Consider the following 57,671-nt stretch of genomic DNA (forward strand, 5'->3'; position numbering starts at 1 on the left):
ACGGTCGTCACCCCGTCGGTCGTCTTCCTGCGCGAGGACGGAAACCTCGTCACGGGTGACGCGGCGAACCGGCGGGCGGTGAGCAACCCGGACCGGGTCGCGCGGGAGTTCAAGCGCCGCCTCGGGGACCCGACACCGGTGGTGCTGGGCGGCTCGCCCTACGCGGTGACGACGCTGCTCGGCACCCTGCTCGGCGACGTGCTCGGCCGGGTCACCGAGACCGAGGGCGGCAAGCCCGACAGCGTCGTGCTCACCCACCCCGCCAACTGGGGCCCGTTCCGCCGGGAGCTGTTCGAGGAGGTCCCGCAGTTCGCGGGGCTGACCGGGCCCGAGACCGTCACCGAGCCGGAGGCCGCCGCCGCGCACTACGCCGCATCGCGCCACCTGGCCGACGGCGAGGTCATCGCCGTCTACGACCTCGGTGGCGGCACGTTCGACGCGACGGTGCTGCGCAAGCACCCGGGCGGCATCGAGATCCTCGGCTCGCCCGAGGGCATCGAGCGCCTCGGCGGCGTCGACTTCGACGAGGCGATCCTGTCGCACGTCAACTACTCCTCCGGCGGCGCGCTCGCCGAGCTCGACATGGGCGACCCGCAGACGGCGATCGCGCTGGCCCGGTTGCGCCAGGACTGCGTGCTGGCCAAGGAGGCGCTGTCGATCGACTCCGAGACGACGATCCCGGTCTTCCTGCCCGGCCGCCACTTCGACATCCGGCTGACCCGGGCCGAGTTCGAGGACATGATCCGCGCGCCGATCGAGTCGACGATCGGGACGCTGTCGCGGACCCTGCGCTCGGCGCAGGTGGAGCCGACGAACCTGTCGGCCGTCCTGCTCGTCGGCGGGTCGTCGCGGATCCCGCTGGTGTCGCGGATGATCTCCGAGGAGCTCGGCCGGCCCACGGTCGTCGACGCCCACCCCAAGTACGCGGTCGCGCTCGGCGCGGCCACGCTCGCCGCCGCCAGCGCGTCGGGCGCCGGCCGCGGTTCCGGCGGTGCGGTCGCGTGGCCGGGTGTCGTCGTCTCGGCCGCGCCCGAGCAGGGCGGCATGCTGCCCGGTGGCGGCGCGGCCGCCGCCGCGGCCGCCGGTGCCGGGTTCGGCGCCTACGCCGCGAGCGGTGGTCCCCAGGCCGGGGCGGCGACGTTGCCGCCGCGCGCCCCCGGCGCCCCGCAGCAGGGCGGGCCCGCCCCGCAGGGCAACGGTGGTTGGGGAACCCCGCCCCCGCAGGGCGGCCAGGGTCAGGCCCCCGCGGCCGGCCCGCCGCCACAACACCAACAGCCGCAACACCAACAGCAGCAGGGCCGGCAGCAGCAGTTCCAGCCCGGCACCCCGCCCGGACCTCCCCCGGCACCGGGGGCGCCCGGCGCGCGGGGCGGCGGCTCCGGTGGCGGCAACAAGAAGGTGCTCGCGATCGTCGCCGCCGTCGTCGTGCTCCTCGCCCTGGTGGGTGGCGGGACGTGGTGGGCGCTGAGCCGTACCGGCAGCAGCGCCGCGACCGGCGGTGACACCTCGTCGACGGCGACGGCGGCCACCGACACGACCGCCGCCGGCGGCGGCGGGACCACCCCGGTCACGGTCGCCTCGAGCGTGCCGATCCCGTCGCTGGGCCAGACCATCCCGGGCGGCAAGCCCGCCGGGTTCGCGGTGGTCTCCCCGTCGGGCCGCCAGGTCTACGTCGCCAACCGCGCGACCAAGACCGTCACGGTCATCGACACGTCGGTCAACAAGATCACCGCGACCATCCCCGTCGACGCCGGGCCGCCGCAGTACCTGGCGTTCGCGCCCGACGGCAGGAAGATCTACGTCAGCATCTGGGATGACGCGCGGACCATCGCCGACGTCGCCGTGATCGACACGACGACCAACTCGATCGTCGCGAACATCAAGGTCGACACCCGCCCGTTCCTCGCGGCGGTCACCCCGGACGGCTCCAAGCTGTGGGTGCCCAACCACGACTCCGGGTCGATCTCGATCATCGACACGTCGACCAACACGGTGGTCAACACCCTCAAGGTGGCGCCCAACCCGCACTGGATCGAGTTCAGCACCGACGGCACCAAGGCCTACACGGCCAACCACGAGTCGAACGTCATCTCCGTGATCGACGTCGCGAACGAGTCCGAGATCGCCCAGATCCCGGTCGACAAGAGCCCGCACAGCCTCGCGGTGAACCACCAGCGGCCGCTCGTCGCGAACGTCAACTACGACTCGAACACCGTCACGATGATCAACACCGACAACGACCAGGTCGTCGCGCGGATCCCGGTGGGCAAGAACCCGCAGGAGATCAGCTGGGCGCCCGACGGCCGCTTCGCCTACGTCGTCAACGTCGCCGACAACACCGTGTCGGTGATCAGCGCCGACTCGAACTCGGTGACCGCGACCCTGCCCGTCGGCCTCTCGCCGACGTCGGTCGCGATCACCCCCGACGGCAAGACCGGGTACGTCACCAACCTCACCGACGGCACGCTGACGATGCTCAACCTCGCCGGCTGAGTTCCTCCTTCGGCAGCACACGGGTAGGGGCCACCCCACCGGATTCCGGTGGGGTGGCCCTTTCACGTGGGGGGTAGGCGTCATGTATCCGACGCCCGATCCGGCGCATCCTTCAGTGGTCCGCATCACAGCGGACACCACACCGAAGGGAGAACGTCATGAACGCCACCGTCACCCCCATCAACGGCCGCGACCGCGCCGTCCTGCGAGCCGTCGCTGCGGGCCGCGCCGAGTTCTCCCCCGCCGGGGGCGGCCTCGTCGTCGACGGCCTGAACCTGAGCGACCAGTTCGCCGGGCTGCGCCTGACCACCGCCGGGCTGATCGTCGACCGGCCCGGCCCGGCCGCGCTCACCCCGACCGGCGTCGCCGTCCTCGCGGCCGCGTGATCACGATGACCGCCTTCGCCGCCGCCACCGCCATGACCGCCGCCGTCGCCGACGCCGTGACCCGCCCGCTGACCCGCGCCGACCGCTGCGACGCCTGCGGTGCCGCCGCCCGCGTCCGGGCGCTGCTGCCGACCGGTGAGCTGCTCTTCTGCGGCCACCACGCCCGCCGGCACGCACCGCGCCTGCGCGAGGTCGGCGCGGAACTGGTCACCGACCCCTGACCCCACCTCCCACAGCCACCGCCGCCCGCACGAGGAGCCCGGTCGTCACCCGACGACCGGGCTCCTCGCCGTCCGGGGATCGGCGCGGGCCCGCCGCGCGTCGTCGAGGTGGGGCCGGGGCAGGTCGGGTGCTCCTCGGCGCTCTCGACCGCCCCGCCGACGTAGACGAGCCTCAGCAGCTCGGAGGTCGACGGGCCTGCAGCCCGCCGATGAGCAGGTGGACGAGCGCCCAGGGGGCCGTGGACAGCCACACCACGTGGACCGGCGACAGCCCACCCTCGAAGGGTGGTGCCCCACAGCCGCGGGGCCGGCGAACGCCGCACTCGTAGCGTGCATGCCCGTCCCCGGCAGCGGCGACCGGTACGACGACCTCGTGGCCGACCACATCCGGCTGCTGCGCGCCGGGCCCCGACGCGACGATGGTCGTCGAGAACACGTTGGCGCGCAGGGCCGCTCACCCCGCCGGGCAGGTCGGCAGGGTCCTGTCCGGGATGACCCGGACCGACGCCGCCGGGCGCCGGGCGGCGGCGTGCCCGGCGACGACCTCCCGGCCGTGCAGATCCGGCCGTGCAGATCCGGCCGTGCAGATCCGGCTGGGCGAATCCGGCTGGGCAGCAGGCCGTCGCGAGCGCGCGCTGCCCGCAGCCGGCCGCGCCGCCCACCCACGCCGGCGGATCCCCGAGGGCCGGCTCGCCCGGGTCCTCGCAGGCACGCTCCCCGAGACCTGACCCTCGGACCGCCCACCCCCGAACGCGCGCAACCTCACGGTCGCCCGCCGCGCTCGCGAGGACCGTGAGGTTGCGCCCGACCTCCGGCCCGGGGCCGGGTGGCGACCGCCGTCGGGCCGCCCCCGGAACGCGCGCAACCTCACGGTCGCTCGCCGCGTCGGCGAGGACCGTGAGGTTGCGCCCGGGTCGGGCGTCGGGCCGGTGGCGGCCCGCGGGGCCGCCGGTCAGGCGTTCGCCCAGGCCGCCTCGATCGAGCGGACCAGGATCGACAACGCGACGTCCATGACCTCGGCGGTCACGTTGAGCGGCGGCAGCATCCGGACGACGCAGTCGTCGCGGCCCCCGAGCTCCACGATCAGCCCGGCACGCAGGGCCCGGGCCTGGACGTCCTCGGCGAGCTGGGTGACGGTACGACCGTCGGCGGGGGCGACGAGCTCGATGCCCCACATCAGGCCCATCCCCCGGACCTCCAGCACCGCCGGGTGGGCCGCGAAGCCCGCCAGCCGCGAGGCGACCTGCCGGCCACGGTCCACGACGTTGCCGAGCACGTCGTCGCGGCGGACGATCTCGACGGTCTTGGCGCCGGCGGCGAAGGCGAGCTGGTTGCCGCGGAAGGTGCCGGTGTGGGCGCCGGGGGCCCAGGTGTCGAGCTTCTCGTCGTACATGATGACCGCGACGGGCTGGCCCATGCCCGAGAGCGCCTTCGACGCGATGACGACGTCGGGCTCGATGTCGTACTGCTCGAACGCGAACCAGGTACCGGTGCGCCCGCAGCCGGTCTGCACCTCGTCGACGATCAGCGGGATGCCCAGCTCACGGGTGAGCCGGCGGACGCGCTGCACGAACTCCAGCCGGGCCGGGATCACGCCGCCCTCGCCCTGGACCAGCTCCATGATGACCGCCGCGGGCAGCTCGAGGCCGCCGTTCGGGTCGTTGAGGGCGTTCTCGAGGAACGAGACGCAGTTGGTCTGGCAGGTCTGCGGGTCCAGCGCCAGCGGGCAGCGGCTGCAGGAGGAGAACGGGAAGAACTGCACGCCGGGCATGCCGTTGGCGACCGGGCGCTTCTGGGAGACGTTGCCGGTCAGGGCCATCGCGGCGTGCGAGGAGCCGTGGAACCCGCCCTGGAAGGAGACGATCTGGCCGCGGCCGGTCGCGGTCTTGCACAGCTTGATCGCGGCGTCGACGGCGTTGGCGCCGGTGGGGCCGCAGAACTGGATGCGCATCCGGTCGCGCATCGAGGCGGGCAGCATCGACAGCTGGGCGTCGGTGAAGGCGTCCTTGGCCGGGGAGGCCATGTCGAGGCCGTGGGTGAACACGCCCATCTGCTCGGTGGCGGCCGCGACGAGCTCGGGGTGGTTGTGCCCCAGGGAGAGCACGCCGGCGCCGGCGAGGAAGTCGACGAACACGTTGCCGTCGAGGTCACGGATGAACGGGCCCTGCGCCTCGGCGACGGCGAACGGGAAGTGCCGCGGGTAGACGCGGGCGTTGGACTCGCGGCGGGCCTGGCGGGCGAGCAGCTCGGCCGAGCGCGGGCCGGGCAGCGGCGTGGTGACCGACGGGCCGGTCATCGGTCCGGCGACCGGGACCTGCGGAGCCGGGACCTGTGCGACCGGGGCGAGCGGCGGCCGGGGCGCGGGCGCCCCCCGCGGCACGGGGCGTGGCCCGGTCGCGGGACCGGCGGCGAAGCCGGGCTGGGCCACCGGAGCGACCGGGGCGACGGGTGCGGGCGGCGTCGCGGGCATGGCCGGGACGGCGGCGAGCGGGCGGGCGGTGCCGGTGGTGGTGCTGGTCATGACGGTCTCCTGGTGGTCGCGCGGCACGGCCGCGGTGACGGGGCGCGCGGCATGCGCCGGCGCGGTGACGGGCCGCGCGGCAGCTGCCGGCGGGGTGGGGCGGTGGTGCGGGACGGGTCGGGCCGGCGGGACCGGCCGCTGCTGGGACGGCGCCGAGGCCGCGGCGCGGACGACCGCGGTCGGGTGCACTGGCGCCCGCTCGGCAGGCCGGGCGGCCGACGCAGGTGCGGGGGTCGCGGCCGGCAGCTCGCCGGCCGGGATGCGGCGCGTCGGCAGGACGACGGTCGCCTCGACCGCGGCCACGTGCCGGGCCGGGCCGGTGAAGACCGGGCCGGGTGCGGGCCGGTCCAGGTCCAGGTTCGGGACCGACCCCGCGGCGTAGGCGGCGAGCATGGCGGCCTTGTCGGCTGCCGAGCGCGACATGGGGACGGGCACGACGGCGGCGGGCCCGGTGGGGCGCGCCGGCTGCTGCGGCGCGGCCGGGGTCCGGCGCTCCCGCAGCTCGGTGGCCGGGTTGCCCAGCCACACGGCGTGGGGCTCGACGACCTCGCCCTTCATCAGGAACGCGTCGGCCTCGATGATCGCACCCTCGCCGATGGTGACGCCGTAGTGCACGAACGCCTCGACCCCGACGACGGCACCCGTACCGAGCACGGTGGCGTCGGACTTGAACGAGCCGTCCTCCAGCGAGTGGCACTGGATGACGCTGCCGGCGTTGAGGACGACGTCGTCGCCGAGGGTCACGAGCGTCTTCTCGGGGATCGCGCAGCCGTCGTCGAAGACGCGGCGGCCGATGCGCACACCCAGCAGGCGCCAGTTGAGGTTCTTGAACGGGGTGCCGCTGAACATCGCGCTGGCGCCGAGCTTCCACAGCCGCTCGTGGCGCCAGAAGTACGGGTCGTAGATCGACACGAACCGGGCGCGCAACGACCGGAAACCGAGGACGGCCCGCTCGACCAGCGCGGTGAAGACGATGGTGAACAGCAGCGTCCCGACCGTCGCGAGCGCGATGCCGACCTCGGCGAACAGGTAGTACAGGTCGGCGGCGATCGCGAAGGCCAGCATCGCGACGAAGAACTGGACGTAGCGGACCCCGAGGAACGCGAGCATCGACACGACGTTGTGCCGGTTCTTGCGGCGCAACAGCTTCTTGAGCACGGCCGGGTCCTTGAGGTGGTCGAACTCGGTGTCGCGGGAGACGGTGCGCGGGATCTCGAAGCTGGGCGAGCCGAGCAGACCGACGTTCTCGCGGACCGGGCCGTCCATCGGGACCATGACCTTGGTGCCGAGCAGGACGTTCGCGCCGACCCTGGCGTCGGCCGGGAAGGCGATGTTGTTGCCGATGAAGTTGTCCTGCCCGATCGCGACGTGGGAGAACCGGAACGACGAGGCGGAGAAGTCGGCGTTCATGACCGACAGGGCGTCGGACACCATCGTGCCGCGGCCGATCGAGGTGTACAGCGCGTTGTCCTGCTTGAGCTCCGTGCCGAAGTTCGAGCCGGTCTGGTCGACCTCGCCGAGGTCGTAGCCGATGGCGGCGAGGTAGCCGGTCGCGGCGGAGGCGTCACCGAACAGCGTCATGTAGAACGACGAGTTCGTCAGTCGGGTGATCGTCTTCGCGACGGCCCACCGGAAACCGTGCAGCGGGTAGGTGCGGCCCGGCTTCACGAGCACCGACAGGATGCGCGGGGCGACCACCATGAGGGCGAGCCCGCCGAGGACTCCGGCGAGGAAGACGCCACCGGTGGTGGCGGCGACCGTCAGGTAGAAGCCGGGGTCGGTGAGCAGCGCGTGGCCGTCGGCGACGGCGGCGCCCACCTGCGGCACCATCGTGGCGAGGGCGAGGAGCGCGGCGCCGGCCAGCGGCAGGACCGCGACGGCGAACAGCAGCTGCGCGGCGGCGTAGCCGAAGCGGCGCAGCGACCCGCAGGGCAGCGGCTCGACGACGCGGTAGTCGGTGGTGGTCGGCTCGGCGGGGACGCCGTGCCAGGTCTGGCCCGCCGGGACGTGCATGCCGGCGTGCACCGACGAGGTGTGCCCGAGGGTCGCGCCGTCGCCGATGGAGGAGCCGATGTCGAGCACGGTCTTCTCGCCGACGAGCACGTCCGAGCCGATGGTGACGCGGCCGGTGCGGATGGCCCCGGCGACGGCGTGGTAGCCGGCGAACGAGCAGTCGCGGCGGATGACGGTGTCGGCGCCGATGGTGAGCAGGTCGGTGGCGACGGGGACGGTGCGCGACAGGATCGTCGTGCCCTTGCCGATCTTCGCCCCGAGGGCCCGCAGGTAGAAGGTGTAGAGCGGGGTGCCGGCGGTGAGCGCCAGCGGGTTGGCCCGGACCAGGGTCTTCACGAGCCAGAACCTGAAGTGTCCGAGGCTCCACAGCCGGATCTCGCGTTCGGACCAGCGGCCCACGAGGATCCACTTGGCGGCGATGGGCAGCAGGCAGGCGGCGAGGTAGATGCCGGAGTTGTAGAGCGCGGAGCGGCCGAAGATCTCCAGCGGCGTCGCGCCCTCGACCGACCATACGAAGCCGCGCTCGAGGACGAGGGCACCGAGGTAGGTGAAGGCCAGGAACGTGATGAGCTGCAGGGCGCCCGTGGTCAGGTAGCCGGCGGTGGAGCCCTTCACCACCGGTCCGGTGCGGACCGCGGCCGACGCGCCGGGCGCCTCGCCGCCGAGGTGGATCGCGAGCTCGCGGATCGTCGGGTTGGCGTAGATCTCGCGCATCGACGGGGCCGCCAGCGACGTCTCCTTGCGCAGGGCCGCGGAGAAGCGGGCCATGAGCAGGGAGTTCGCGCCGAGGTCGTCGAAGAAGTGGGAGTCGACGGAGACGGCGTCGAGACCGATCGTCTTCGCCAGGGTGGCGGAGAGGATCTCCTCGGTGGCGGTCTCGGCGGCGACCATCTCGCCCGCGGGCCCGCCGGCGCGGCGCATCGTGGGCGGCGGGAGGGCCTTGCGGTCGGCCTTGTCCGATGTCGTCATCGGGATGGCGGCGAGGTGCTCCAGGTAGGCGGGCACCATGTAGGCGGGCAGCCGCTCGCGCAGGTGCGCGTGGATGGCGTCGGTGTCGAGCGGGGCGACGCCCGTCTTGAGGCTGTAGTAGCCGACGAGCTCGACCTGGCCGGGCGTGGGCTCGAAGGTGTCGACGACGGCCGCCGACACCCCGGGCACCTGCAGCAGCACGGACTCGATCTCGGTGAGCTCGATGCGGTAGCCGCGGATCTTGACCTGCAGGTCGATGCGGCCCATGTACTCGATCTGGCCGTCCTCGTTGACGCGGCCGAGGTCGCCGGTGCGGTAGATGCGCCCCGACGGGTTGCCCGCGATCCCCAGGAAGTCGGAGATGAACGACTTGTCGGTGAGGTCCTCGCGGTTGAGGTAGCCCGTCGCCAGGCCGATGCCGGCGATGCCGATCTCGCCGACCTCGCCGTGCGGCAGGGCCCGGTACGGGTTCTCCGGGTCGAGGACGACGGTGGTGTAGGTGGGCAGCGGCTGGCCGATGGTGACGGGCCGGTCGGGGTGGACCTCGGTCCACGTCGCGGTCACCGTCGCCTCGGTGGGGCCGTAGACGTTGAGGAAGCGGCGGCCGTCGCGGTGCCAGCGGGCGACGAGGTCCTGCGGGCACGCCTCGCCGGAGACGAGCAGGAAGCGCAGCGCGGGCAGGTCCTCCTCGATCGTCGCGAGCAGCGTCGGGACGACGCACATCGCGGTGACGTGGCGCTCGGTCAGGAAGGCGTGCAGGTCCATGCCCAGCAGTGACGTACCGGCGGGTTTCGGCACCAGCGTGGCGCCCGCCATCCACGGCACCCAGATCTCCTCGACGGAGAAGTCGAACGCGATCGTCATGCCCTGGTAGACGCGGTCGCTGGCGCGCAGGCCGTAGACCTCGGCGGCGACCCGGACGAAGTTGCAGATGCTCGCGTGCTCGATCGCGACGCCCTTGGGGCGGCCCGTCGTGCCGGAGGTGTAGATCAGGTAGGCCAGGTCCTCGACGGCCGTGCCGCGCTCGGCGTCGGTCAGCCGGGCCCCGGACTGCGCCTCGATCTGCGCGGCGAGCCGGTCGACGTAGATCAGGCCGGGCGCGAAGTCCTCGAGGCCGACGACGCGGTCGCGCACGTGCGACAGCGACAGCACCGTGCTCACCCCGGCGTCGGAGAGGATGTAGGCGATGCGGTCGGCCGGGAACGCGACGTCCAGCGGCACGTACGCGGCGTTGATCTTCATCACGGCGAGCATGCCGACGTAGGAGTGCACGGCCTGGTCGAACAGCAGCGCGATCCGGTCGCCCGCGCGGGCCCCGGAGGCCAGCAGCTGGCGGGCGAGGCGGTTGGCGCGCTCGTCGAGCTCGGTGAAGGTCAGGGTGACGTCGCCGGCGTCGACGGCGAGGTGACCGGCGCGGCCATAGGCACGCATCCAGTCGGCCTGCTCCTCGAAGACGTGGTCGAGGCGCTCTCCGGCGCGGGCCCGTGAGCCCTGGGCGTAGTCGGCGGCCACGAGCAGCGCCGGCGCATTCGTCGCCGCGGCGGGCGGCGCATCGGGTTCCTGCAACGTGGTCACGATCGGCTCCTGGCGGATTTTGGGGGTCTTCTCTGCTGGTCACAAGCCTGCCGACGACGCATGTCCGATTCGATGGTGTGCTCCCCCGAGCCCACGGGGCCGCCCCCCGAGCAGGCGTGGGGTTCTCCCCCGCACACACCTGTGAGTGGCAAGGTCGTTGTCGCGACCATTGCCACTCACAGGGAACGACCTGGGCTTTCAGGCGGCGGTGCGGCCCGCCCCGGCGGACTCGCCGCCGACGAGCGCGGCGTGCAGGGCGCGGACGGCGTCGTCGACCCGGTCGGCGGCGACGAGCACACCCACCCGCGACGGGGTCGTCGTGACCAGACGCGGCGTGATCCCGGCGGCGGCGAGCACGTCGAGCGTCGAGGCCAGGACCTCCGGTGCGCGGGCCAGGCCGAGGCTCACGACACCGACCGACCCCAGGTCCTCCCGGCCGAGCAGCGTGATGCCGGCGGCGTCGAGCGCGGCGGCGACCGCGGCCGGGTCGGCACCGGGCACGGTGACTGCCGTGGCTGCGCCGGGGACGACCGTGCCGAGCGCGAGGCCGCGGCCGGCCAGCGCGGCGGCGACCGACGTCAGCGGGGCGTCGACGGAGTACAGGTGCTCGTCGCGGCGGTGCGCCACCCCGGCCACCGCCGCGGTGCCGGCGACCTCGAAGTCGCCCGCCCCGCCACGGATCCAGGTGCCCTCCTCGGTCCCGAAGCTCGACCGCAGGTGGATGTCGACACCGTGCGCCATCGCCAGCTCCACCGACCGCGGCTGCAGCACCCCCGCGCCCGCCTCGGCGAGCTCGAGCATCTCCTGCGGGCTGATCGTCGGGAGCCGGCGGGCGTCGGGCACGACCCGCGGGTCGGCGGTGTGGACGGCCGGGACGTCGGTGAAGATCTCGCACTCCCGCGCCCCGAGCGCGGCGGCGACCGCGACGGCGGAGGCGTCGGACCCACCTCGGCCCAGCGTCGTCGTGTCCCCGTCGCAGGACTCGCCCTGGAAGCCCGTGACCAGCACGATCGCGCCGTCGTCGAGGGCCTTGCGGATGCGGGCCGGGTCGATGCCGAGCATGCGGGCGCTGCCGTGGGTGGCGTCGGTGCGGATGCCCGCCTGGCCGCCGGTCAGCGAGACGGCGTGGCCGCCGAGGGACGCGATCGCCATCGCGGTCAGGGCGCAGGAGATCTGCTCACCGACCGCGAGGAGGGCGTCGAGCTCGCGCAGCGGCGGGTTCGGTGAGATCGCCGCGGCCTGGGCGACCAGTGCGTCGGTCGACTTCCCCATCGCCGAGAGCACCGCGACGACGCCGCGCCCGCCGCGCTGGGCGGCCACCATCCGTTCGGCGACCGCGAGCACCCGCTCCTGGTCGCCGACGGACGTGCCGCCGAACTTCCAGACCAGCGGCGCCTGCGGCCCGCTGATGGACCGCGGTGTCGACTCCCCGCTCCTGCGCCCTGCCATGACTTCTCCTCGGTCCCCCGCCCGGTCGGTCCGGGACTGGGATCGAGCCTGCGGCCGGCGCCCGGTCCGCGGCGATGGTGGGCTCCCCCGGGAGCCGGGTGCGCTCCCCCCGACCTCGGGTAGGGCCATCCCGCCGCCGCGATCCGCCGCGTTCGTCCGATTCGGCGCGCTGCCCCCGGGTGCAGGAACGTGGGCACGCCCGACTCGGCCCCGAACCGGTCGCGACGCCCGCCGCACGCGCCCCTCGGAGTGCACGAACGGGCCGTTGCTGCCATTCAGTTGCGGGAAAGGGCCATTCGTGCAAAATCCGCCCGGCCCCGGCCCCGGCACCGAGCGGCGTGGCGCCGTCGCGCGGGAGGCCCGCCGCTCAGAGGACCCAGGGGTCGGGGCGGGTCGGGCCGCAGGAGTCGAGGCGGCGCAGCTCGGCGCCGTGGGGCAGCAGGTCGGCACGCACGGCGTCGTCCCACACGTTCTCCCAGTTGCGGGCACGGTCGGGCAGCTCTGCGGTCGGGTCCATCGTGGTCTCCCCCGGGTCGGCCCGGGCGCATGCGGCGGCCCGGGTGTCGGCAGGTTCCCCCAGCGGGCGCGCAGCGACGAGGGGGTGCTCCCCACAGCGGCCGGGGTGGACCCCCGGGATCAGATCGACTCGAGGATCTGCTCGAACGCCAGCTCGGCGGCGCCGACGAGGCGCGCGTCGCGGCCCAGCGGCGAGAGGGTGATCCGGGTACCGCCGACGGCGCGGCTCACGAGGCTGCGCTCGTGGACGATCGCGCGGGCCCGGTCGACGACGCGGGGCGGCAGCGCGGTGAGCAGGTCGCCGAGGACGACGAGCTCGGGGGCCAGCATGTTGACCAGCGTGACGAGGCCGGTGGCGAGCCACTCGGTGAACTCGCCGAGGGTGGCCTCGATCTGGTCGGGCGCGGCGGCGAGCGCGCGCAGCTCGGCGACGAGCGCGCCGCGCGGGGTGTCCTCGGGCAGCCCGAGGGCCCGGCACAGCGCGGGCTCGCCGACCTCGGTCTCCCAGCAGCCCTGGGCGCCGCAGAAACAGGCGCGGCCGCCGGGGCGGACCTGAATGTGCCCGATCTCGCCGACGTAGCCGCCGGTTCCGCGCAGGGGGCGCCCCCCGGCGATGACGCCACCGCCGAGGCCGACGTCGGCGGAGAGGTAGACGAGGTCGCTGGACTCGCGCGCGACGCCGCGGACGTGTTCGGCGAGCGCGCCGAGCTCGGCGTCGTTGCCGACGAGCGTGGGCAGCTGCAGCACCGAGGCCAGCCGGCGACCGAGCGCCACGTCGCGCCAGCCGAGGTTGGGGGCCTCGTGGACGAACCCGTCGACGCGCCGGACGACCCCGGGCACCGACACCCCGGCCGCCGACACGACGACGGCGAGCTCGTCGCGCAGCAGCTGCGCGGACTCGACGACGTGGGTGATGACCTCGCCGGGGAGCCGGGTGGTGCGGTGCAGGTTCCAGCTGTGCCTGCCGAGGATCTGGCCGCCGATACCGACCATGGCCATGGCGACCTGGTCGACGCGGATGTCGACGGCCAGCACCACCGCGGACTGCGGCTGCGGCAGGACCATCAGGGAGGGCCGTCCCGCCCCGGTGCGTTGGGACGGGACGGCCTCGGTGACGACGCCGGCCTCGGCGAGGCCGTCGACCACCGCCTTGATCGTGCTGCGGTTGAGCCCCAGCTCGGTGGCCAGGGTCGCCCGGGTGCAGGGCCCGTCGACGTGGAGCCGGCGCAGCAGGGCCGAGCGGTTGTGCCTGCGTGCGTCGTCGGGCCGGGTCCCGGACGTCGGAGCGGTCACAGGCCGGCTGAGGCCGATCGACGCCGGGACAGCACGTCGACACCCGCCGCGACCAGCAGCACGAGACCGGTGATCACGAAGACCACGGCCGCGGGCTGCTTGAGCAGGCCCAGGCCGTTCTCGACGGTCGCGAGGACGGCACCACCGATGACGGCGTTGCTGACCCGGCCGCGGCCACCGAACAGTGACGTGCCACCGATGACGGCGGCACCGACGGCGAACAGCAGGGTGTTGCCGCCACCGGCCGCGGGCGAGACCGACCCGACCTTGGACGAGTAGACGATCGCCCCGATCGCGGCGAACGCGGCGGCGATGACGAAGACGCTCGCGCGGATCCGGACGACGTCGATGCCGGCCCGGCGGGCCGCTTCGCGGTTGCCGCCGACGGCGTAGACGTGGCGGCCGAAGCGGGTCCGGTCGAGCACGTAGGTCCCGGCGATGAGCAGCACGAGGACCACCGGGACAACATAGGGCACACCGGATATCTCGGTCAGACCGGCCGATCGGTTGCGAGTCAACAGGTATGTCGCGACGGCACCGAGGACGACGACGGCGCCGATCTTGAGCAGCACCAGCCCGGTCGGCTGGGCGACGAGGCCCTTGGCCAGCCGGGTGCGTTGCCGGTTGAGCAGGACTGCGGCGTAACCGCCCGCGCCGACGACGAACAGGATCCAGCTGCCGAGGGTGGAGAGGTTGCCGTTGGCGACGGCGTTGATGACGGGGTCGCGCAGGCCGAGCGTGCCGCCGTCGCCGATCAGCTGCAGGATGACGCCCTGCCAGGTGATGAACAGCGCCAGCGTGACGACGAACGAGGGCATCCCCACCTTCGCGACGAGGAACCCGGTCAGGGTGCCGATGACGACGCCCGTGCAGATCGCGAGCAGCATCTCCAGCCAGGCGTTCTGTGGGAAGCCGACCACGAGCAGCAGGGCTGCCACGAGGCTCAGGACGACCGCCCACCAGATCCGCAGGTACGCGGCCAGTGCGGCGGCGACCAGCATCACGACGACGAACAGGATGAAGACGGTGGTGCCCATCGCGCCGAGCATGTTGCCGCCCGAGACCAGGTGCAGCGCCATGAGCGAGGCCGCGAGCCCGGAGGCCGTGCCGGCGGCGAGGTCGATCTCGCCGGTGAGCAGCACGAACACCAGGCCCATCGCGATGATGGTGCGCCCGGCACCCTGCTGGAGCAGGTTCGCGAGGTTGAGCAGGCTCGGGAAGACCCCGCCCCGGTCCAGGGCGGTGAACAGGATGAACAGGGCCAGCAGGCCCAGCAGGGCCGGCAGCGACCCGAGCTCGCCGGAGCGCAGCCGCACGACGTAGTCGCGCAGGGCCTGTCCGGTGGTGCGGGCGGTGGTGTCGATGCCGAAGTCGCCCTGGCGGCCGCCGGGCGCGGCCCGCTCCGCCGCGCCGGGCGCGTGGTCGGGCGAGGCGGCGGTCGCGACGTCGGTGCGCCCGTCCTTGGTCAGGTCCGGCCCGTGGTCGGCGTCGTCGGTCACTGGGTCACCCCCGCAGCCTCCGGGCGGGCGAGGCCGAGGTCCCCGGACCTGCCCGCGGTGATGAGTTCGACGACCTGGCCGTGGGTGACGTCCTTGGTGGGCACCTGGGCGACCATGCGACCGAGGTAGAGGGTCGCGATGCGGTCGGCGACCTCGAAGACGTCGGCCATGTTGTGGCTGATGAGCACGACGCCGAGGCCCTGCTCGGCGAGGCGGCGGACCAGGTCGAGGACCTGCCGGGTCTGGGCCACGCCCAGGGCCGCGGTCGGCTCGTCGAGCAGCACGACCTTCGAGTCCCACAGGACGGCCTTCGCGATGGCGACGGTCTGGCGCTGTCCACCCGACAGCGACGCGACGGGCATCCGGACCGAGGTGACGGTGCGCACCGACAGCGACGCCAGCGTGCGGCGGGCGGCCTGTTCCATGTCGGACTCGTCGAGCAGCCAGGGCTTGCCGCGCTCACGGCCGAGGAACATGTTCTGGACGATGTCGAGGTTGTCGGCGAGTGCGAGGTCCTGGTAGACGACCTCGATGCCGAGCGCGGAGGCGTCGGCGGGGGCGTGGATCGCGACGGGCTCCCCGTTGAACAGGATCTCGCCGCCGTCGATGGGGTGGATGCCGGCGACGCATTTGACCAGCGTCGACTTGCCGGCGCCGTTGTCGCCGACGAGCGCGGTGACTTCACCGGCCCGCACGGTGAGGTCGACGTCGTGCAGCACACGCACGGCGCCGAAGCTCTTGGAGACCGCCCGCAGCTGCAGGATCGGTTCGGACAACTCGCGCTCCTCTCTCACGGTCGGGGGCCGGGACGCGGCGCCGGCGTCGGGTCTCGACGCCGGCGCCGCGTGCTCGGCCGGACGGGGTCAGGGGGTCACTTGATCCCGAGCTCGGTGCAGGCGGCCTGCGTCTGCGCGACGCAGATCTCGCTCGCCTTCACGTAGCCGGCGTCGGTGACGACCTTGACGTTGTCCTTGGTGATCAGCTGCGGGGTGAGCAGGACGGACTTGACCTGGCGGTTGCCCTTGGGGTCGTCCGTGGTCTGCGTCGCGACGGCGTCCGCCGCGGCCGTGTCACCCTTGGCCAGCGCCGCGGCGAGTTTCGCGGTGGCGTCGGCCTCCTCCTGGATGGGCTTGAAGACGGTCATGTACTGGTCGCCGCGGAGAATGGCCTGCAGACCGTCGGCGGTGGCGTCCTGGCCGGTGACCGGGACCTTGCCGTTGAGGCCGTTCTTGGTGAGGACGGTGATGATCGCGCCGGCGAGGCCGTCGTTGGCGGCGACGACGCCGTCGACCTGGCCGCCGTTGGCGGTCAGGATCTGTTCGAACGTGGTGCCGCCGACCTGGTTGTCCCACTTGTCGATGGCCTGCTTCTGCACGAGCTTGAGGGCGCCCGAGTCGTACAGCGGCTTGAGCACGGTCTGCTGGCCGTTGTAGAACAGCGTGGCGTTGTTGTCGGTGGGCGCGCCCTCGATCTCGATCACCTGTGCGCCCTGCTTGCCCTGCAGTGCCTGCGCGAGGCCCTGGCCCTGCAGCGCGCCGACCTTCACGTTGTCGAAGGAGACGTAGTAGTCGCTGGTGCCGCCGAGGTTGAGCCGGTCGTAGTCGATGACGGGGATGCCCTGGGCCTTGGCCTTGGCGGCGACGGCGCTCCCGCCGTCGGACGAGATCGAGGCGATGACCAGGACCTTCACCCCGCTGGAGATCATCCCGTCGGCGAGGGTGGAGAACTTCTGCTCGTCACCCTGGGCGTTCTGGATGTCGGGGTCGAGCCCCTGGGCCCGCATGGCCTTCTCGATCATCGGCTTGTCGAAGCCCTCCCACCGGGCCGACGAGTCGGTCTCCGGCAGGATCACGCCGACCTTCACCCCGCCTGCGGCGGGAGCGGTGCTGCCCCCGGTGCTGCCGCCGGTCGAGGGTGCGGCGTTCTGGCCACATGCCGCCAACGCGAACGCCAGGCCCGCACTGACGACGGCAAGGGCCGTTCTCCGTATGCGCATCGATGTCCTTCCCACGTCGTCGTGGAACCGCCGCGGCGGCGCCCGAATGTTGCGAGCGACAACGTATGACCCGTACCGGGGTGACCGGAAGCACACTGGATCGGTTAAGGCCCCTTGCGAACATCACATTTGGGTCACGCAGCGGCGAATTTGTTGTCGGCGTCAGCCGAACACCGTGAGCCAGGCCACCGATCGGCGCAGTAGCGCGACACGCCCGAACGGATCGGAGCCGACAGTGTGGTTCCGGGCCGGCCCCGCGCCGTTCGGCGACCGGCCCGCGGCGCGGCGCCCCCCTGAGCCGTTCGTGCCGCCGCGCCGGCCCCGATTTCTCACAACATGCCGATCCAATAGGGCAATCCGGGCGAAATCAGGCGTCCTGTGATCCGGATATCACCCGTTCGCGCGACTGGGAGTCACGCGACGTCACACGTTGAGCTATCACTCTGAGTCACGAAGCGTGCCGCTCAGGACGGTGTCACCGACCCCGGCGCAGGCTCGTCGTCGTCCCGCGAGCGCAGCGCCACCGCCGCCACCACCGCCACGATCCCCACCCCCTCCACGGCTCCCGGAACCTGCCCGAGGAACACCAGACCGATCACCGTCGCCGTCACCGGCAGGAGCGCGAGCAACACCGCGAACCGGGCCCGACCCAGCCTGCGCAGCACCACCTGATCGAGCGCATACGGCACCACGCTCGACAACACACCGACCCCCACGGCGAGGGCCAGAACCGTCGGCGAGGACAGCGCGCCCAGACCCCCACGGTCGGCGACGAGCACCCCGACGAGGGGCACCGACGCGATCGTGAAGCCCACCGCCATGTCGTCGAGGCCGTTCCCGGCGAGCGCCACACGCTTGCCCACGACGATGTACGCCGCCCACAACGCCGCCGCCGCGAGCCCCCACGCCACCCCGGCCGGACTTCCTGACCAGCGCACATCGGCGATGCAGGCCACCCCGGCCGCCGCCAGCACGACCGCCGCCACGTCCCGGGGCCGCCGCGACGCCAGCGCCGCGACCGCCACCGGGCCACAGAACTCCACCGCCACCGCGGTGCCCAGCGGCAACCGCGCGACCGCCTCGTAGAACGCGACGTTCATGCCCGCCGTCGCGAGCCCGAACACCCCCGCCCACACCACCCGGCGGCCCCGCCACGCCGCCCGCCCCGGCCGCCGCCACGCCAGCAGTACGAGCGCCGCCGCCATGATCCGTAACGCGGCGACCACCGCCGGCGAGAGATCAACGAACAGGCCGACGGCGACGGCCGCCCCGACATACATCGAGGCGCCGCCGACGACGAACAGGGCAGGCGCCGGGACCCGGCGCAGGCCCGTCCGGGTCACGCCGGGAGCCCGTTCACCATGACTGCGCAGAGTAGTCATGACCCGACGAGAGTTAACGCACCCGGCCTTGCGAGGCCACCAGCGGCACCGCATCATTCACTCGTCGTCAACTGAATGCGCAGAGGTTCTCCGGCGTACACCGGAACGACGTCTCACCGGCCCCGAGTGGTCGAACGTGACGGTCGTCGCCCCCGGGTCGGGAACACGTACAGGGGTTCTGTACGTCTGCAAGAGTGGGCGTGCCGCGCAAGTGGACGTCCAGTGCACAGGGCACCGGATGTTCCGGTGTCAGACGGAGGGAGACCGCCATGCAGCCCGGAACCCTTACCCGACCCGAGTTGACCGCCGCCGACCGTTGCGACCGTTGCGGAGCGGCAGCCAAGGTTCGCGCGGTACTTCCCACCGGTGGAGAGCTCCTCTTCTGCGGGCACCACGCCCGAGCCCACGCGGACAAGCTGCGCGAGCTCGACGCGGACGTCCAGTCAGGCAGTTGACACACCGGCGGTCGTAGCCGGTCACCCAGTCGTCCAACGCAGGGCGGGAACCACCCCGGTTCCCGCCCTGCGTCGTACCCGGGGCCGGGTCGTGGCCGCACGGCCCACCCGCAGGGTCGCGACGGCAGGGTCGCGACGGCAGGGTCAGGGCGTGAGCGTGCCCAGCACGTCGAGCGCCCTGTCGACCTCCCACGCGCGGGAGTAGTGGTTCGGGCTCAGCCGTACGAGCCCGCCGTCCTCGCGTACCCCCAGCGCCCCGGCCGCACCCCAGGCATACGCCCAGCCCGCCCAGGCGTTGACCCCGGCGGCGTCCAGCGCGGCGACGACCTCGGCCGGTGTCCGTCCCGCGACGCGGAACGCCGCGATCGGGGTCCGCACGGCGGCCGGCCCGTCGGGGCCGTAGCGCCGGACGTGCGCCATCTGCCCCAGCGCCGTCCACAGCCGGTCGCCGAGCGCTGCCGTGTGCGCAGCCGCGGCCCGCTGCGCGGCGCGCGTGTCGCCGTCGTCGGTCATCGCGGCCCAGTGCTCCACCGCCGCGGCCACCCCGGCCATCGCCGCGAACGGGTTGGTGCCCTGCTCGAACCGTTCGGGGCCCGACGTCGGGGCCCCCGCCGGGCGCGGCGGGTCGATCGTCTCCAGGACCGCCGGGTCGGCCGCGACCAGCGCGGCGACGTGTGGGCCCGCCCACTTGTGCGCGCTCGTCGCGTAGAGGTCGGCGCCGAGGGCGCGGACGTCCACCGGCGAGTACGCGGCATGGTGCACCCCGTCGACGACGCTCCTCGCCCCGACCTCCCGGGCCGCCGCGGCGACCGCGGCGACGTCGACCCGCGCCCCGGTCAGGTTCGACGCCGCGGTGACGGCCACCAACCGGGTACGCGGACCGATCAACGACGTGACCGCCCCGGCGGGCAGCCCACCGCCGGGCCCGAGGCGCGCCGTGCGCACCACCGCACCGGCGCGGGCCGCGGCCTGTGTCCACGGCGCGACGTTCGCCTCGTGGTCGGCCTCGGTCACGACGACCTCGTCGCCGGGCCCCCAGGTCGGCTCCAGCGCCGCGGCCAGCCGCACCAACAACGCCGACGACGTCGGGCCGAGGACGACCCCGGCCGGGTCGGGGGCACCGGTGAACGCGGCGAACGCGCGCCGGGCCGCGCCGACGAGCGCGTCGGCCCGCCGGGCGGCGGGGAACACCCCGCCCTGGTTGGCCAGCCCGCCCCGCATCGCCGCCGCGACGGCCTCGACCACCTGCTCCGGGACCTGCGTCCCGGCGGCGCCGTCGAGCCAGGCCCGCCCGTCGGCCAACGCCGGGTACTGCCCGCGGACCCGCCCCACGTCGAAGCCCGTCACGCCGGCGGTCACCGCCAGGAGCGCAGCGTCGCGATGCGCTCCTCCAGCTGTTCGATCGTCGCCATCGCGGTGACCGGGCCCCCGCAGGCACGCCGCAGCTCGTTGTGGATCGCGCCGTGCGGCTTGTTCGTGCGGTGGTGGTACATCGCCACGAGCGTGTTGAGCTCCTTGCGCAGCCCGTTGAGCTGCTCGCGCACCGACACCTGCGGGCGTTCGGCCGGGGGCTCGGGCGGCGCGGGCGTGGCGCGGGCCTGCGCGCCCGACCGGCTCTTCCCCCGCTGCACCCAGTCCTGCTGGCGCTGGCTGAGCAGGGTGCGCACCTGGTCGGGGTCGAGCAGCCCGGGCAGGCCCAGGTAGTCCTCCTCGTCCGCGCTGAACGACGTGCCCTCGTAGATCAGCTGGTCGAGCTCCGCGTCGGCGTGCAGCGCGGTGAAGGCCTTCTCCTCCTCACCCGGCTCGTCCTCGACGCGCTGGGCCGCCGCGAGCTCCTCGTCGTTCCACGTCTCCGCGGCCCGGTGCGGCTTGCCCAGGACGTGGTCGCGCTGGGCCTCCAGCTCGCTGGCCAGCCCGAGCAGCACCGGGACGCTGGGCACGAACACCGACGCCGTCTCGCCCTGCCGCCGCGACCGCACGAACCGGCCGATGGCCTGGGCGAAGTACAGCGGGGTCGACGCGCTGGTGGCGTAGACGCCGACCGCGAGCCGCGGCACGTCGACACCCTCGGACACCATGCGGACCGCGACCATCCAGCGCGCGTCCGACGCCGAGAAGTCGGCGATGCGCTTCGACGAGCCCTTCTCGTCGGACAGCACCACCGCGGGCGCGGTCCCGGTGATCTTCTCCAGGATCGCGGCGTAGGCGCGCGCCGCCGTCTGGTCCGACGCGATGACGAGGCCGCCCGCGTCGGGCATGCCGCCCGCCCGGTGCCCGGTCAGCCGCTTGTCGGCCGCCGCGAGCACCGCCGGGATCCACTCGCCACCCGGGTCGAGCGCCGTCCGCCACGCCCGCGCGGTGTGCTCGGCCGTCATCGGCTCACCGAGCCGCGCGGTCATCTCCTCGCCCGCGCTGGTCCGCCAGCTCGACGTGCCCGAGTAGGCCAGGAACACCACGGGCCGGACGACGCCGTCGGCCAGCGCCTCCGCGTAGCCGTAGGAGTGGTCGGCCCGGCTGCGCAGCGCGCCCTCGGCGTCGGGCAGGTAGTCGACGAACGGGATCGGGTTGTCGTCGGACCGGAACGGCGTCCCGGTGAGGGTGAGCCTGCGTGCCGCCGGGTCGAACGCCTCCTTGACCGCGTCGCCCCACGACTTCGCGTCGCCCGCGTGGTGGATCTCGTCGAGGATCACCAGCGTCCGGCGGGTCTCGGTGCGGGCCCGGTGCAGCATCGGGTGGGCCGACACGCCGGCGTAGGTGACCGCGATGCCCGTGTAGTCCGACGAGGTGCCGCCGGTCGAGTTGCGGAAGTCCGGGTCGAGCGGGATGCCGGACTGCGCCGCGGACTCCGCCCACTGGTACTTCAGGTGCTCGGTCGGGGTGACGACGGTGATCCGGTCGATCCTGCGGTCGCGCAGCAGCTCCGCGGCCACCCGCAGGGCGAACGTCGTCTTGCCCGCGCCGGGCGTCGCGACCGCGAGGAAGTCCTGCGGCGATCCGGCGAGGTAGCGGGCGAGCGCGCTGCGCTGCCAGGCCCGCAGGGGACGCTGCTCGAGGGGGATCCCGGGGCTGCGTTCAACTGCCTGCGACACACAACTCCCTGGTCGGACGGTCATTCCGGGTCGGCGTCGGGGATCGGACGGGGTCGGGGCCCCCGCGCTCGCGGACCACGACGAGGGTAGCCCGCGCAGATTCGGCGGCGCGTCGTGACCCGCCGTCCGGGGCCCGCGGGCCATGCTGAGCGGCGATGACGTCCGACGACCGGCCCGGCGACTCCCCCGCCGGCCCACCCGCAGCCGACGCACCCCGGCGACGGCGGCTCGTGCGCCGCGTGGCGGGCCGGACGCTGGTGAAGGCGTGGGACGACGGCATCTTCTCCATGTCGGCGCAGGCCGCGTTCTGGCAGGCGCTGTCGCTGCCGCCGCTGCTGCTGGCGCTGCTGGGTTCGCTGGGCTACGTCGGCGACTGGTTCGGGCCGCGGACGGTCGACAGCGTCGAGGCCGCGATCGTCGGCTTCTCCCGGACGGTGTTCACCCCCGAGGTGGTCGACCAGATCATCGCGCCGACGGTCGAGGCCATCCTCACCCGTGGCCGCGCCGACGTCGTCTCCCTCGGGTTCCTCATCGCCCTGTGGGCGGGGTCGTCGGCGGTGGCCTCGATCGTCGACTCGGTCACCGAGGCCCACGGCCAGTACGAGGTCCGCAACCCGGTGTGGCAGCGGCTCGTCGCCCTCGGCATGTACCTGGTGGCGCTGGTGGCGGCGGTGCTCGCGCTGCCCGTCGTCGCCCTCGGCCCCGACCTGCTGCCGCGCGTGTTCCCCGCGGCCTGGCAGCCCGCGGTCACCTCGGCCGTCGACGCGTTCTACTACCCGGCCGTGGGGATCGGCCTGGTCCTGGGCCTGACGACGCTGTACAAGGTGGCGCTGCCGCACAGCCCGCCGTGGCGGCGGCTGCTGCCCGGCGCGCTGCTGGCGATGGTCGTGTTCGTGGTGTCCACGACGGGCCTGCGCGTCTACCTCACGCTGCTCACGGCGACCGGTTACACCTACGGCGCTCTGGCCACGCCCATCGCGTTCCTGCTGTTCGGGTTCCTGCTCGGCTTCGCGATCGTGCTCGGGGCGCAGCTCAACAACGCGGTCGAGGAGACGTGGCCCGCCCGTCCGACCCGGCGCCAGCGCAGGCTGCGGCGCCTGCGGGCGATGCGCGCGGCGGCGGGCCGGCGGGCGGTGCGGGCCGCGGCGGCGGGGACGGCAGCGGCCCGGGACGCCGGGGCGCGGGCCGTCGCGGCGGTCCGGCTGTCGCCGCCCGCCCCCACCCAGGCGCCGTCTCGTGACGTCGGGTCTGGCGAGTTGCCCGCCCCGGAGCCGCCCGACCATGCTGGCGGGGGACGATCAGACCGGCTGGCCGCGACGGCGGGCGGTGACCGAGCACCTCAGGAGATCATGTGAGCAGCGAGCCGCGGGTCGGCCGGGACGATCCCGCGACCCCGACACTGGCGGCCGCCGGGACGCGGCTGGCCTCGGCGTTGCTGGCCCGCCCCGCCGACCTCGCCCGCCACACCGTCGCCCTCGCCGGTGAGCTCACCCGGATCGGCCTCGGCCACTCCACGCTCTGCCCCGACCCCGGTGACCACCGGTTCGCCGACCCCGGATGGTCGGCCGACCCGGTGTTGCGCCGCGCCGTCCAGACCCATCTGGCGACGACCGGCGCCGCCACCGCGGTGCTCGACGACGCCGGCCTCGACCCCGCCGACGAGCAACTGCTGCGCGCGGTCGTCGAGTCGGTCGCCGACGTCGTCGCCCCCAGCAACAACCCGCTGCTGCGGGCGCTCGCGGCCCGCCGCCCGACGGCCGGGCCCGCGGCACCGGGGGACGTCGAGTTCCCCCTGCCCACCGCCGCCCCGCCCGCCGGGGCGGCCCGGCGGCTCACGCTCGGGGAGGAGGTGGCCGCCTCCCCCGGCGCCGTCGTCCTGCGGACCGACGCGTTCGAGCTGGTCCACTACCTGCCGCAGACCCGCGAGGTCCGCGAGCTGCCCGTGCTCGTCGTGCCCGCACCGGGGCTGCCCGGCTACCTCGCCGACCTGTCGCCGGGCCGCAGCCTCGTCGAGCACCTGGTCCGGGCCGGCGCGCAGGTGCTGCTCGTGAGCTGGCACCCCGCGACGTGCGGCGCCGACGCCCGGGGGCAGGCGTTGCTCGACGCCCTCGACGCCGTCGAGCGCATCTCCCGTGCCGGGTCGACGGTGCTGGTGGGGATCGGTGACGGTGGCGTCCTCACCGCCGCCGTGCTGGCCCACCTGGCCGAGGTGGGTCTGCAGGGCCGGGTGGCGGCCACGGTGCTCGTCGGGCTCGACCCGCGGGCCGCCCCGCAGGTGCCGGTGCCGCGCGATCTGCGGCAGTGGCTGGTCGATGCCGCCGCCGGCCCCGCCGCCTGCGCGGTCGCGCTGCCTGCGGAGCTCCTCGGGACACCACTCGACTCCGCCGTCGTCGACCGCGACACCCTCGTCGTCGCGTCGTCCGGGCCCGTGGCGTCGTCCGGGCCAGTGGCGTCGGCCGGGCCCGCGCCGGCGGACACCACCGCGTGGGTGGGTCTCGCGGGCAAGGGCGCGGTGCAGGTGGTCGAGGCGCCGGCCGCGGGGTTCGTCGCGCCCACGACCGACGACCCCGCGTCGTGGTGGGCGGTGCTCGCGGAGTGGCTCGACACCCGGACCGGCCGCCGTTGCGAGGCCCCGGCCGAGCTGGGCGGGCGCGGGATGCGCGCGCTCGCGCCGTCGCCCGGCGAGTACGTCGCGGCCCGGTGAGCGCCCCGACAGGTGGGTCCGAGCACGTCGCCGACGTCGCCGTCGCCGGGTTGACGCTGCGCGTGTCGGTGCGCCATGCGCGCGCCGGGTCGCGGCGCACACCGCTGCTGCTGATCAACGGCATCGGCGCCGAGCTGGGGCTGCTCGACCCGGTCGTCGCCGCCCTGCCCGGCGACCTGGAGACGATCCGGTTCGACCCGCCGGGGGTCGGCGGCTCCCCCGCACCGGTGCTGCCCTACCCGCTGGCGGGTCTCGCGACGGTCGTCGACGACCTGCTGACCCGGCTGGGCCACGGGCGGGTCGACGTGCTCGGGTTCTCGTGGGGCGGCGCGCTCGCGCAGCAGCTGGCGCTCTCGGCGCGGCACCGGGTGCGGCGCCTGGTGCTCGTCGCGACGGGGACGGGCGCGCTGATGGTGCCGGGTCCGCCGTCGGTGCTGGCACGGATGCTCACGGGCCGCCGGTACCGCGATCCCGACCATGCGCGGGAGGTCGCCGGGCGCATCTACGGCGGCACGATGCGGACCCGCCCCGAGCAGGCCGCCGAGGTGCTGGGCGCCGGGCGCTCGGGGGGGCCGGGTGATCGCGGCTACCGCTACCAGCTGCTCGCGGCGGCGAGCTGGACGAGCCTGCCGTTCCTGCCGCTGCTGCGGGTGCCGACGCTCGTCGTCGCCGGTGAGGACGACCCGATCGTGCCGCTGGTCAACGCACGGATTCTGCATCGCGGCATCGCGGGGTCGGCGCTGCACGTGCACCCGGGCGGGCACCTGGCGCTGCTGACCGAGCCGCACGAGCTGGCCCCGGTCGTCGACGCGTTCCTGGCCTCGCCCGCAGATGACGAGGCCGGGACGCCGGGGTGACGCGAGGTCAGTCGTCGCCGCCGGGCGGCAGCGACTCGAAGATCTTCTTGCAGTCCGGGCACACCGGGGATCCGGGCTTGGGCGACTTGGTGACGGGGAACGTCTCACCGCACAGCGCCACCACGAGGTTGCCCATGACCGCGCTCTCGGCGATCTTGGCCTTCTTCACGTAGTGGAACATCTTCGGCTCGTCGTTACCCGTGGAGTCGGTGCCCTCCGGGCGGGTGTCGACCTCGGGCAGCGTCTGGGTGGCCATGTCGTCCATGATGCCGCACGTGACCGAGCACGTCGTCCCCCGTTCCCCCCTCAGGCCCTGGTCGGGTCCGGACGTGTCGGAGGAGGTGGCCGACGCGCTCGCCACGGGCGGGCCCGTCGTCGCGCTGGAGAGCACGTTGCTCGCCCACGGGCTGCCGGCACCGCGCAACCGCGAGACCGCCGACGTCCTGGAGCAGGCGGTCCGCGCGCGGGGCGCGGTCCCGGCGACGGTCGCGGTGCTCGACGGGCGGGCGCGTGTCGGTCTGGACGCCGCCGCGCTGGACCGGGTGTGCTCGGGTGAGCTGGTGAAGCTGTCGGTGCGCGACCTCGGCGCCGCCATCGGGCTGGGCCGCGACGGCGCCACGACGGTGGCGGCGACGGCCTGGCTCGCCGCAGCGGCCGGGGTCGCGCTGTTCGCGACGGGTGGGCTCGGCGGTGTGCACCGCGGCGCCCGGGAGTCGTGGGACGTCTCGGCGGACCTGGGGGTGCTGGCCCGCACACCGGTGGCGGTGGTGTGCTCGGGGGTGAAGTCGATCCTCGACGTGGGTGCGACGCTGGAGGTGCTGGAGACGGACTCGGTCGGTGTGCTCGGCTACGGAACCGACTCCTTCCCCGGCTTCTACCGCCGCGACTCCGGGCACCCGGTGCCGTGGCGCGCCGACACCCCGGCGCAGGTGGCGGCGGTGTGGGCGGCGCACCGGACGACGGGGTCGGGCCTCGTCGTGGCCCAGCCCGTCGCGGTGGCCGACGAGCTGGCGGAGGCGCTGCACGACCGGCTGCTCGCGGAGGGGCTGGCGATGGTCGCCGGACGCGGGATCGTCGGGAAGGACGTGACGCCGGCGCTGCTGGAGCATTTCCACGCCGGCAGCGGTGGGGCGAGCCTGGCGACGAACGTCGCGCTGGTCACGGCCAACGCCGGGCTGGCCGCGGACGTCGCGGTCGAGCTGGCGGGCCTGGACCGGGAGGCGGGGGTCAGCCCTCGATGACGGGACGCTCTCCCGGCTCGATGGCGCGCCGGTCGGCCTGGAACCTGTTGGGGGTCTCGGCCTTGCGCGGCAACCGGTCGTTCGCGACCAGGACGGCGATCCACGGCAGCGGGATCGACAGCACGAGCAGCCCGACGGCGAGCCACGGGATCTGGTAACAGGCGGCGGCCGCGATCATGCACGGGATCCGCATGAGCATCATGACCTTGTAGCGCCGCTTGCGGACGGCGAGCTCCTGCTCGTACGACATCGCCGCGTCCGTGATGAGTACGGGCTGGTCCTGGCTGCTCCGCTGCGGCTCGGTCACGACGTCTCCCTCGCTGTCGCCGGGGAAGTTCTCCGGCGACCTCCACCATCGTTGCACCGTGACGGCGTCCGCGCCCGTCCGTCCTGCAGATGCGCCTGGGATCGTCACCCGAAGACTCGGACGAACCGCCCAGAAGTGCATGAACCGGGCGGCTCCGGAGCGGCCCGGCCGGGGTCAGCCGGTGACGACGTCCTGCGGGTCGGCGTGGCCGTGCGCGTGCAGCTTCATCGGCGCGACGGCGTCCTCGGAGACCACCTCGAGGAGCCTGCGGGCCGTGCCCTCCGCGACCCGGTACCGGACGAGGCGCCCCTCGCGGTGCGCGGTGACGATCCCGTGGGCACGCAGGAGCCGCAGGGCGTGCGACACCGCGCTGTCGCTCATGCCGACCGACACCGCGAGGTCGGACACGCACAGATCGCCCGCGTGGTGGAGCGCGAGCAGGATGCTGAGCCGGTTGACCTCGCCCAGCGCATCGAGCACGGTGGCCGCGCGGGAGAGTTCGTCGTGGTCGGCGAGGACTGCCGTCGCGTCACAGACCTGGTCCGGGTCGACGACGCGCAGGCCCTGGCGTTCGTTCGGGACCTTGTGCACGGCGCCGATGCTAGTCGGTCGACCTGAATGCATGTACACACCTGGGTGTGGCGCTCGTCGGATTCGGTCGCCCCGGACGAGCGGCCCGCGCCGGGCCCGTCCCTCAGCCCGCCGCGGCCTTCTTGGCCGCCTTCGCGGCCTGCTTGTAGTCGCGTACCCGGCCCAGTGAGTCGGCGTCGACGACGTCGGCGACCGACCTGTGCACGCCGTCCTCCCCGTAGCCGCCCGCGGCCTCGCGCCAGCCCTGCGGGGTGACCCCGCGCTGCTTGCCCAGCAGCGCGGTGAAGATCTGCGCCTTCTGCGTCCCGAACCCGGGCAGGCCCGCGAGCCGGGTGAACAGCTCCTTGCCGGTGGCGGCGTCGGACCAGATCGCGGTGACGTCGCCGTCGTAGCGCTCGACGATCGTCGCCGCCAGTGCCTGCACCCGCTGCGCCATCGACCTCGGGTAGCGGTGCACCGCGGGCGGCCCGGTGAACAGCGCGACCAGCGCGTCCGGGTCGTGGTCGGCCAGCTCGCGCGCGTCGAGCCGGTCGACGCCGAGACGGTGCGCGACCAGCGCGGGACCGGCGAAGGCGCGTTCCATCGGGAACTGCTGGTCGAGCAGCATGCCGATCAGCAGCGCGAGCGGGTCGCGGTCGAGCAGCGCGTCGGCGTCGGTGTCCTGGGCCAGGCAGAGCGTCACACCCGGAGCCTAGCGCCGCCGGGCCCCGGTGCCGACCGGCCCGAACGGGTGGGGAGGAAGGATGGGCGGGTGCTCCCCGATCTCGTCCCGGCGGCGCCGGGCCTGCGTGCGGCGTTCCTGACCCACGGCTACACCGTCGACGGCGTGCGTGGCCTGCTCGGCGGCGCCGCCCACGACGCGCTCACCCGCGGCGAACCCGAGGCCGCGTACCGCGCGAGCCGCGACGGCGGCGAGCTGGGTGTCGTCGTGCGGCTGCTGCTGCTCGGCGGCACCGAGGCCGCGCCCGCGGTGCGCGCCGCCCTCGGCGACCCGCAGGCGCTCGTCGCGGGTGGGCTGCTGCGTCCTGACGGCGACGGGTTCGCCGCCGCGCTCGACGTCCGCCCCTACGCCGACGACGCCGGGTCCGGCGACGCCGACGACGCCTGGTGGGTGGTGTCCGACCTCGACACCCCCGCGGCGCGGCAGGACCGCGACCACGTCACCGGCGTCGGCGGGGCGTCGCTGACGCTGGCGGCCGCGGCGATCCGCCGGCCGGTCGCCGCGACCCTCGACATGGGCACCGGCTGCGGCGTCCAGGCCCTGCACGCGAGCCGGCACTCCGCCCACGTCGTCGGTACCGATCTGGCGCCGCGGGCGCTGGCGATGGCCGCGGCGACACTCGCCCTGTCCGGGGTGCGCGCCGACCTCCTCGAGGGACCGTGGCTGGAGCCGGTGGCGGGCAGGCGCTTCTCCCACGTCGTGTCCAACCCGCCGTTCGTGCCGGGCCCCGCGCGGGTCGACTACGTCTACCGCGACTCCGGCGCCGACGGCGACGACGCGCTCGCCGCCCTGCTGGCCGACCTGCCCTCGGTGCTGGAGCCCGGTGGGGTCGCACAGCTGCTGGGATCGTGGCTGCACGTGCGGGGCGAGGACTGGCCCGACCGGGTCCGCGGCTGGCTCCCCCCGGGCTGCGACGCCTGGATCCTGCAGCGGGAGGCCGTCGACCCGGCGATGCACGTCGGCACCTGGCAACGCGACGCCGGCCTCGACCTCACCTCCCCCGCCGCCCGCGCGCAGGCCGGCGAGTGGCTCGACTGGGCCGACCGGCGCGACGTCGAGGGCATCGGGTTCGGGCACCTGCTGCTGCGGCGCACCGACGCCGAGCCGACCGTCGTCGTCGAGGACCTGGTCGGCGAGGCGGGCGGGCCGCTCGGGCCGGAGGCCGACGGCTGGCTCGACCGCGTCGACTGGCTGCGCGCCCACGCCCGCGACGAGGCGCTGCTCGGGGCGACGCTGCGGCTGAACCCGGCCTCGACGCTGGAGCGCTACGCGGTGCCCGGCGCGCAGGGCTGGGAGGAGGCGGGTGCCGCGGTGGCCCGTCGCGACGGGCCGGCGTGGCGCCACGAGGTCGACGAGCCGGCCGCCGCCCTGCTCGCCGGCTGCCGCGGTGAGCTGCCGCTCGACGAGCTGCTGCACCTGCTGTCCTTCGCCCACGACCGGCCCTACGACGCGCTGGTCGACGCGACGCTCCCGGCGGTGCGCGAGCTGGTCCGCCACGGGCTGCTGCTGCCGGCGGGGAGCGGCGGGTGAGGGCCGTCGCCGCCCGCGTGACCCGGGCGTCGGTGCGTGTCGACGGGGAGACCGTCGGCGAGATCGGTGCGGGCCTGCTCGTGCTGCTCGGGGTGCACCACGACGACACCGCCGAGCACGCCGCGACCATGGCGCGCAAGCTGCACGAGCTGCGCATCCTGCGCGACGAGCAGTCCTGCGCGACGGCGGGCGCGCCGCTGCTCGTCGTCAGCCAGTTCACGCTCTACGGCGACACCCGCAAGGGCCGGCGCCCGTCGTGGCAGGCCGCGGCCCGCCCGGAGGTGGCCGCACCGCTGGTGGACGCCGTGGTCGCGCAGCTGCGGGCGCGCGGGGCGACCGTCGGGACCGGGGTGTTCCGGGCGCCGATGGAGGTCGAGTCGGTCAACGACGGCCCGTTCACGGTGCTCGTCGAGGTGTGAGGCTCAGCGGGCCGGGGCCGCGCCCTCGACGAAGCTGCGCAGCACACCCAGCAGGGCGGCCTTCTGGTCCTCGCTGAGCCGGGGGTCGGCGCGGATGGCGTCCTCGGTGCCGGTGGCGACCGGCTCCGGCTCGGGGGCCGTCGCGGTGGGCTCGGCCGTCGACCAGCCGGCCTGCGACAGCAGCTGCTCGGTGGACAGCTGCAGCGCGTCGGCGATCGAGCGGAGCACCTTCAGCGACGGCTGGTGCAGCCCGCGCTCGACCTGCGACAGGTAGGCGTTGGAGACGCTGGTCAGCGACGCCATCTCCCGCAGCGACAGGTTCGCGAGCCGGCGCTGCGCGCGGATGAAGTCGCCGAGCGCGTTGACCTGCTCGGTCCACGGCCCGCTGTCCGTTCGCTCGCCTGCGCTCATCACTCTCCCGGTGTCGGGTGCCATTGTCGCTGATCCGTCGCCGCCCTCGATCAGGTCTCCCGCACGTACCTCCCGGGAGCCTCGTCGAGGGGTGGGTGGTCGGCGCTGCCCATCGGCGGCGGCGGGCCCAGTGGGCCCGCCCGCTCCCCCGCCCACACCGCCCAGTCCTCCCACCAGCTCCCCTGCCGTTGCGGCGTCGCGTCGCGCCACGCGTCGGGATCGGCCGGGACGGGTCCGGTGCCGACGCGGTGGCCCGCCCGTGGGGACGGGGGGTTCACCACGCCCGCGATGTGCCCCGACGTCGTCAGCACGAAGCGGACGTCGCCGCCGAGCAGGCGGGCGCCCGCGTGGACCGACCGCCACGGGGCGATGTGGTCGGTCTCGGCCGCGACGACATAGGTGTCGTGGGCGACCGCGCCCAGGTCCAGCCGCTCCCCGGCGAGCTCCATGCGTCCGGTGGCGAGCCGGTTCTCGAGGTAGAGGCCGGTGAGGTACTCCATCTGCATGGCGGCGGGCATGCGGGTGGAGTCGGCGTTCCAGACGAGCAGGTCGAACACCGGTGGTGGGTTGCCCAGCCACCACCCGTCGACGACGTAGCGCCAGATCAGGTCGTCGGGGCGCAGCGTGTCGAAGGTGGCGCGCATGGCCGGCCCGGGCAGGTAGCCGGGGCCGCGCATGCGCCGTTCGAGGCGTTCCACGGCGCGGGCGTCGGTGAACACCCCGAGCGGCCCGGGGTCGCGGTAGTCGAGCATCGTGTTGAGCAGGGTGAGTGTGCCGATGCGCCGGTCGCCGCGGGCGGCGAGCCACGCCGCCGCGGCGGTGGCGAGGGTGCCGCCGAGGCAGAGGGCCGCGATGTCGGCGCTCGACTCCCCCGTGACGTCCTCGACGACGTCGAGCGCGGCGAGCAGCCCCGAGCCCAGGTAGTCGGCCATCGTGAGGTCACGCTGCTCGGGCCCGGGGTTGCGGTAGCTCAGCGCGAAGACGGTGCGGCCGTGCTCGACGGCCCACTGCGCGAAGCTGCGACCCGGCGCGAGGTCCATGACGTAGTACTTGTTGATCCACGGCGGCGACAGCACCAGGGGCGTGCGGTGCACCGCGTCGGTGACCGGCGCGTACTGGACGAGCTCGACGAGGTCGTTGCGGTACACGACCTTCCCGGGGGTCGCGGCGATGTCGCGGCCGACGACGAGCGCGTCGCGCGGCACCTGCAGCGGCGCCCCGCCGTTGGTGGCGACGTCGCGGACGAGGTTGCGCAGCCCCCGCAGGAGGCTGCGCCCGCCGGTGCGCAGCGCCGTGGCGGGCACCTCGGGGTTGGTGAGGGGCCAGTTCGCCGGGTCGGTCGCGGCGACGACCTGGTCGACGACGAACGCGAGCTTGCGGGTGGCCACCGGACCCAGCTCGGCGCTTCCGGCGACGGCGCGGGCCCACTCTGCCAGCAGCGCGTGCTCGCGCCGGCACAGCACGTACCAGGCGTTGGTCTCCCACGCCGGGTGCGAGTGCCGGCGGTCGGCCGGCGGGGCCGGTGACGGGGTCGTTCCCGGGCTCGTGGCGGCGGCGAGGGCGTGCAGGCTTCCCCCCGCGAGGCGGGCCGTCGCGGCCGCTGCGGCGGCGGGGTCGGCCGCGACGGAGCGCACCGCCTCGGCGAGCGTGCCGACGACGTCGATGGGGTCGATGCGGGCCGCGAGCCACGACGGGGACACGACGTCGCGCAACGTCCCCATCCGCGCCCCCGATGCTTCCCGGCCACCACCGTGGGAGCTCCGGACGTTCCCGGCGTGACGAGACGCACGTTGTCACCCGCACGGCGGATGCGCCGGGCCGGGAACGATTGTCCACGACCTTGCGTTGGAACGAACAGAAGCCGGGGCGGCAGACGCCACAGCGTACCCCCCGGCAGCGCAGGGAGGGATACCACGATGACCGCAGCCACCGCCCGTAAGCCGAAGGCAGTTCCGTCGCAGCGTACCGCGCCCGAGCGAGAGGTGTGGGACACCGAGCCGACCGTCGCCGCGCCGAGTGTGGACGAGCTCGACGCGCAGAGCCCGGCCGCCGACCTCGTCCGTGTCTACCTCAACGGGATCGGCAAGACGGCGCTGCTCACCGCCGCCCAGGAGGTCGACCTCGCCAAGCGCGTCGAGGCCGGCGTCTTCGCCCGTCACGTACTCGACACCGCCGCGGCCGAGGGGCGCGAGCTCGCCGAGGACTATGCCCGTGACCTGCGGACCGTGGCGCGCGACGGCGCCCGTGCCCGCAACCACCTGCTCGAGGCCAACCTGCGTCTCGTGGTGAGCCTGGCCAAGCGCTACACCGGCCGCGGGATGCCGCTGCTCGACCTGATCCAGGAGGGCAACCTCGGCCTGATCCGGGCCGTCGAGAAGTTCGACTACGCCAAGGGCTTCAAGTTCTCGACGTACGCGACGTGGTGGATCCGGCAGGCCATCACCCGCGGCATGGCCGACCAGGCGCGCACGATCCGGCTCCCCGTGCACCTCGTGGAGCAGGTCAACAAGCTGGCCCGGATCAAGCGCGACATGCACCAGCGCCTGGGCCGGGAGGCCACGCACGCCGAGCTGGCCGAGGAGTCGGGCCTGCCCGAGGAGAAGATCGCCGACCTGCTCGACCACGCCCGCGACCCGGTGAGCCTGGACATGCCGGTCGGCGCCGAGGAGGAGGCCCCGCTCGGGGACTTCATCGAGGACGCCGAGGCCGCCGACGCCGAGAACACCGTCATCTCGCACCTGCTCCACGACGACCTGCGCCGCGTGCTCGCGACGCTCGACGACCGCGAGCAGAACGTGATCCGGATGCGCTACGGCCTCGACGACGGCCAGCCGCGCACGCTCGACCAGATCGGCCGCCGGTTCGGCCTCTCGCGCGAGCGGGTGCGCCAGATCGAGCGCGAGGTCATGGGCAAGCTGCGGGTCGGCGAGCGCGCCGACCGGTTGCGCGCCTACGCGAGCTGACCTCGCCCGAGCCGATTCGCGCGACCCGAGGACCTCTCGAGACGAGGCCGCGGTCGGCGACCGGGAACCCGGTCGCCGACCGTCGGGTCGCCGCCGCCCACCGGGCTCCCCACGAGTGACGGGCGACGACTTCCGTCGCCTTTGTACCGCGCGGGGTCCGGCCACCGGTGGGCGACAGGCAACCCGTTCGAGTGACGGAGGGTGACCGAAGGTCAGCCCAGCGTGAACGGATCGCGGGTGCCGCCGGAGAGCTCCACCCACACCGACTTGTTCTCGGTGTACTCGTTGACCGCGTCGATGCCGTTCTCCCGGCCCAGCCCCGAGCTCTTGAACCCGCCGAAGGGCACGCTGGGTGCGACGACCCGGTAGGCGTTGATCCACACCGAACCGGCCCGGATCTTCGCCGCGACCCGGTGGGCGCGGTGCACGTCCTTGGTCCAGACGGCGCCGGCGAGGCCGTACTGGGTGTCGTTGGCCAGCTTGATCGCCTCGTCCTCGGTGGTGAACGTGTACGCCGACAGGACCGGCCCGAACACCTCCTCGCGCACGATCGTGGACTCCGGCCCGACGCCGGTCAGCACGGTGGGCTGCACGAACAGCCCACCCATGCCGGGGTCGGCCGAGCCGCCGTAGGCGACGGTGGCACCCTCGCCCTTCGCCGTCTCCAGGTAGCCGAGGACCTTCTCGTACTGCGGCCGGTTGGCGACGGGTCCCATCTCGGTGTCGGGGTCGTTGGGGTCGCCGAGCCTGATGCGCGAGGCCCGTTCGGCCACCAGCCGCACCAGCTCGTCGTGCACCGACTCGTGCACGATCAGCCGCGACCCGGCCATGCACGTCTGGCCCGTCGCCGCGAACACGCCCGCGACCAGGCCGTTCGACGCTGCTTCGAGGTCCGCGTCGGGGAACACGACCTGCGGCGACTTGCCGCCCAGCTCCAGGGTCACCTTGTTGAGGTTCTCCGCGGCGGCGTGGGCCACCGCGCGGCCGGTGGCCGTCGAGCCGGTGAACGCGACCTTGTCGACGCCGGGGTGCCCGGCCAGGTGCGCCCCGACCTCGCGGGAGTTGCCCGTCACGACGTTGACCACGCCCGGCGGGAAACCCGCCTGCTCGAACAGCTCCGCGAGCCCCAGCGACGACGACGGTGCGTGCTCCGACGGCTTCACCACGACCGTGCAGCCCGCGGCCAGCGCGGGCGCCACCTTCCACGTGAGCAGCAGCAGCGGCGAGTTCCACGGGGTGATCGCCGCGACGACACCGACCGGCTCGCGCCGGGTGTAGACGAGGAAGTTCGGGTTCGGTGAGGGGATCTGGCGGCCCTCGAGCTTGTCGGCGATGCCCGCGTAGTAGTGGAACCAGCCGCCGAGGCCGTTGAGCTGGCCGATCATCTCCCGGTAGAGCTTGCCGGAGTCGTTGACCTCCAGCCGGGCGAGCCGTTCGGCGTTCTCGGCGACGAGGTCGCCGAGGCGGCGCATCAGCGCCGCGCGCGCGAACCCGGTCAGCGCACCCCACTCACCGTCGAGGGCCGACCGCGCCGCGGCGACCGCGGCGTCGATGTCGTCGGGACCGCCGTCGGGGAGCACCGCCCACGGCTGCCCGGTGTAGGGATTCTCCGACTCGAACGTCTTCCCCGAGATCGCGTCGACGGCTCTGCCGCCGATCAACATCCGGAAGTGCTCGAGATCCGCCATTGCACCGTCCTCCTCGACGTCACCGGGCGTTCGGCGGCAACGCTACGAGACCCGGACGGGCACGGCCACGCCTGCCACGCACCCACCCGGGTCGGGCGCAATGACCGCCGTCACACATCGGGGACCGTCGGGTGTGACACTCAGCCATGGTCGCGACGCGGACGGCCACCTAGGGTGCATCGGGTGACGGACTTGCAGCCGAGAACCGGTCGGTCCCCCGACCCTGTCGACCCCGCGACCATGCGCGACGTGCTGGGACATTTCGTCTCCGGCATCGTCGTCGTGACGGCGACGGGGCCCGACGGCCCGCTCGGCTTCACGTGTCAGTCGTTCGCGTCGCTGTCGCTCGACCCGCCGCTGGTGAACTTCTCCCCGGCCCGGTCGTCGTCGACGTGGCCGCAGATCCGTGAGGTCGGGACGTTCTGCGTCAACATCCTCGCCGCGGACCACCAGCACTACAGCGCCGGCTTCGCCCGCTCCGGCGTCGACAAGTTCGCCGGCGTCAGCTGGGGTGCGGCGCCGTCGGGGGCCCCGGTGCTCGACGGTGTGAACGCCTGGATCGACTGCGCGCTCGAGAACGAGTACGACGGCGGCGACCACACGATCGTCGTCGGCCGGGTCCACGCCCTGGGCGCCGACACGTCCCGGTCGCCGCTGCTGTTCCACCGCGGCGCCTACACGCTCGTCGCGCCGATCGTCGAGTCGGAGCAGGCCCGTTGAGCCCGGTGCTGGTGGGCCTCGTCGGCGGCCCCGACGTCGGCGGCCGGACCACGACCGCGGTCGAGGGGATCCTCGCGGGCGCGGCGAAGGCCGGGGCGACGACGTCGCTGCTGGAGATCAGCCAGGTCGGCCAGGACGAGATCGCGGCGGCGTTCGACGCCGCCGACGGGGTCGTGCTGGGCAGCCCGGTGTACCGGGCGTCGTTCAGCGCGTTGCTGCGCACGGCCCTGGAGGGCACCGAGCGTGGCCGCTGGGGCGAGAAGACGGCGCCGCTGCAGGGCAAGGTCGCCGCGACGGTGCTGACGGGCGCGAGTGCCCACCACTTCCTCGCGGTGAACGACCTGCGCAACGTGCTGGCGTCGTTCTTCGCGGTGCAGGTGCTCTCCCCGGGCCTCTACTTCGACCACGGGGCCTACGTCGACCGGACAACGCTGACCGAGGACCGCGCGACGCTCGCCGCCGCGCACGGTGCGGCGCTGGCCGACCTGGCCCGGGCGGTCCGTGGGTCGGCTGCGCTGCAGGCGATCACGCCCCAGGTCTGACCGAGACGGTCCGCGCGCAACCTCACGGCTGTCCGCGGTCGCGTCGGCGGCGGTGAGGTTGCGCGCGATCGACCGGGCGCAACGTCACGGTCGGCCGCGGCGCCCTCCGCGACTCCGAGGTTGCGCGCGGCGTCAGGTCGGGCCGCGGCGAGATCAGGGCTGCGGCGAGATCAGGGCTGCGGCGGGGGTCGGGTCAGGGCTGCGGCGGCCAGGGCACGGACGGTGTCGGCGTCGGGGGCGCGCAGCGCCTGCCCGGCGAGGGCCGTCGCGGCGGCGCGGTCGATCTCCCGGACCGACTGCTTCACGCCCGCGACCGCCGGCGCGGCGACGCTGAGCTCGCGCACCCCCAGCCCGACCAGCAGCGCGGCCGCCGCCGGGTCCGCGGCGACCTCACCGCAGACCGCGACGAGGACGTCGTCGCCCGCGGCCCGGCACGTCGCCGCGACGAGCGCGAGCACCGCGGGGTCGAGCGGGTCGGCCAGGGTGGCGACGGCGTCGTTGCCGCGTTCGGCGGCGAGCGCGTACTGGGTGAGATCGTTGGTGCCGATCGACAGGAAGTCGACGTGCGGCACGAACGCCGCCGCCCGCAGCGCCGCCGCCGGCACCTCGACCATCATCCCGATCTGCAGCTGCGCGGGGACTCCCCCGCCCTCGGCGGCGATCGCGGCGTCGAGGGCGGCGCGCGCGGCGGCGAGCTCGGCGACCGTCGAGACCATCGGGAACATGACGCTGACGGGTGTGGCGTGGGCGGTGCGCACGACGGCGCGCAGCTGTGTCGCGAAGAGCTCTGGTGCGCGCAGCGCGAGCCGCAGCCCCCGCACGCCGAGGTACGGGTTGGCCTCGGCGGGTGCGGGGACGTAGGGCAGCGGCTTGTCCCCGCCGACGTCGAGGGTGCGCAGCGTGATCCGGCGCCCGCCGAGCGCGGCGGCGACGTCGCGGTAGGCGGCCTCCTGCTCGTCGATGCCGGGGGCGTCGTCGCGGCCGAGGAACAGGAACTCGGTGCGGACCAGACCGGCGAGGTCGGCCCCGGTCGCGGCGGCCGCGTCGGCGGCCGATCCGGCGTTGACGCCGACCAGCACGGTCGTGCCGTCGCGGGTCACCGCGGGCTCGGTCGCGCGGGCGCGGGCGGCGCGGTCGCGGGCGGCGCGTCCGGCGGCGCGGGCGGCGAACCCGTCGGCCTGCGCAGGCGTCGGGTCGAGCAGGACCTCACCGGTGGTGCCGTCGACGGCGACGACCGTGCCCGCGGCGATGTCGAGGACATCCGCCCCGGCACCGACGACAGCTGGAATTCCCTTGGCGCGCAGCAGGATCGCGGCGTGCGCCGTGGGGCTGCCCGCGGCGAGGACGACGGCGGTGACGGTGGCCGGGTCGAGCCCCGCGGCGTCGGCGGGGGTGAGGTCGGCGGCGACGAGGACACCGTCGCCGGGGGCGGCTGCGGGGGCGGCGGCGCCGGTGAGGGCGCGCAGCACCTCGTCGCCGACGGCGCGGACGTCGGCGGCACGGGCACGCAGGTACTGCCCCGGCAGCGCGGCGAAGCGGGCGGCGGCGGTCTCGACGGCATCGGCCCACGCCCGGCCCGCGGCCCCGCCCGCGGCGATGCGGGCGTGGGCGTCGTCGAGCAGGTCGGGGTCGTCGAGCAGGGCGAGGTGCGCCTCGAAGATCGCGGCCTCGTCGGCACCGGCGGTGGTGGCGGTGCGGTCGCGGACGGCCTCGACGGCGTCGGCGGCGGCGGCGCGGGCACGGTCGAGCCGGGTCCGTTCGGTGGCGGGATCGCCCGCGGGGGTCGCGTCGACGTCGACCGCGCTCGCGCGCAGCGGGCGGGCGGGACCGACGACGATCCCGGGCGAGGCCCCGAGCGGACGGACGGGCACGTCCTGGGCCCAGGCCTGCCGCGGCCCGACAGCAGCCGGCCGGGTGGCCCGGGTCAGGCCGGACTCCGCCGCCGCGACGACGACCCGGTCCAGTGCCGTCGTGGCGTCGGGGCCGCTCGCGCGGACCTCGATGCCGTGCCCGACCAGGCCACCGAGCGTCGCGAGCCGCGACAGGCTCGCGACCGGGACCCAGTCCGACCCCGTGGAGATGTTGCGCGCGTGGACGTCGGCGTCGAGTCCGCGCACCGCACCGACGAGCCGCGACGCCGGGCGGGCGTGCAGGCCGTGCGGGTCGGCGAGGGTGAGGGTGACGGTCGGGCCGGCGGCGCCGGACTGCGCGGCGGGGCCGCGGGACGCGGCCGGCTCCGCGCTGAGCTGCGCGGCCTTCGCGGCCAGGGCGCCGGTCGCCTCGGCGGCGACGGTGGCGGCGTCGGCCGCTCCCGCCGCGGTGACGACGGCCGCGACGAGCCCCTCGACCAGCGGCGCGGCACTCAGGACGACGCGGGCGGCCACGTCGGGGTCGAGCATCTCCAGTGCCAGCTCGGCGGAGAGGACGGCGCTGCCGAGGTCCATGAGCACGACGACGCCGGCGCCGTCGTCGGCGGTCTCGATCGCCACCGTGATCGCGGTGGCGTCGGTGCCGAAGGTGGTCTCGTCGAGACCCGCGGCTACCTCGATGCGGGGGCCGCCGTCGTGCACCATCTCCCGGGCCAGGGCGACGGCGGCGTCGGCCAGCGCGCGGGAGTGGGAGACGACGACGAGGCCGACGAGGCCCGTCACGCCAGTGCTTCGGCCGCGGCGACCACGAGCATCGTCACCGACGTCGCGCCGGGGTCCTGGTGTCCGGCGCTGCGTTCGCCGAGGTAGCTGGCCCGGCCCTTGCGGGCGACGAGCGGGATCGTGGCGTCCCGGCCGGCCGCGGCGGCGCTCGCCGCGGCGCGCAGGGCCTCGCCGAGCGGGTCGCCGTCGGCCAGCCCCGCGTCGAGCGCATCGACGGCCGGGGCGAGCGCGTCGTACATCGTCTTGTCGCCCGGCTCGGCCTTGCCGCGGGCGACGACGCCCTCCAGCCCGGCCCGCAGCGCCTTGGCGAAGGCGGGGCCGTCGAGCTCGGTGACCTCGCCCGACGCGGTCGCGACGCGCAGGAACAACGTCCCGTACAGCGGTCCGCTCGCCCCGCCGACGGTGCTGACCAGGGTCATCCCGACCTTCTTGAACAGCGCGGCCGCGCTCGGCTGCGGCTCGGCGTCGAGGGCGGCGACGACGGCGGTCATGCCGCGGTCGAGGTTGGAGCCGTGGTCGGCGTCGCCGATCGCGGAGTCCAGCCGGGTCAGCTCGTCGCGGTGGGAGTGCACCGCGGCGGCGAACCGCCGTACCCAGTCGGTGAGCTGGTCGATGCTCGCGCTCATGCCCCCCACCGCAGTCCGGGAGTGTTGACCGGCGCGTCCCACAGCCGGATCAGCTCGTCGTCGGCCTTGAGCAGCGTGACCGAGCAGCCCGCCATCTCCAGGCTGGTGATGTAGGGCCCGACGAGCGAGCGGGCGATCCGCACGTTCGCCTTCTCCAGCAGTGCCGCCACCTCGGCGTACATGAGGTAGAGCTCCAGCAGCGGGGTGCCGCCCATGCCGTTGACGAAGCAGATGACCCCGTCGGGTCCGGTGAAGTCGAGATCGTCGAGGACGGGCTCGACGAGCATCGCGGCGATCTCGCGGGCGGGCGCGACCGGTACCCGGCGCCGGCCCGGCTCGCCGTGGATGCCGATGCCGATCTCCATCTGGTCGTCGGGCAGGTCGAAGGTCGGTTGCCCGGCCGCGGGCACGGTGCACGAGGTGAGCGCCATGCCCATGCTGCGGCCCTGGCCGTTGACCTTGCGGGCCACCGCCGCGACGGCCGCGAGGTCGCGGCCCTCGTCGGCGGCGGCGCCCACGATCTTCTCCAGCAGCACCGTGACGCCGACCCCCCGGCGGCCCGCGGTGTAGAGGCTGTCCTGGACGGCGACGTCGTCGTCGGTGACGACCGACAGCACGTCGACGCCCGTCTCGGCGCCGGCCAGCTCGGCGGCCATCTCGAAGTTCATGACGTCGCCGGTGTAGTTCTTCACGATGTGCAGGACGCCGGCGCCGCCGTCGACGCCTCTGGTGGCCTCGACCATCTGGTCGGGCACCGGGGAGGTGAAGACCTCGCCCGCGCAGGCGGCGTCGAGCATTCCGGGGCCGACGAAGCCGCCGTGCATCGGTTCGTGTCCGGACCCGCCGCCGGAGATCAGCCCGACCTTGCCCTGCACGGGCGCGTCGGCGCGGAAGACGATGCGGTTGGCGTGGTCGACGCGTAGCTCGGGGTGGGCGGCGTCCATGCCGCGCAACGCCTCGGCGACGACGTCGGCCGGATCGTTGATCAGCTTCTTCATCGTGGGCCCTCCGTTGGGCGCGACCGGGGTCTGGCGGCACGTGCACAACTCTGCTGAACGCGTTTCGACTATGCCGAACGCTCATCGGAAGCTACGCTCAGCCGGTGGACCGCACAAGGGTCCGCTGCCCTCCCCCGAGGACGGGCACACGCGACGGTGCGGGAGGTGGCGGTGTGATCCAGTCCGTCGACCGCGCCGTCCGCATCCTCACCGCGCTGCAGGGTGCCCGCCGGATGGGCCTCGGCGAGCTCGCCGCCCAGCTGGAGCTCGCCCCGTCGACGGTGCACGGGATCGTCCGCACCCTGCTCGACCACGGCATGGTCGCCCAGGAACGCGACTCCGGCCGCTACCGGCTCGGCCCCGCCACCCTGCGGCTGGGCAACGTCTACCTCGACACCCTCGAGCTGCGGTCGCGCTCGGTGCCGTGGGCCGAGGACCTCGCCGCCCGCACCGGGATGGCCGTGCGCACCGCCGTGCTGCTGGCCGGCGTCGACCGCGACCTGCCCGAACGCGACGTGATCGTCGTCGCCCACGAACCGCGGCCCGGCGGCGGGCGGCAGATGAACGAGGTCGGCATCGTCGTCCCCGCCCACGCGTGTGCGCTGGGCAAGGCCCTGCTCGCCTTCGACGACACGGCACTGCCGGAGACCGATACGTTGCGCAGCATGACGGGCGAGACCATCACCGACCCGGCGCGGCTGCGCGCGGAGCTGGCCGCCGTGCGCGCCGCCGGTGTCGCCACCGAGGCCGAGGAGGCCGTCCTGGGCGAGTACGGCGTCGCCGCCCCGGTCGGCGACCACAGCGGCGCCGTCGCCGGCGCGATCGGGCTGGTCGTGGCGCAGAGCGACTGGCCGCTCGACCCCGTCGCCGCCGACGCCCTGCGCGCCGCCGCCCGCAGCATCTCCCGCGAGCTCGGCGCCGCGTCCTGGCCCCCCGCGGTCACCGAGCGCCCGGCGGCGAGCGCGTGAGCGCGAAGCTGGGCATCGGGCTGGCCGCGGTCGCGCGACCGGCCTACATCACCCCCGGCCGCGCCCACGACCTCGGCACCGAACGCGGCGTCGAGGCGCTGCGGGCCCGCACCTGGCAGGTCCTCGACGCCGCGATCGCCTGCGGGGTCGACTACGTCGACGTCGCCCGCTCCTACGGCCGCGCCGAGGAGTTCCTCGCGGGCTGGCTCGACGCCCACCCCGGCGTGACCGTCGAGGTGGGGTCGAAATGGGGCTACCGCTACGTCGGCGACTGGCGCACCGACGCGGACGTCCACGAGGTCAAGGACCACTCGATCACGGCGTTCACCGAGCAGCTCGCACTGACCCGCGCCACGCTCGGCCGCCGGTTCGACGTCTACCACGTGCACTCCGCGACGCTCGACACCGGAGTCCTCACCGACACGTCGCTGCACATCCAGCTGGCGGCGCTGCGCGACGAGGGCGTCCGCGTCGGCATCTCGACCTCGGGCCCCCGCCAGAGCGAGGCGATCCGGCGCGCCCTGGAGATCCACATCGCCGGCCGGCCACTGTTCACCTCCATCCAGTCGACCTGGAACGTGCTGGAGCCCTCCGCCGGTCCGGCACTGGCCGAGGCGGCCGCCGTGGGCGCGCGGGTGATCGTCAAGGAGCCCGTGGCCAACGGGCTGCTCGCCCCCGGCGGCCAGGACGGCTCCGCCGTCGCGGCGAAGGCGGCCGCACTGGCCGCCCGCGCGGGAATCGGCATCGACCGGCTCGCGATCGCCGTGGCGCTGGCCCGGCCGTGGGCGTGGCGGGTGCTCTCCGGCGGTGTCGACGCCGCGCAGGTCCGCAGCAACGCCGCCGCCGCCGGTGTCGACCTGCGCCACGTCGACACCGCGGTGCTCGAGGAGCTCTCCGACCTCGCCCGACCGCCCGAGGAGTACTGGGCGGCACGCTCGGCGCGCGCCTGGAGCTGACCCGCGCCGTCAGGCCTGCACGGTCCCCAGGACGCCCAGCCTGCGCCCGACCGCGGCCGCCTCACTGCGCGAGTGCACCCCGAGCTTGCCGAGGATCGCCGTCACGTGGTGGTCGGCGGTCTTCGGCGAGATCACCAGCCGGGCGGCGATGTCGGCGTTGGTCAGCCCGTCGACCAGCAGGGCCAGCACGTCGAGCTGGCGGGCGGTCAGCCCCGCCGGGTTGGCCCGGGTCGTCGACGAGCTGCCCCGCGGGACCGCGCTGACCCCCGACTCGCGCAGCCGCGCGCGCACCAGGGCGGCGACCGCGCGCGCGTCGAGGGCGTCGAGCCGGCGCAGCGCCGCGAGCAGGTCGTCGGTGGACCCGCTGTCCCACAAGGCGATCGCCTGCGCGTAGGGCTGGTCGTCGGGTACCGGCGACGGTCCGGGGGCCGGGACCGTGCTCTCCTGCACCCCCGCCGCGGCCAACCGGCGCAACCACCGGCTCAGCGGCGCCACGACGACGTCGCGGCCGGCGAAGTCGCGGGTGTAGAGGTCCGCGACCAGGGGACCGTCGAGGCGCGGGTCGGGGGTCCGGGTGATCCACGCGTTCTCCGCGAGCGCCGCCGCCGCGGCCGCGACCAGTCCGGGGCTGTCGACCAGGTTCGCGATCCGCCACATCTCGTCGAGGTGCGGGTTGAGCGGCGGCGCCTCCCGGCGCGCGGCCAGCAGCCCGAGCACGAGGTTGGGCCACAGCCAGCCCAGCCGGATGTCGGTCGCGGCCAGCGCGATGCGGGAGTCGTCCTCGGCCTCGGCCCAGCGCCCCTGCAGCAGCCGCAGCCGGGCCCGCACCGCGTTGAGGTAGGCCACGCAGATCGGGGCGTCGCGCTCCTCACTGATCCGCAGCCCGTCGGCCACCGAGACCTCCGCGTCGGCGAGCCGGCCGTGGTCGACGTCGTAGTGGCACAGGTTCGCCATCGGCGTCGTCGTCAGGTCGTCGAGGCGGTATCGCATACCGACCTGCATCGCCGCGACGAGGTCCGCGCGCCCGCTCACGTCGCCCTGCAGCAGCCGGGTCACCGCCGTGCCGATCGACGCGGTGCTGCGCAGCACGACGTCGCCGCCCAGCTCGGCGGCGATCACGTCGACCTGTTCCCCTGCGCGCTGCACCGCGTGCGCGTCACCACGCCATGCGGCGAGGAAACCCTGCTTGCACAACGCGAACGCCAGCGCCCGACGGTTGTCGCCGGCCTCCAGGATCTCCACCGCGGCGTCGGCGTGGTGCTCGGCGGAGGCGCGGTCGGCCGCACCCCAGAAGAACCCGGCCAGCGCGGTGTGTCCGGCGCCGACGGCGGCGGTGTTGCCGGCTGCGGCCCGCAGCTCGATCGCCTGCTCCCGGGCGGTGATCGCGTCGCGCAGGCGGTCGGAGAGGTAGAGGTCCAGCGCCATCGCCTCGAGCAGCCACGCCCGGACGGCGGTCTCCCGCGGCGCACCCGCGACGTGGCGCAGCGCCGTCTCGTAGAAGGCGACGGCCTCCCGGTGCGCCCCGGCGCGCGACGCGTCCTCGCCCGCGACCGGCGCGTACGTCAGCACCCGCTCGGCGTCGCCCGCGGCCGCGGCGTGGTGGGCGAGCACGCTGGGGTCGCCGCCGACGGCCTCCAGCGCCTCGATCATCACCCGGTGCAGGGCGGCCTCGCTGCCGGGCGCGGTCGCCTCCAGCACGGCGGAACGGGCGATCTCGTGACGGAACGCGACGCCGTCGCCGTGCCGGTCGAGCAGGCCGGTCGCGGCCAGCAGCCCGACCGTCGACGTCGGCACCGCGAGCGCGCCGAGCAGCTCGCGCGTCACTGGCTCCGGGGTGCACGACAGCAGCTCCAGGCAGTGCCGGGCCTGCGGGTCGAGCCCCGCGACGCGGGCGAGCACCGCGTCACGCACGCTCGCGGGCAGCGGCGAATCGGGCTGGGCGAGGATCTGGCTGACGAAGAACGGGTTGCCCGCGGTCCGGTGGTGCACGTCGGCGGGGTCGGCGCCGAGGCCCGCGAACAGCTCGGCGACGGCGTTGCGGCTCAGCGGGGTCAGCTGGAGCCGGCGCGCGTCGGGGGTGCTGACGAGGTCGCCGACGACCGGGCTCAGCGGATGGTCCACGCCGAGCGCGTCGCGGTAGGACAGCACCAGCAGCAGCGGCAGCCCCGCGATCCGCCTGCCCAGGAAACGGACCAGGTCGAGGGTCGCCTCGTCGCCCCAGTGCACGTCCTCGACGACGAGCATCCGCGGCCGGGCGCGCAGCGCGTCGAGGACGGCGGCGAAGACCTCGTGCGGGGCGGCGGTGCTGCGGAGCAGGTCGGGGACCGGGTCGCCGAGGTCGTGGGCGACGTCGCGCAGCGGCCCGAGCGGGCGCGGGGTGCTCAGCGAGTCGCACATGCCCCACAACGGCTGCAGCTGCTCGCGCGTCCGCTCGGCGAACGCCCGCAGCAGGACGGTCTTGCCGATCCCCGCCTCACCGGCGACGAGCACGACCGAGCCCGCCCCGGCGGCGGCGCGGCGGGCGCCGTCGCCGAGCACCTCGAGGTGGTGCTCGCGTTCCATCAGCTGCACGAATCGGACTGTAGGAGACGAACGGCCCGGCGGCCACGGCCGGACGGAGGGCATTGCGGCCGGTCGGAGGGCATTGCGGCCGCCCCCGCGAGGACCGTCGGGGGCCGTGGTGGACTGTCGGACGTGGAACCGGTCACCGTCGCCGCCCGCCGCGCACGGCTCGTCACCCGGCACCGGTTGGGTGCCGCGGCCCGGGCGAGCGGCGACCCGGACGGCGTCGTCGCGGCGGCGGCGTCCGTGCTCGGCCTGCACGCCACCGACCCGGCCACGGTGCACCTGTCGGCCCTGGCCCGGACCGGTGGCGCGGCCGTCGCCGACGTCGAGCACGCCCTCTACACCCACCGCCGTCTCGTGCGGATGCTCGGGATGCGCCGCACGGTATGGGTCCTCGATCGGGACACGGCGGCGCTGGTCCAGCACGGCTGCGCGCACACCGTCGCCGCGACGCAGCGCCGCCGCCTCGTCGCGCACCTCGACGGGTCCGGGGTTCCCGACGCCGGCGCCTGGCTCGCGGACGTGGAGGCCGAGACCCTCGCGGCGCTGCACGCCCGCGGGGAGGCGTTCGCCGCCGACCTCGCCGCCGACGTCCCGCGGCTGCGCACCCGGATCGCCGCCACCGGGCAGAACGCCACGGCCCGGGTACTGCTGCAGCTGGCCGTCGACGGGCACATCGTGCGTGGCAGGCCGCGCGGGTCCTGGACGTCGACGCAGTACCGCTGGTCACCGGCGGCGACCTGGCTCGGCGAGCCGCTCGGTGCGCTGCCCGTCGAGACCGCGCAGGCCCAGCTCGCCGCCCGCTGGCTGCGCGTGTTCGGCCCCGCCCCGGTGTCGGACCTGCGCTGGTTCACCGGCTGGACCGCCCGTGAGACCGCGCGGGCGCTCGCGGCGCTCGACCTCGCCGCGGTCGACCTCGACACCACCCCGGGCATCCGGCTCGCCGACGACCCGGTCGATCCCGCGGACCCACCCGCCGAGGCGGTCCTGCTGCCGGCGCTCGACCCCACGCCGATGGGCTGGCAGTCCCGCGACTGGTTCCTCGGCCCGCACCGCGACCTGCTCTTCGACCGGACCGGCAACATCGGGCCGACTGTGTGGTGGGCCGGCCGCGTCGTCGGCGGGTGGGCGCAGCGCGCGGACGGCGAGGTCGTCCTCCGGCTGCTGGAGGACGTCGGGGCGGAGGCCGGCGACGCCGTCGACACCGCCGCCCACCGCGTCGCGACGCACCTCGGCGGTACCCGGGTGGTGCCGCGCTTCCGGACCCCGCTGGAGAAGGAACTGGCCGCGAGCTGAGTGCTTGTCCGGCGCCCGCCCCGGGGAGCATCCTCGGACCGGGCACCCGGGAGGTGACATGTCGGTCTGGGACATCGCGCGGCGACCACCCGCCGAGCAGTTCGCGGTGTGGCACGACGTCATCTGCCGCGCGTTCGTGCCGCTCACCCCGACCCGCACCGCTGTCGACGCCCGCGGGTTCCCGGCGCGGGTGGAGACCCGCGAGCTGGGGACGGTCAACCGGGCCCGCATCGACTCGCAGCCCCAGCTCACGGCGCACGGCCCCCGCGAGGTGGCGCGCTCGGACGGCGAGTACGTCTTCGTCAACCTGCAGCTCAGCGGGCACTGCCACGTCCGCCACCGGGTCGGGTCCGACGACGTCGACGCCGTCGTCGCGCCGGGCCAGTTCGTCGTCCTGGACACCACCGCGCCCTACCACCTGCGGTTCGACGAGCCCTGGCGGATGCTGTCGTTCCGCGTCCCCCACCGCGGTCTCGGCGGGCGGCCGCGGCCGGCGCTGCTGGGGCGGGCGGTCGACGGGGGCTCCGGCACCGGGCACGTCGTCGCGACGCTCGTACAGGCGTTGTGGCGCATGGACGACGACGACGGCACCCCCGGTGCGGGCGCGGCCGACGACCTCGAACGGTCCTTCACCGCGGCCGTCGCCGCGCTCCTCGGGGCCGGGGACGACGAACCGGGACACGCCGCGTTGCGGGCCGCCGTGCTGCGCCACGTCGCGGCCGAGCTGGGCGACCCCGGGCTGTCGGTGGCGTCGGTGGCGCGCCGGTTCGCGGTCTCCCCCCGCACCCTGCACGCGGCGTTCGCCGAGCACGACACCACGTTCGCTGCGGCCGTGCGCACCATGCGGCTGCAGCGTTGTGCGCGCGCCCTGCGCGATCCCGCCGAGACCGCGACCGTCACCGCGATCGCGGCCCGTCACGGCTACCTCGACCCGTCGGCGTTCAGCCGGGCCTTCCGCCGCGAGTTCGGGATCGCGCCCCGCGACGTGCGCCGGGGCTGACCCGTCACCGGGTGCACGTTCTGCACGGTCGCCGTGCACGTCCGGCCGGGACCCGCACCGCAGGCGCGCCCGAGAGTGGGTCCCCACGTATCGACGCAAGGGAGCACCCGTGGCCGTCTCCTTCACCCTGTCCCCCGCCCAGCAGCAGCTCAAGCACGCCGCCCGCCAGTTCGCCCAGGAGCAGCTGCGCCCGCTCGCCGACGCCGTCCGCGCCGAGCCCGATCCGCTGCGCCGGGCGCTGCTGGCCCGCCCCGCGTTCGAGAAGGCGGTGACGGCCGGGTTCCTGAAGGGCCTGATCCCGGCACCGTTCGGCGGCGCCGCCGGTGACGGCGTCGACGCCGCGATCCTCGTGGAGGAGTGGGCGGCGCAGAGCCCCGACTTCGTCATCTCCATGGCCGGCCCGCTCATCGCGCTGATGCCCGTCTACCAGGTGGGCACCCCGGAGCAGATCGAACGGTTCGTGGCACCGTTCCTCGCCGACACCGGCGCCCCGGTCGCCGCGATGGCCTTCTCCGAGCCCGACGGCAGCGTCAACTTCGACGCCCCACCGCCCGCGGAGGGGATCCGCACCACCGCGGTGCCCGACGGCGACAGCTGGGTGGTCAACGGGCGCAAGCAGTGGGCGTCGCACCTGCCGGGCTGGGACGGCGACGGTCCCGACGTCATGACGATCGTGTGCCGCACGCCCGGCGGGGTCTCGCTGCTCGTCGCCGAGCGCGACCAGCTCGCGGGGCACATCGAGGTCGAGGAGTACCTGGACCTGCCCGGCCTCACCGGCTGCATGACGGCCCGGATCCGGCTCCACGACGTGCGGGTCCCGAAGGACAACCTCCTGGGCGCCGAGGGCCAGGGCGGGGAGCTCACGCGCAACGCGTTCTTCGCCAGCGGCGCGTCGATCGGCACGTTCGCGACGGCCGCGATGCGGCAGGCGTTCGACGTGGCGTACCGGTTCGCGACGACGCAGACCCGCGGCGGCGGCGTCCCCGTCATCTCCCACCAGTCGGTCGCCGACGTGTTCGCCGACGCGAAGGGCCGCATCGAGGCCGTCCGGCTGCTGTCGTGGCGCGCGCTCGACGCCGTCCTGTCCGGCGACCCGGCCGGTCCGGAGCTCGCCCTGCACTCGAAGATCTTCGGCTCCGAGACCGCCGTCGACGTGATCAACGCGTTGGTCAAGGTGGTCGGGGTGACCGCCTACGACACGGCGTTCCCGCTGGTCCGCCACCTCAACGAGGCGCTGGCCTATCCGGTGATCGAGGGCAGCAACGTCGGCATGCGGCGCCGGCAGCTGCAGGCGATGCTCGCCGCCCCCGGCTACGACCCGCTGGCCGCGTCCGGGATGAGCTGAACCGCCTGCAGGCTCAGGACGGCAGGCCGAGCAGCGCGGGTAGGTCGGCGACGGAGTCGACGATCGCGTCGGCGCCCGCCGCCCACAGCGGCGCGGCCCGGTGCGCACCCGACAGCACACCGACGGTCAGCCCCGCACCGGCCCGGCGCCCGGCGACCATCGCCGACGTCGCGTCGCCCGCGGTCACGACGTCGGCGGGTTCGGCGTCCAGCCGTGCGGCGGCGGTGAGCAGCATTGCAGGATCGGGCACGCCGCGGCCGTCGACGTCGGCCGGGCAGACGGTGACGTCGACGAGCCCGGTCCAGCCCAGCGCGTCGACGATCTCGGCGTGCAGCGACGGCTCGAACCCGCTGGCGAGGCCGACGGAGATGCCCGCCTCCCGCAGCAGCGTCATGGTCGTGGTCGCGCCCGGCACCTCGCGCAGCACCCCCTCGGCGAGCCGGGCCCGCAGCCGGGCGGCGAACGCGGCGTCGGCGTGCCGGGCCCGGCACATGTCGCCGTCGAGCAGGTCGCCGAAGACCGCCAGCGACGCCCGGTCCATCGTGGCCTGCGCCTGGCGGCGCAGCGCCGGGAACCGGGGGCCCGCGCTGGGCACCCGGACCGCGCCCAGGCCGGCGAGCACCGCGTCGAGGACCAGCCCGTCGTCGCACACCGTCGTTCCCGCCATGTCGAGCAGCGCCAGCCGCAGCGTCACCGGCACCCCTGCGGGCCGTCGAACACCATCGGGGAAGCTCACCGGTCGGCGATGACCGCTGCCCGACGACGGGGTGTCGGCGGGGTGAACGCCGGGAGACCGCACGGCCGTGGGCCCCGCGCCGCGCAGTGTCCGGCGCCCCCGACGGGTGCGGCGGGGGCGCGCGAGGGCCGGCGCCCCCGTGACGGTGACGTGGTTCACCCTGCGCGGCACGGGGTGACGGACGGGGGTGCCGTCACGCATCCTGGGGTGAGCCGCACGAACCGACACCGCGGGGGGTCCCGGTCCGAGATGGCGTCACCGACCGAGCAGCGCACACGCACCGCTCCGACCGCGACCCGTCGCCCGCGGACGCTCCCGGCGCTGTGGCGCGAGCTCAGGTCGTGGCCGACCCTGCTGGTGCTGGCCGTGTGCCTGCTCGGCGGGCTGCCCGCGACGATCGCGCTCACCCCGGCGCAGGACGTCACGGTCCTCGGCCAGCACGTGCAGCTCGGCGCGCGGACGCCGACGCCGTCGGTGTCCGGGCCCGCCCAGCTCGTGCAGATCGGCAACACCCGGCTCGACATCGCGCCGCTGCAGGTGTGGGGACCGATGCGCCCGCAGATCACCCTCGGCCCGGTCCAGCGCAACGCCGCGGCCGCGCAGGTGCTCGACCCGGAGCGGACCGTCGCGGCCCGCGCGCAGGCCGCGGACACCCTGACCTCGGGTTTCGTGCGCTGGTACGGGTGGGGTGCGCTGGGGCTGGTCGGGGTGTGCGTGGCGATCTGCGCGGTCGCCGGGTGTGTGCGGACGCTCGCGCTGCTGCGCCGGGAGAGCCGCGGCGCCCCCGGCGGGCACGTCACGATCGCCGAGCTGTGGCACCGCGGCGCCGGTACCGTCGGCCGCACGACCGTCCTCGCGTTGGCGGCGTCCCTGCTGGCCTGGGCGGTGTGCGGGGTGCTCGCCTGGTCGGGCGCGACGCGCGGGCTCTCGGACATCCGCTCGCTCACCCAGCTCGTCGGCTCCTACCACCTGTCCCCGTCACCGGAGGGACCGACGGTGTTCGGCTACACCGGTGCGGTCATCGGCGACTCCCGCGCCGCGCGGGTCGGCGGCCCGCCCGTGCCCGACGCGACGCCCGAGGACACCGCGTGCGAACGCAGCGCCGACTCGCTCGCCTCCGAGCTCACGCTCGTCACCGGTGCACCGGTCCGCAACCTGGCCTGCTCGGGCGCGAGCATCTCCCAGGGCCTGCGCGGACCGCAGGCACGCGGTGGGGACACCAGCGTCCCCGCGCAGGTCGGCCGGCTCAAGCAGATCGCCGGGCTGCAGTACGTGGTCGTCGCGATCGGGCCCAACGACCTGGGCTGGAGCGACTTCCTCGCCTACTGCTACGGCGTCCCCGACTGCGCCGACCGGTTCACCGCGGGCGAGTTCGACTACCGCCTCGCCGCGTTCGACCGCGACTACGGCGACCTCCTGCAGGACCTGACCGCCCTGCCCGGGCGCCCGCAGATCCTCGTCGCGACCTCCTACGACGTGTTCGCGCCCGGCCGCGAACCCGGTGACTGCGCCGACGCCCGCGGCCCGGCCGGCGTCCCCGGGCTCGACGCGGCGAAGACCGAGCTCATGCACGAGCGCAACCAGGCCCTCAACGACGTGCTCCGGGCAGGCGCGGCCAAGTACGACCTCGCCGTCGTCGATCCCCCGCTGGCGCCGCTGTGCAGTCCGCCGTCGGCCGACGGGCTCGGTGCCGACCTGCAGGGGCTCGGCGACCGCTACCCGTTCCATCCGACCGGCGTGGGGTCGCTGCGGGTGGCGGCGGCGACGGCGCGGCTGCTCGACCACGAACCGTCGTGACTACTCCGCGCGCCGGTCGAGCGGGGTGACCGTCCCGGCGGCACCGTCGACCCGGACCACCTGCCCCGTCCGCAGCCGGGTCGTCGCGGCGGCCACCCCGACCACCGCCGGGATGCCGTACTCGCGGGCGACGACCGCGCCGTGGGAGTTCGACCCGCCCATCTCCATGACGAGCGCGCCCGCGGTGAGGAACAGCGGTGTCCACCCGGGGTCGGTCGAGGGCACGACGAGCACCTCCCCCGGCTGCAGCGCGGCGTCGGCCGGGTCGAGCACCACCCGCACGGGCCCCTCGACGACACCTGCCGACGCGGCGGTGCCGGTCAGTGCGCCGTCGGCGGTCGCGGGCGCGGGCGCGGCCACCGCCTCCGGCTCGGTCCCGTCGGCGAGCACGATCCGCGGGACGTGGCGCCGGCGCAGCTCGCGCGCGTGGATGTCGCGGCGGCGGGCGACGAGTAACCGCTGGTCGGCGCCCGCCACGGCCGCGGCGATCTCGGCGAGGTCGAGCAGCACGACGTCGGCGCCCACTTCCAGCAGGCCGCGGCGCGCGAGGTCGGCACCGACGAGCAGCAGGTTCGCCCGGGCCGCGGCGAGCAGCCGCACCAGCAGGTCCTTGTGCTCCTCGCGCAGACCCGTGAGCGCCCTGGCGCGGCCCAGGGCCGCCCGGACGAGCACCGCACGCAGCCGCGACCGGGCCCGGACCCGGGCCGTGACGGCCGCGACGGTCTCCTCGGCCGCCCGCGCCCCGCGGGCGAACTGCGCGTCGGGGGCGAGGTCGGGACGCTCGTCGACGGGCAGGCGCAGGTAGCCGGCCAGCACGGCGAGCACGGGCGTCGGGTCGTCGGACCAGCGCGCGACGCCGAGGTCGATCTCGGCGGCGGCGCGGTGGCCGTGGTCGCGCAGGAACCCCGCGAGCCCGGCCTGCAGGACCGCGGGCAGGGTGCCCGCGTGGAACGCCGCGGCGAGGTCCGCGGGGTCGCGGTCGGCCAGTGCCGCCGCCGACGCCGGGTCGGTGCGCAGCCGTGCCGCGAGTGCCCACAACCGCAGGTCCATCTCGGTGGTCACGTTGTGCGGCAACGACCGCAGCACCTCGTGGACGTCTGCGGCGGGTAGGTCGGGGCCCGCGAGGAGCCGTGCCAGGCCCAGCGCGACGAACCCGCCCCCGGCGGCGGGCGCGGTCGTCGGCAGCACCGGGAACACCGCGGCGACGATCTCCTCCGCACGCCGCAGCCGGGCCGCCGTCGGCAGGTCCGGCGCCACGACGCACAGGGGCGCGACGCCCGCCCGCACCCGCTCGACGTGGCGCAGCGCGTAGCCGGGGGACGCCAGCGCGCCCACCAGCCGCACCGGCACCCGGAACCGGACGGCGATCCGCCCGACACCGCGCAGGAACGGCAGCCACGAGCGCCGGTCCGCGGGCCCGGCCAGCACGTGGCGGTCCGCGAGCTCGCCGGCCAGCAACCCGCGCGCGACGACGGCCGAGCGCGCCTCCATCACGTCGAGCACCCGCGGCGGGCGCGGCCGGGGGCGCTGCGCAACGCTGTCGTGACGTCGGCGAACGGGCGGCCCGCGGCCACCGCCACACCGCGCGGGCCGCGCCGGGGGTCGGCGGACGGTCTGCCCGTCATGGCCCCGACGGCGGTCGCGCCGACGACGCGGGCCGCCGAGACCCCGAGCGGGGTCATCGGCCGCACCAGCCCCTGCGCGAGGCTGACGCACAGGTACACGTGTCCCGGCTCGGCCGGCTCGACCAGCGGGAACAGCGTCGTCACCGGGCGGGACTGGGTGAGTGCGACCGTGCCGTCGGCGGCGACGGCCCACTCGACGTCCTGGGGTGCGCCGAAGTGTGCGGCCGCCCGCAGCCCGAGCGCGACGATCTCCGCCACCTGGGCGTCGGTGAGGCAGCGGCTGCGTTCCCCGGCGTGGTCCTCGGTCACGGTGCCGCCGCCCGCGACGGCCCGGACCGCCACACCCGCCTGGCCGACGCGGTAGTCGAGGACCCGGCCGTCGTGGCCGGCGACGACGTGGTCGGGGTCGACCGCCCCGGAGACGACCGCCTCGCCGAGTCCGGGGGCGGCGTCGAGGACCGCGTGGTCGCGGATGCCGGTGAGCGGGTCGGCGGTGAAGAGCACGCCCGCGGCCACGGCGTCGACCATGCGCTGCACCACGACCGCGAGCCGCACCGTCGACGGCTCGATCCCGGCGGTCTCGCGGTAGGCGACGGCGCGGTCGGTCCACAGCGACGCCCAGCAGCGGCGCACGGCGTCGACGACCGCGTCGGCACCGACGACGTTGAGACAGGTGTCCTGCTGCCCGGCGAAGCTGGAGTCGGGCAGGTCCTCGGCGGTGGCCGACGAGCGGAGCGCGACCGCTCCCGCACCCAGCGCGCGGTAGGCGGCACGGACGGCGGCGGCGACTCCTGCCGGGACGCGTGCCTGCTGCAGCCGTGCCCGCAGGGCCGCCGGGTCCTCGCCGGCGGCGAGGGCTGCCGGGAGTCCCGCCGCGTCGGCGGCCAGCGCGTAGGCCTCGGTGGTGAGGCAGAACCCGTCCGGCACCGGGATCCCGGCGGCCAGGAGCTCCCCCAGGTTGGCCGCCTTGCCTCCCGCGATCCCCAGGGAGGCGCGGCCGAGGCCGGCGAGCCCGACCACGAGCGCCGCGGCGGGGGCGCTGGCAACGGCGTCGGTCATGTCGGGACGGTAGCGCCGTCCCGATATCAACTCAACAACTGATGAATAGAATGTCCGCAGTCGGCAGCGGCGACGATCCGCGCCTCCGGAGCCGCAGCGGCCGGACGGCCGCGGCCGCGACCCGCGCACGGCCTTCACCGCACACCTGACGGTGTTCGACTACGCCTGCGGGACCGCGGTCGACCTGGAGCCGGAGCGCACCGCCCAGGCCGAGACCGGCCTCGACAGCGACGCGTGGGTGGAGGCCGATGTGGACTCACCCCGGACGCTGCCCGGCCGGCCCGGTGCGGCGACCGGAGCGGAGCAGGCGCTGAAGGGCGCGCCGGCCGGGGCGCGGTGCGCGGCCCGGCCGTCGGTCAGCGTTCGCGGACCGGCGCCGCCCGGCGGCGCTTGCCCTCGTCGGAGTCGAGCTGCTGCTGGACCGAGCGCAGCGAGTTGCCCAGCCGACGCATCGAGTCGGGGCTCAGCGAACCGACGACGAAGGCCTCCTCGGCACCGAAGCGCGGGAACAGCTTGTCGACGAGCGCACTGCCCTCGGGGGTGAGCTCGACCAGCACCAGCCGCCCCTCGGACTCGTGGCCGCGACGCGTGAGCAGGCCGCGGCGTTCGAGGGTGGCCAGCACGCCGCTGAGCGTGCTGCGGTTCACCCCGACCTCCTCCGCCAGGTACCGCGTCTGCATCTCGCCGAAGAGCCAGAGGACCCACAGGACGAGGAATCCCGTCCAGGTCAGCTCGCTGTCCTTGAGAACGCCCTGTTCGAGGTGGTGCCGGATGCGCATCGCGACACGCTGGATCGACGCGATCGTCGTCATCGCCGCGACCGTCTCGGGAGAGGTCTCGCGCTCGCTGAGGATGTCCGCCGCCGACCTGTCGGCGGGGGGCTCCCCCGCGAGCGCAGGACCCGTCCTGGAATCCGACCCGGGCCTCGCCCGCCGTGGAGAAGAACTGCCCGCCATGCCTCGGATAATAACCATGAATCGTGCGGGTACGGTCGACCCGTCCGGCGAGGACGCCCGTTTCGTGACGCAGGGCTCAGGACGTGGGACGCTGTTCCCGCGCTGTGGCACGAATCGAGGCCGCCCAGCCTGACGAGGAATGGACTGGACGGTCGTCCAGCTATTGTGGACGCATTCTCGATGATCGTGACGGCCCGTGAGTGGGCCCTCACGGATGGCGCGATCGTGCGCAACTCGCCAGATACCGACCACAGACCGTCACCGGGGCCCCACCCGTCCCGGCTCGGCCGTCGTCGCCGCCCCGGCCGGCGACGGCCGACCGCCGACGTCGCGGTCCGCCTGGGACCCCCGATCACGGCGTGGACTCGGCGACGACAGGACGGCCCGCGATGGGGCCGACCGGACCTCCGATGCACCCGAACGGCCCAGCCCCTCCGACGAGGCCACGGCCGGTGTGCCGCAGTCGTCCGAATCGTACCGTCTGATCGCGCTACGCAATCGTTCTTGCATACCTTCGCCGTTGCACCCTTCGGGTTCCGTGCGGACCGCAACCGCTTTCGCGCACAACACGAGTCCCCTGATCACACCCACAACCGCCCTGCAGAATCGCCCCGCCCACCCCGCGACGGTCCCGATCGGTGACCGACCATTCACAATTCGGCACGATTCCGGGGTCCCCATCCTGAGAATTTCGTTAACGCGTCCACGTGCGGGTGCGCAACCATTGAGCCGACGCGTGTCGACACGGGGGCGCAGATTGCGCGGTCGCGTCGACACAGTCGGACACCGGCGCGGCGGCGCCGGGTCGTAGCCTTCCGCAGTGCCGATCACGCTCGACGCCCTGGCCGACCGGACGTTCGCCGCCGTACTGTTCGACATGGACGGCACCCTCGTCGACTCCACACCCGCCGTCGTCCGGTGCTGGGCCCGCTGGGCCGACGAGTTCCGCGTCCCCGCCTCCGCACTCGCGAACGCCCACGGCAGGCCCGCCGCCGAGATCGTCGCCGACGCCCTGCCCGCCGACCAGGTCCCCGCCGCGCTGGCCCGGATCATCGCCCTCGAGCTGGCCGACACCGACGGCGTCGTCCCCCTCCCCGGCGCCCTCGACGCCCTGCGCGCCACCGCCCCCGCCGCCATCGTCACCTCCTGCACCCGCGACCTCGCCCTGGCCCGCATCGCCGCCGCCGGCCTCGCCGCACCCGCCGTGGTCGTCACCGCCGACGACGTCCGCGCCGGCAAACCCGATCCCGAGCCGTTCCTCCGCGCCGCCGACCGCCTCCGCGTCGACCCCGCCCGCTGCCTCGTCGTCGAGGACGCCCCGGCCGGGCTCACCGCCGGCCATGCGGCGGGGGCGACGACGCTCGCCGTCGCCGGCACCCACGACCTCGCCGCGCTCGTCGCCGACGCCCACGCGCCCGACCTGGCACACGTCCGCTTCCTGCGCTCCCCCACCGGGATCCGGGTCGGACACGTCGCCGGCTGACCGTCGGACCCGGCCCGCCGCGGAGATCATCCGCAGCTCAGGCCCCGGTACCGGTGCCCGGTCCGCACCGGTGACGTGGTCCAATCGACCACGATGCTCCCCAAGCTCCGGCCCGGCCCCGCGGTCGTCGGGGCGACCGCGCTGGCCTCGGCGGCGGTCGCCGTCGGCGGCCTGATCGTGGCCGCGTCGATCTCCGCCCCCGCGCCGCCCGCCGAGCTGCCACCCGCCGCGGCCGTCGTGTCGACCGCGCCACCCGACACGACGCCGCAGGCCACCACCGCGGACCCCGCACCGGCCACCACCGACGCCCCCGCCGCCGAGGCCACCCCCGACCGCAGCCGCGCCACCGGCCCGATCCTCGTCGTCGGCGACTCCATCTCCCTGGGCAGCGCCGCGGCGATCAAGGCCGCCCTCGGCGCCGACACCACCGTCGACGCCGAAGTGGGCAGACAGTTCTCCACCGCCCCGGCGAAGGTCCGGACGTGGGCGGCCCGCAACCCCGGCCCGATCGTCGTCGACCTCGGCGCCAACGGCACCGTCTCCGCCGCCGACGTCGACGCCGTCCTCACCGCCGCCGGCCGGCGCCCCGTCGTGCTCGTCGGCACCTTCGTGCCCCGGGCCTGGCAGAACGCCAACAACACGATCCTGCGGGCGGCCGCCGCACGGCACGGCTCCAACGTCGTGTTCCTCGACTGGGCAGCCGCCGTCCGCGCCGCCGGAACCGGTGTCCTCGGTGCCGACCGGATCCACCCCACCCCCGCGGGCCGCACGGTCCTGGCGACGGCGATCCGCGACGCGCTGTCCCGCGCCGCGTGACCCGGGCGGGCGCGGGCACACCCCGGCCGTGGCGAGCGGCGACCAGGCCGTGTCGTCGTACGGCGGCGGGCAGGTGCGGGCACCCGGGCCGTCCCGACACCCCCGGCCGGTGCGGCGAGCACGGCGTCGCGCCGCAGGTCAGAGTTTCCCGGCGCGCTCGCTCCAGCTGATCGCGTCGAACAACGTCCGCAGCCGAGCGGCGCGGGCCGGGCTCCCCGTCGCGACCCAGCCGATGCGGCCCAA

48 protein-coding genes (2 of these 48 cut by a window edge) are annotated in these 57,671 nt (G+C 74.9%); 23 read left to right on the forward strand and 25 right to left on the reverse strand.

What is annotated here, in order from left to right; all coding sequences use genetic code 11:
* The 4 genes from AB7F12_RS08250 to AB7F12_RS08265 form a co-directional block, all read left to right on the forward strand.
* Nucleotides 1-2,493: the 3' portion of an Hsp70 family protein gene (locus tag AB7F12_RS08250; protein WP_428502759.1), read on the forward strand. The gene continues 96 nt to the left of window position 1, outside the view; the window shows 2,493 of its 2,589 coding nt (coding positions 97-2,589); the start codon falls outside the window, past its left edge; its stop codon occupies nt 2,491-2,493.
* A gap of 158 nt (nt 2,494-2,651) precedes the next feature.
* Nucleotides 2,652-2,879 (forward strand): hypothetical protein, encoded by a 228-nt coding sequence (locus AB7F12_RS08255; RefSeq protein ID WP_428502760.1) that lies wholly within the window; start codon nt 2,652-2,654, stop codon nt 2,877-2,879.
* 5 nt (nt 2,880-2,884) lie between these two features.
* Nucleotides 2,885-3,100: a DUF7455 domain-containing protein gene (locus AB7F12_RS08260; protein ID WP_428502761.1), complete on the forward strand. Its 216-nt coding sequence runs from the start codon at nt 2,885-2,887 to the stop codon at nt 3,098-3,100.
* A 581-nt stretch (nt 3,101-3,681) separates the two neighbouring features.
* Nucleotides 3,682-3,828 carry a hypothetical protein gene (locus AB7F12_RS08265; RefSeq protein ID WP_428499543.1) on the forward strand — a complete coding sequence of 49 codons (147 nt, stop codon included), beginning with the start codon at nt 3,682-3,684 and terminating at the stop codon, nt 3,826-3,828.
* A 224-nt stretch (nt 3,829-4,052) separates the two neighbouring features.
* Here the strand turns inward: AB7F12_RS08265 and AB7F12_RS08270 are convergent, their stop codons facing one another.
* The 8 genes from AB7F12_RS08270 to AB7F12_RS08305 form a co-directional block, all read right to left on the reverse strand.
* Nucleotides 4,053-10,178, reverse strand: coding sequence for a Pls/PosA family non-ribosomal peptide synthetase (locus tag AB7F12_RS08270; protein WP_428499542.1), 6,126 nt, complete (start codon nt 10,176-10,178; stop codon nt 4,053-4,055).
* Between the two features lie 198 nt (nt 10,179-10,376).
* Nucleotides 10,377-11,627: an aspartate kinase gene (locus tag AB7F12_RS08275; RefSeq protein WP_428499541.1), complete on the reverse strand. Its 1,251-nt coding sequence runs from the start codon at nt 11,625-11,627 to the stop codon at nt 10,377-10,379.
* A 367-nt stretch (nt 11,628-11,994) separates the two neighbouring features.
* Nucleotides 11,995-12,144, reverse strand: coding sequence for a hypothetical protein (locus tag AB7F12_RS08280; protein WP_428499540.1), 150 nt, complete (start codon nt 12,142-12,144; stop codon nt 11,995-11,997).
* 119 nt (nt 12,145-12,263) lie between these two features.
* Nucleotides 12,264-13,436, reverse strand: a complete 1,173-nt coding sequence (locus AB7F12_RS08285) for an ROK family protein (RefSeq protein WP_428499539.1) — start codon at nt 13,434-13,436, stop codon at nt 12,264-12,266.
* Nucleotides 13,433-14,935 carry a sugar ABC transporter permease gene (locus AB7F12_RS08290; protein ID WP_428499538.1) on the reverse strand — a complete coding sequence of 501 codons (1,503 nt, stop codon included), beginning with the start codon at nt 14,933-14,935 and terminating at the stop codon, nt 13,433-13,435. The genes AB7F12_RS08285 and AB7F12_RS08290 overlap by 4 nt, the downstream gene beginning before the upstream one ends.
* Entirely contained in the window at nt 14,932-15,711 is a 780-nt protein-coding gene (locus tag AB7F12_RS08295; RefSeq protein WP_428499537.1) for an ATP-binding cassette domain-containing protein, read from the reverse strand. The genes AB7F12_RS08290 and AB7F12_RS08295 overlap by 4 nt, the downstream gene beginning before the upstream one ends.
* A 95-nt stretch (nt 15,712-15,806) precedes the next feature.
* On the reverse strand, nt 15,807-16,931 hold the full coding sequence (locus AB7F12_RS08300; protein ID WP_428499536.1) for a sugar ABC transporter substrate-binding protein: 1,125 nt from the start codon (nt 16,929-16,931) through the stop codon (nt 15,807-15,809).
* Nucleotides 16,932-17,395: 464 nt separating this feature from the next.
* A complete protein-coding gene (locus tag AB7F12_RS08305) occupies nt 17,396-18,211 on the reverse strand; it encodes an EamA family transporter (RefSeq protein WP_428499549.1) in 816 nt (271 codons plus the stop codon).
* A gap of 371 nt (nt 18,212-18,582) precedes the next feature.
* Here AB7F12_RS08305 and AB7F12_RS08310 point away from each other — a divergent pair, with 371 nt between their 5' ends.
* On the forward strand, nt 18,583-18,768 hold the full coding sequence (locus AB7F12_RS08310; RefSeq protein WP_428499535.1) for a DUF7455 domain-containing protein: 186 nt from the start codon (nt 18,583-18,585) through the stop codon (nt 18,766-18,768).
* 144 nt (nt 18,769-18,912) lie between these two features.
* On the opposite strand, the gene AB7F12_RS08315 is transcribed toward AB7F12_RS08310, so the two are convergent.
* Together AB7F12_RS08315 and AB7F12_RS08320 are read right to left on the reverse strand one after the other, a co-directional pair.
* Nucleotides 18,913-20,127 carry a cysteine desulfurase-like protein gene (locus tag AB7F12_RS08315; RefSeq protein WP_428499534.1) on the reverse strand — a complete coding sequence of 405 codons (1,215 nt, stop codon included), beginning with the start codon at nt 20,125-20,127 and terminating at the stop codon, nt 18,913-18,915.
* Nucleotides 20,124-21,857, reverse strand: coding sequence for a DEAD/DEAH box helicase (locus tag AB7F12_RS08320; RefSeq protein ID WP_428499533.1), 1,734 nt, complete (start codon nt 21,855-21,857; stop codon nt 20,124-20,126). Before AB7F12_RS08320 ends, AB7F12_RS08315 begins: the two co-directional genes overlap by 4 nt.
* 155 nt (nt 21,858-22,012) lie before the next feature.
* Between AB7F12_RS08320 and AB7F12_RS08325 the strand changes: the two genes are divergently transcribed.
* Genes AB7F12_RS08325 through AB7F12_RS08335 form a run of 3 tightly spaced genes read left to right on the forward strand, consistent with a single transcriptional unit; the run spans nt 22,013 to nt 25,418 of the window.
* The gene (locus AB7F12_RS08325; protein WP_428499532.1) at nt 22,013-23,212 is read left to right on the forward strand and encodes a YihY/virulence factor BrkB family protein; all 1,200 of its coding nucleotides are present in this window, start codon (nt 22,013-22,015) and stop codon (nt 23,210-23,212) included.
* On the forward strand, nt 23,209-24,561 hold the full coding sequence (locus AB7F12_RS08330) for a hypothetical protein (RefSeq protein WP_428499531.1): 1,353 nt from the start codon (nt 23,209-23,211) through the stop codon (nt 24,559-24,561). The genes AB7F12_RS08325 and AB7F12_RS08330 overlap by 4 nt, the downstream gene beginning before the upstream one ends.
* Nucleotides 24,558-25,418 carry an alpha/beta fold hydrolase gene (locus tag AB7F12_RS08335; RefSeq protein ID WP_428499530.1) on the forward strand — a complete coding sequence of 287 codons (861 nt, stop codon included), beginning with the start codon at nt 24,558-24,560 and terminating at the stop codon, nt 25,416-25,418. The genes AB7F12_RS08330 and AB7F12_RS08335 overlap by 4 nt, the downstream gene beginning before the upstream one ends.
* Before the next feature lie 7 nt (nt 25,419-25,425).
* On the opposite strand, the gene AB7F12_RS08340 is transcribed toward AB7F12_RS08335, so the two are convergent.
* Nucleotides 25,426-25,674, reverse strand: a complete 249-nt coding sequence (locus tag AB7F12_RS08340) for a DUF3039 domain-containing protein (protein ID WP_147109866.1) — start codon at nt 25,672-25,674, stop codon at nt 25,426-25,428.
* A gap of 10 nt (nt 25,675-25,684) precedes the next feature.
* On the opposite strand from AB7F12_RS08340, the gene AB7F12_RS08345 reads away from it, so the two are divergent.
* Nucleotides 25,685-26,659, forward strand: a complete 975-nt coding sequence (locus AB7F12_RS08345) for a pseudouridine-5'-phosphate glycosidase (protein WP_428499548.1) — start codon at nt 25,685-25,687, stop codon at nt 26,657-26,659.
* On the opposite strand, the gene AB7F12_RS08350 is transcribed toward AB7F12_RS08345, so the two are convergent.
* The 3 genes from AB7F12_RS08350 to AB7F12_RS08360 all read right to left on the reverse strand — a co-directional run bounded on the left by AB7F12_RS08350 (nt 26,646) and on the right by AB7F12_RS08360 (nt 28,239).
* The gene (locus AB7F12_RS08350) at nt 26,646-26,966 is read right to left on the reverse strand and encodes a DUF3099 domain-containing protein (protein ID WP_428499529.1); all 321 of its coding nucleotides are present in this window, start codon (nt 26,964-26,966) and stop codon (nt 26,646-26,648) included. The genes AB7F12_RS08345 and AB7F12_RS08350 overlap by 14 nt on opposite strands.
* A gap of 174 nt (nt 26,967-27,140) precedes the next feature.
* Complete coding sequence (locus tag AB7F12_RS08355; protein ID WP_428499528.1) at nt 27,141-27,557, reverse strand: ArsR/SmtB family transcription factor; 417 nt, start codon at nt 27,555-27,557, stop codon at nt 27,141-27,143.
* Between the two features lie 103 nt (nt 27,558-27,660).
* A complete protein-coding gene (locus AB7F12_RS08360; RefSeq protein ID WP_428516430.1) occupies nt 27,661-28,239 on the reverse strand; it encodes an HhH-GPD-type base excision DNA repair protein in 579 nt (192 codons plus the stop codon).
* Nucleotides 28,240-28,308: 69 nt separating this feature from the next.
* Here AB7F12_RS08360 and AB7F12_RS08365 point away from each other — a divergent pair, with 69 nt between their 5' ends.
* Together AB7F12_RS08365 and dtd are read left to right on the forward strand one after the other, a co-directional pair.
* Nucleotides 28,309-29,808: a DUF7059 domain-containing protein gene (locus AB7F12_RS08365; RefSeq protein WP_428499526.1), complete on the forward strand. Its 1,500-nt coding sequence runs from the start codon at nt 28,309-28,311 to the stop codon at nt 29,806-29,808.
* Nucleotides 29,805-30,227: a D-aminoacyl-tRNA deacylase gene (gene dtd, locus AB7F12_RS08370; RefSeq protein WP_428499525.1), complete on the forward strand. Its 423-nt coding sequence runs from the start codon at nt 29,805-29,807 to the stop codon at nt 30,225-30,227. Before AB7F12_RS08365 ends, dtd begins: the two co-directional genes overlap by 4 nt.
* Nucleotides 30,228-30,230: 3 nt before the next feature.
* Here dtd and AB7F12_RS08375 read toward each other — a convergent pair whose 3' ends face one another.
* Complete coding sequence (locus AB7F12_RS08375; protein WP_428499524.1) at nt 30,231-30,638, reverse strand: helix-turn-helix domain-containing protein; 408 nt, start codon at nt 30,636-30,638, stop codon at nt 30,231-30,233.
* 50 nt (nt 30,639-30,688) lie between these two features.
* Nucleotides 30,689-32,359: a PHA/PHB synthase family protein gene (locus AB7F12_RS08380; RefSeq protein ID WP_428499523.1), complete on the reverse strand. Its 1,671-nt coding sequence runs from the start codon at nt 32,357-32,359 to the stop codon at nt 30,689-30,691.
* Nucleotides 32,360-32,554: 195 nt separating this feature from the next.
* Here AB7F12_RS08380 and AB7F12_RS08385 point away from each other — a divergent pair, with 195 nt between their 5' ends.
* Nucleotides 32,555-33,601, forward strand: a complete 1,047-nt coding sequence (locus AB7F12_RS08385) for a sigma-70 family RNA polymerase sigma factor (protein WP_428499522.1) — start codon at nt 32,555-32,557, stop codon at nt 33,599-33,601.
* A gap of 212 nt (nt 33,602-33,813) precedes the next feature.
* On the opposite strand, the gene AB7F12_RS08390 is transcribed toward AB7F12_RS08385, so the two are convergent.
* Nucleotides 33,814-35,289: an aldehyde dehydrogenase gene (locus AB7F12_RS08390; protein WP_428499521.1), complete on the reverse strand. Its 1,476-nt coding sequence runs from the start codon at nt 35,287-35,289 to the stop codon at nt 33,814-33,816.
* Nucleotides 35,290-35,529: 240 nt separating this feature from the next.
* On the opposite strand from AB7F12_RS08390, the gene AB7F12_RS08395 reads away from it, so the two are divergent.
* Both AB7F12_RS08395 and AB7F12_RS08400 read left to right on the forward strand, forming a co-directional pair.
* Nucleotides 35,530-36,009 (forward strand): flavin reductase family protein, encoded by a 480-nt coding sequence (locus AB7F12_RS08395; RefSeq protein WP_428499547.1) that lies wholly within the window; start codon nt 35,530-35,532, stop codon nt 36,007-36,009.
* A 5-nt stretch (nt 36,010-36,014) separates the two neighbouring features.
* Nucleotides 36,015-36,551 (forward strand): NAD(P)H-dependent oxidoreductase, encoded by a 537-nt coding sequence (locus AB7F12_RS08400; RefSeq protein WP_428499546.1) that lies wholly within the window; start codon nt 36,015-36,017, stop codon nt 36,549-36,551.
* Between the two features lie 170 nt (nt 36,552-36,721).
* Here AB7F12_RS08400 and ptsP read toward each other — a convergent pair whose 3' ends face one another.
* The 3 genes from ptsP to dhaK are packed head-to-tail and all read right to left on the reverse strand — an operon-like array spanning nt 36,722 to nt 40,826.
* On the reverse strand, nt 36,722-39,202 hold the full coding sequence (ptsP, locus tag AB7F12_RS08405; protein WP_428499520.1) for a phosphoenolpyruvate--protein phosphotransferase: 2,481 nt from the start codon (nt 39,200-39,202) through the stop codon (nt 36,722-36,724).
* Nucleotides 39,199-39,828, reverse strand: a complete 630-nt coding sequence (gene dhaL / locus AB7F12_RS08410; protein ID WP_428499519.1) for a dihydroxyacetone kinase subunit DhaL — start codon at nt 39,826-39,828, stop codon at nt 39,199-39,201. The genes ptsP and dhaL overlap by 4 nt, the downstream gene beginning before the upstream one ends.
* The gene (gene dhaK, locus AB7F12_RS08415) at nt 39,825-40,826 is read right to left on the reverse strand and encodes a dihydroxyacetone kinase subunit DhaK (protein ID WP_428499518.1); all 1,002 of its coding nucleotides are present in this window, start codon (nt 40,824-40,826) and stop codon (nt 39,825-39,827) included. The genes dhaL and dhaK overlap by 4 nt, the downstream gene beginning before the upstream one ends.
* Nucleotides 40,827-40,999: 173 nt before the next feature.
* Between dhaK and AB7F12_RS08420 the strand changes: the two genes are divergently transcribed.
* Both AB7F12_RS08420 and AB7F12_RS08425 read left to right on the forward strand, forming a co-directional pair.
* Entirely contained in the window at nt 41,000-41,794 is a 795-nt protein-coding gene (locus tag AB7F12_RS08420; RefSeq protein ID WP_428499517.1) for an IclR family transcriptional regulator, read from the forward strand.
* Nucleotides 41,791-42,750, forward strand: coding sequence for an aldo/keto reductase (locus tag AB7F12_RS08425; protein WP_428499516.1), 960 nt, complete (start codon nt 41,791-41,793; stop codon nt 42,748-42,750). Before AB7F12_RS08420 ends, AB7F12_RS08425 begins: the two co-directional genes overlap by 4 nt.
* A gap of 9 nt (nt 42,751-42,759) precedes the next feature.
* On the opposite strand, the gene AB7F12_RS08430 is transcribed toward AB7F12_RS08425, so the two are convergent.
* Entirely contained in the window at nt 42,760-45,312 is a 2,553-nt protein-coding gene (locus tag AB7F12_RS08430; protein ID WP_428499545.1) for a helix-turn-helix transcriptional regulator, read from the reverse strand.
* A gap of 132 nt (nt 45,313-45,444) precedes the next feature.
* On the opposite strand from AB7F12_RS08430, the gene AB7F12_RS08435 reads away from it, so the two are divergent.
* The 3 genes from AB7F12_RS08435 to AB7F12_RS08445 all read left to right on the forward strand — a co-directional run bounded on the left by AB7F12_RS08435 (nt 45,445) and on the right by AB7F12_RS08445 (nt 48,956).
* Complete coding sequence (locus AB7F12_RS08435; RefSeq protein ID WP_428499550.1) at nt 45,445-46,611, forward strand: winged helix DNA-binding domain-containing protein; 1,167 nt, start codon at nt 45,445-45,447, stop codon at nt 46,609-46,611.
* A 58-nt stretch (nt 46,612-46,669) separates the two neighbouring features.
* On the forward strand, nt 46,670-47,611 hold the full coding sequence (locus AB7F12_RS08440; RefSeq protein WP_428499551.1) for a helix-turn-helix domain-containing protein: 942 nt from the start codon (nt 46,670-46,672) through the stop codon (nt 47,609-47,611).
* Between the two features lie 109 nt (nt 47,612-47,720).
* Nucleotides 47,721-48,956: an acyl-CoA dehydrogenase family protein gene (locus AB7F12_RS08445; protein WP_428499552.1), complete on the forward strand. Its 1,236-nt coding sequence runs from the start codon at nt 47,721-47,723 to the stop codon at nt 48,954-48,956.
* Nucleotides 48,957-48,969: 13 nt separating this feature from the next.
* Here AB7F12_RS08445 and AB7F12_RS08450 read toward each other — a convergent pair whose 3' ends face one another.
* Nucleotides 48,970-49,650 (reverse strand): HAD family hydrolase, encoded by a 681-nt coding sequence (locus AB7F12_RS08450; RefSeq protein WP_428499553.1) that lies wholly within the window; start codon nt 49,648-49,650, stop codon nt 48,970-48,972.
* A 291-nt stretch (nt 49,651-49,941) separates the two neighbouring features.
* Here AB7F12_RS08450 and AB7F12_RS08455 point away from each other — a divergent pair, with 291 nt between their 5' ends.
* Complete coding sequence (locus AB7F12_RS08455; RefSeq protein ID WP_428499554.1) at nt 49,942-51,489, forward strand: GDSL-type esterase/lipase family protein; 1,548 nt, start codon at nt 49,942-49,944, stop codon at nt 51,487-51,489.
* Here AB7F12_RS08455 and AB7F12_RS08460 read toward each other — a convergent pair whose 3' ends face one another.
* The 3 genes from AB7F12_RS08460 to AB7F12_RS08470 form a co-directional block, all read right to left on the reverse strand.
* Nucleotides 51,490-52,980, reverse strand: coding sequence for a PEP-utilizing enzyme (locus AB7F12_RS08460; RefSeq protein WP_428499586.1), 1,491 nt, complete (start codon nt 52,978-52,980; stop codon nt 51,490-51,492).
* Complete coding sequence (locus AB7F12_RS08465; protein ID WP_428499555.1) at nt 52,980-54,173, reverse strand: PEP/pyruvate-binding domain-containing protein; 1,194 nt, start codon at nt 54,171-54,173, stop codon at nt 52,980-52,982. Before AB7F12_RS08465 ends, AB7F12_RS08460 begins: the two co-directional genes overlap by 1 nt.
* A gap of 356 nt (nt 54,174-54,529) precedes the next feature.
* The gene (locus tag AB7F12_RS08470; protein ID WP_428499556.1) at nt 54,530-54,985 is read right to left on the reverse strand and encodes a MarR family winged helix-turn-helix transcriptional regulator; all 456 of its coding nucleotides are present in this window, start codon (nt 54,983-54,985) and stop codon (nt 54,530-54,532) included.
* 964 nt (nt 54,986-55,949) lie between these two features.
* Between AB7F12_RS08470 and AB7F12_RS08475 the strand changes: the two genes are divergently transcribed.
* The 3 genes from AB7F12_RS08475 to AB7F12_RS08485 all read left to right on the forward strand — a co-directional run.
* A complete protein-coding gene (locus AB7F12_RS08475) occupies nt 55,950-56,612 on the forward strand; it encodes an HAD-IA family hydrolase (protein WP_428499557.1) in 663 nt (220 codons plus the stop codon).
* A 93-nt stretch (nt 56,613-56,705) separates the two neighbouring features.
* Entirely contained in the window at nt 56,706-57,428 is a 723-nt protein-coding gene (locus AB7F12_RS08480; protein WP_428499558.1) for a hypothetical protein, read from the forward strand.
* 109 nt (nt 57,429-57,537) lie between these two features.
* Nucleotides 57,538-57,671: the 5' portion of a hypothetical protein gene (locus tag AB7F12_RS08485; protein ID WP_428499559.1), read on the forward strand. It continues 94 nt past the right edge of the window; only the first 134 of its 228 coding nucleotides appear in the window; its start codon is at nt 57,538-57,540; its stop codon lies beyond the right edge, outside the window.

This window comes from Pseudonocardia sp. (genome assembly GCF_050250275.1).
Classification (GTDB): domain Bacteria; phylum Actinomycetota; class Actinomycetes; order Mycobacteriales; family Pseudonocardiaceae; genus Pseudonocardia.

Bases quoted from the DNA above. Each gene is read 5' to 3' on its own strand.
- AB7F12_RS08255 (WP_428502760.1), top strand. From the start codon at position 2,652: ATGAACGCCACCGTCACCCCCATCAACGGCCGCGACCGCGCCGTCCTG.
- AB7F12_RS08260 (WP_428502761.1), top strand. From the start codon at position 2,885: ATGACCGCCTTCGCCGCCGCCACCGCCATGACCGCCGCCGTCGCCGAC.
- AB7F12_RS08275 (WP_428499541.1), bottom strand. From the start codon at position 11,627: ATGGCAGGGCGCAGGAGCGGGGAGTCGACACCGCGGTCCATCAGCGGG.
- AB7F12_RS08280 (WP_428499540.1), bottom strand. From the start codon at position 12,144: ATGGACCCGACCGCAGAGCTGCCCGACCGTGCCCGCAACTGGGAGAAC.
- AB7F12_RS08300 (WP_428499536.1), bottom strand. From the start codon at position 16,931: ATGCGCATACGGAGAACGGCCCTTGCCGTCGTCAGTGCGGGCCTGGCG.
- AB7F12_RS08305 (WP_428499549.1), bottom strand. From the start codon at position 18,211: ATGTATGTCGGGGCGGCCGTCGCCGTCGGCCTGTTCGTTGATCTCTCG.
- AB7F12_RS08310 (WP_428499535.1), top strand. From the start codon at position 18,583: ATGCAGCCCGGAACCCTTACCCGACCCGAGTTGACCGCCGCCGACCGT.
- AB7F12_RS08325 (WP_428499532.1), top strand. From the start codon at position 22,013: ATGACGTCCGACGACCGGCCCGGCGACTCCCCCGCCGGCCCACCCGCA.
- AB7F12_RS08340 (WP_147109866.1), bottom strand. From the start codon at position 25,674: ATGGCCACCCAGACGCTGCCCGAGGTCGACACCCGCCCGGAGGGCACC.
- AB7F12_RS08345 (WP_428499548.1), top strand. From the start codon at position 25,685: ATGCCGCACGTGACCGAGCACGTCGTCCCCCGTTCCCCCCTCAGGCCC.
- AB7F12_RS08375 (WP_428499524.1), bottom strand. From the start codon at position 30,638: ATGAGCGCAGGCGAGCGAACGGACAGCGGGCCGTGGACCGAGCAGGTC.
- AB7F12_RS08380 (WP_428499523.1), bottom strand. From the start codon at position 32,359: ATGGGGACGTTGCGCGACGTCGTGTCCCCGTCGTGGCTCGCGGCCCGC.
- AB7F12_RS08385 (WP_428499522.1), top strand. From the start codon at position 32,555: ATGACCGCAGCCACCGCCCGTAAGCCGAAGGCAGTTCCGTCGCAGCGT.
- AB7F12_RS08390 (WP_428499521.1), bottom strand. From the start codon at position 35,289: ATGGCGGATCTCGAGCACTTCCGGATGTTGATCGGCGGCAGAGCCGTC.
- AB7F12_RS08395 (WP_428499547.1), top strand. From the start codon at position 35,530: ATGCGCGACGTGCTGGGACATTTCGTCTCCGGCATCGTCGTCGTGACG.
- dhaL (WP_428499519.1), bottom strand. From the start codon at position 39,828: ATGAGCGCGAGCATCGACCAGCTCACCGACTGGGTACGGCGGTTCGCC.
- dhaK (WP_428499518.1), bottom strand. From the start codon at position 40,826: ATGAAGAAGCTGATCAACGATCCGGCCGACGTCGTCGCCGAGGCGTTG.
- AB7F12_RS08430 (WP_428499545.1), bottom strand. From the start codon at position 45,312: ATGGAACGCGAGCACCACCTCGAGGTGCTCGGCGACGGCGCCCGCCGC.
- AB7F12_RS08440 (WP_428499551.1), top strand. From the start codon at position 46,670: ATGTCGGTCTGGGACATCGCGCGGCGACCACCCGCCGAGCAGTTCGCG.
- AB7F12_RS08455 (WP_428499554.1), top strand. From the start codon at position 49,942: ATGGCGTCACCGACCGAGCAGCGCACACGCACCGCTCCGACCGCGACC.
- AB7F12_RS08460 (WP_428499586.1), bottom strand. From the start codon at position 52,980: ATGGAGGCGCGCTCGGCCGTCGTCGCGCGCGGGTTGCTGGCCGGCGAG.
- AB7F12_RS08465 (WP_428499555.1), bottom strand. From the start codon at position 54,173: ATGACCGACGCCGTTGCCAGCGCCCCCGCCGCGGCGCTCGTGGTCGGG.
- AB7F12_RS08470 (WP_428499556.1), bottom strand. From the start codon at position 54,985: ATGACGACGATCGCGTCGATCCAGCGTGTCGCGATGCGCATCCGGCAC.
- AB7F12_RS08480 (WP_428499558.1), top strand. From the start codon at position 56,706: ATGCTCCCCAAGCTCCGGCCCGGCCCCGCGGTCGTCGGGGCGACCGCG.